The organism is Aquibacillus rhizosphaerae (genome assembly GCF_030282825.1).
Lineage (GTDB): Bacteria > Bacillota > Bacilli > Bacillales > Amphibacillaceae > Aquibacillus_C > Aquibacillus_C rhizosphaerae.
Window position 1 is genome coordinate 1 of sequence record NZ_JASTZU010000040.1, and the last position, 57671, is coordinate 57671.

General features: G+C 37.5%; 71 protein-coding genes, 2 rRNA genes and 2 other annotated features (1 of these 75 running past the window's edge). All 73 genes read left to right on the forward strand.

Going from position 1 to position 57671, the window contains the following annotated elements:
* Positions 1-83, forward strand: a 23S ribosomal RNA gene (locus tag QQS35_RS12945); the annotation flags it as partial.
* Between the two features lie 112 nt (positions 84-195).
* Positions 196-311 (forward strand): 5S ribosomal RNA (gene rrf / locus QQS35_RS12950).
* A gap of 380 nt (positions 312-691) precedes the next feature.
* A complete protein-coding gene (locus tag QQS35_RS12955; protein ID WP_407933966.1) occupies positions 692-1306 on the forward strand; it encodes an MgtC/SapB family protein in 615 nt (204 codons plus the stop codon).
* Positions 1307-1468: 162 nt separating this feature from the next.
* Positions 1469-1927: a CtsR family transcriptional regulator gene (locus QQS35_RS12960; protein ID WP_285932590.1), complete on the forward strand. Its 459-nt coding sequence runs from the start codon at positions 1469-1471 to the stop codon at positions 1925-1927.
* A gap of 20 nt (positions 1928-1947) precedes the next feature.
* Entirely contained in the window at positions 1948-2493 is a 546-nt protein-coding gene (locus QQS35_RS12965) for a UvrB/UvrC motif-containing protein (protein WP_285932591.1), read from the forward strand.
* Positions 2493-3557 (forward strand): protein arginine kinase, encoded by a 1065-nt coding sequence (locus QQS35_RS12970; RefSeq protein ID WP_285932592.1) that lies wholly within the window; start codon positions 2493-2495, stop codon positions 3555-3557. Before QQS35_RS12965 ends, QQS35_RS12970 begins: the two co-directional genes overlap by 1 nt.
* A gap of 18 nt (positions 3558-3575) precedes the next feature.
* Positions 3576-6008 (forward strand): ATP-dependent protease ATP-binding subunit ClpC, encoded by a 2433-nt coding sequence (gene clpC / locus QQS35_RS12975; protein WP_285932593.1) that lies wholly within the window; start codon positions 3576-3578, stop codon positions 6006-6008.
* A gap of 212 nt (positions 6009-6220) precedes the next feature.
* Positions 6221-7597: a DNA repair protein RadA gene (gene radA, locus QQS35_RS12980; RefSeq protein ID WP_285932594.1), complete on the forward strand. Its 1377-nt coding sequence runs from the start codon at positions 6221-6223 to the stop codon at positions 7595-7597.
* On the forward strand, positions 7598-8671 hold the full coding sequence (gene disA / locus QQS35_RS12985; protein ID WP_285932595.1) for a DNA integrity scanning diadenylate cyclase DisA: 1074 nt from the start codon (positions 7598-7600) through the stop codon (positions 8669-8671).
* 161 nt (positions 8672-8832) lie between these two features.
* Positions 8833-9936 (forward strand): PIN/TRAM domain-containing protein, encoded by a 1104-nt coding sequence (locus QQS35_RS12990; RefSeq protein ID WP_285932596.1) that lies wholly within the window; start codon positions 8833-8835, stop codon positions 9934-9936.
* 203 nt (positions 9937-10139) lie between these two features.
* Complete coding sequence (gene ispD, locus QQS35_RS12995; RefSeq protein ID WP_285932714.1) at positions 10140-10820, forward strand: 2-C-methyl-D-erythritol 4-phosphate cytidylyltransferase; 681 nt, start codon at positions 10140-10142, stop codon at positions 10818-10820.
* A 54-nt stretch (positions 10821-10874) separates the two neighbouring features.
* Positions 10875-11357, forward strand: coding sequence for a 2-C-methyl-D-erythritol 2,4-cyclodiphosphate synthase (ispF, locus tag QQS35_RS13000; protein WP_285932597.1), 483 nt, complete (start codon positions 10875-10877; stop codon positions 11355-11357).
* 62 nt (positions 11358-11419) lie between these two features.
* The gene (gene gltX / locus QQS35_RS13005; RefSeq protein ID WP_285932598.1) at positions 11420-12886 is read left to right on the forward strand and encodes a glutamate--tRNA ligase; all 1467 of its coding nucleotides are present in this window, start codon (positions 11420-11422) and stop codon (positions 12884-12886) included.
* A gap of 149 nt (positions 12887-13035) precedes the next feature.
* Positions 13036-13254 (forward strand) — a binding site (T-box leader).
* Positions 13255-13517: 263 nt separating this feature from the next.
* Positions 13518-14177, forward strand: coding sequence for a serine O-acetyltransferase (gene cysE, locus QQS35_RS13010; RefSeq protein WP_285932599.1), 660 nt, complete (start codon positions 13518-13520; stop codon positions 14175-14177).
* Complete coding sequence (cysS, locus tag QQS35_RS13015) at positions 14167-15570, forward strand: cysteine--tRNA ligase (RefSeq protein ID WP_285932600.1); 1404 nt, start codon at positions 14167-14169, stop codon at positions 15568-15570. Before cysE ends, cysS begins: the two co-directional genes overlap by 11 nt.
* 2 nt (positions 15571-15572) lie before the next feature.
* Positions 15573-15977, forward strand: a complete 405-nt coding sequence (locus QQS35_RS13020) for a Mini-ribonuclease 3 (RefSeq protein ID WP_285932601.1) — start codon at positions 15573-15575, stop codon at positions 15975-15977.
* On the forward strand, positions 15977-16720 hold the full coding sequence (gene rlmB, locus QQS35_RS13025; protein ID WP_285932603.1) for a 23S rRNA (guanosine(2251)-2'-O)-methyltransferase RlmB: 744 nt from the start codon (positions 15977-15979) through the stop codon (positions 16718-16720). The genes QQS35_RS13020 and rlmB overlap by 1 nt, the downstream gene beginning before the upstream one ends.
* Before the next feature lie 3 nt (positions 16721-16723).
* Complete coding sequence (locus QQS35_RS13030) at positions 16724-17233, forward strand: NYN domain-containing protein (RefSeq protein WP_285932604.1); 510 nt, start codon at positions 16724-16726, stop codon at positions 17231-17233.
* A gap of 212 nt (positions 17234-17445) precedes the next feature.
* Positions 17446-18102: an RNA polymerase sporulation sigma factor SigH gene (gene sigH, locus QQS35_RS13035; RefSeq protein ID WP_285932605.1), complete on the forward strand. Its 657-nt coding sequence runs from the start codon at positions 17446-17448 to the stop codon at positions 18100-18102.
* A gap of 72 nt (positions 18103-18174) precedes the next feature.
* Positions 18175-18321, forward strand: coding sequence for a 50S ribosomal protein L33 (gene rpmG / locus QQS35_RS13040; protein WP_285932606.1), 147 nt, complete (start codon positions 18175-18177; stop codon positions 18319-18321).
* A gap of 40 nt (positions 18322-18361) precedes the next feature.
* Positions 18362-18535, forward strand: coding sequence for a preprotein translocase subunit SecE (gene secE / locus QQS35_RS13045; protein WP_285932715.1), 174 nt, complete (start codon positions 18362-18364; stop codon positions 18533-18535).
* Positions 18536-18715: 180 nt separating this feature from the next.
* Complete coding sequence (gene nusG, locus QQS35_RS13050) at positions 18716-19249, forward strand: transcription termination/antitermination protein NusG (protein WP_285932607.1); 534 nt, start codon at positions 18716-18718, stop codon at positions 19247-19249.
* A 190-nt stretch (positions 19250-19439) separates the two neighbouring features.
* Positions 19440-19865 (forward strand): 50S ribosomal protein L11, encoded by a 426-nt coding sequence (gene rplK / locus QQS35_RS13055; RefSeq protein WP_272446850.1) that lies wholly within the window; start codon positions 19440-19442, stop codon positions 19863-19865.
* Positions 19866-20028: 163 nt separating this feature from the next.
* Positions 20029-20733 carry a 50S ribosomal protein L1 gene (gene rplA, locus QQS35_RS13060; RefSeq protein ID WP_285932608.1) on the forward strand — a complete coding sequence of 235 codons (705 nt, stop codon included), beginning with the start codon at positions 20029-20031 and terminating at the stop codon, positions 20731-20733.
* Between the two features lie 95 nt (positions 20734-20828).
* Positions 20829-20981, forward strand: a sequence feature (ribosomal protein L10 leader region).
* A gap of 40 nt (positions 20982-21021) precedes the next feature.
* Entirely contained in the window at positions 21022-21522 is a 501-nt protein-coding gene (gene rplJ, locus QQS35_RS13065; protein ID WP_285932609.1) for a 50S ribosomal protein L10, read from the forward strand.
* A 112-nt stretch (positions 21523-21634) separates the two neighbouring features.
* Positions 21635-21997 carry a 50S ribosomal protein L7/L12 gene (gene rplL, locus QQS35_RS13070; protein WP_285932610.1) on the forward strand — a complete coding sequence of 121 codons (363 nt, stop codon included), beginning with the start codon at positions 21635-21637 and terminating at the stop codon, positions 21995-21997.
* Positions 21998-22125: 128 nt separating this feature from the next.
* Positions 22126-22731 (forward strand): class I SAM-dependent methyltransferase, encoded by a 606-nt coding sequence (locus QQS35_RS13075; RefSeq protein ID WP_285932611.1) that lies wholly within the window; start codon positions 22126-22128, stop codon positions 22729-22731.
* Positions 22732-23236: 505 nt separating this feature from the next.
* The gene (gene rpoB, locus QQS35_RS13080) at positions 23237-26788 is read left to right on the forward strand and encodes a DNA-directed RNA polymerase subunit beta (RefSeq protein WP_285932612.1); all 3552 of its coding nucleotides are present in this window, start codon (positions 23237-23239) and stop codon (positions 26786-26788) included.
* A gap of 211 nt (positions 26789-26999) precedes the next feature.
* Positions 27000-30614, forward strand: a complete 3615-nt coding sequence (gene rpoC / locus QQS35_RS13085) for a DNA-directed RNA polymerase subunit beta' (RefSeq protein ID WP_285932613.1) — start codon at positions 27000-27002, stop codon at positions 30612-30614.
* A gap of 157 nt (positions 30615-30771) precedes the next feature.
* Positions 30772-31023, forward strand: coding sequence for a 50S ribosomal protein L7ae-like protein (locus QQS35_RS13090; RefSeq protein WP_285932614.1), 252 nt, complete (start codon positions 30772-30774; stop codon positions 31021-31023).
* A 108-nt stretch (positions 31024-31131) separates the two neighbouring features.
* Positions 31132-31545 carry a 30S ribosomal protein S12 gene (gene rpsL, locus QQS35_RS13095; protein WP_259870001.1) on the forward strand — a complete coding sequence of 138 codons (414 nt, stop codon included), beginning with the start codon at positions 31132-31134 and terminating at the stop codon, positions 31543-31545.
* Between the two features lie 54 nt (positions 31546-31599).
* On the forward strand, positions 31600-32070 hold the full coding sequence (gene rpsG / locus QQS35_RS13100; protein WP_285932615.1) for a 30S ribosomal protein S7: 471 nt from the start codon (positions 31600-31602) through the stop codon (positions 32068-32070).
* A 38-nt stretch (positions 32071-32108) separates the two neighbouring features.
* Positions 32109-34187: an elongation factor G gene (fusA, locus tag QQS35_RS13105; protein ID WP_285932616.1), complete on the forward strand. Its 2079-nt coding sequence runs from the start codon at positions 32109-32111 to the stop codon at positions 34185-34187.
* A gap of 127 nt (positions 34188-34314) precedes the next feature.
* Positions 34315-35505, forward strand: coding sequence for an elongation factor Tu (gene tuf / locus QQS35_RS13110; RefSeq protein WP_285932617.1), 1191 nt, complete (start codon positions 34315-34317; stop codon positions 35503-35505).
* Positions 35506-36034: 529 nt separating this feature from the next.
* Positions 36035-36343, forward strand: a complete 309-nt coding sequence (rpsJ, locus tag QQS35_RS13115; protein WP_285932618.1) for a 30S ribosomal protein S10 — start codon at positions 36035-36037, stop codon at positions 36341-36343.
* A 32-nt stretch (positions 36344-36375) separates the two neighbouring features.
* Positions 36376-37005, forward strand: a complete 630-nt coding sequence (gene rplC, locus QQS35_RS13120) for a 50S ribosomal protein L3 (RefSeq protein ID WP_285932619.1) — start codon at positions 36376-36378, stop codon at positions 37003-37005.
* A 25-nt stretch (positions 37006-37030) separates the two neighbouring features.
* On the forward strand, positions 37031-37654 hold the full coding sequence (gene rplD / locus QQS35_RS13125; RefSeq protein ID WP_285932620.1) for a 50S ribosomal protein L4: 624 nt from the start codon (positions 37031-37033) through the stop codon (positions 37652-37654).
* Positions 37654-37944 (forward strand): 50S ribosomal protein L23, encoded by a 291-nt coding sequence (rplW, locus tag QQS35_RS13130; protein WP_285932621.1) that lies wholly within the window; start codon positions 37654-37656, stop codon positions 37942-37944. Before rplD ends, rplW begins: the two co-directional genes overlap by 1 nt.
* Positions 37945-37975: 31 nt before the next feature.
* Positions 37976-38806, forward strand: coding sequence for a 50S ribosomal protein L2 (rplB, locus tag QQS35_RS13135; RefSeq protein ID WP_285932622.1), 831 nt, complete (start codon positions 37976-37978; stop codon positions 38804-38806).
* 57 nt (positions 38807-38863) lie between these two features.
* Complete coding sequence (rpsS, locus tag QQS35_RS13140; RefSeq protein ID WP_285932623.1) at positions 38864-39142, forward strand: 30S ribosomal protein S19; 279 nt, start codon at positions 38864-38866, stop codon at positions 39140-39142.
* 19 nt (positions 39143-39161) lie between these two features.
* Positions 39162-39503, forward strand: a complete 342-nt coding sequence (rplV, locus tag QQS35_RS13145) for a 50S ribosomal protein L22 (RefSeq protein WP_285932624.1) — start codon at positions 39162-39164, stop codon at positions 39501-39503.
* A gap of 3 nt (positions 39504-39506) precedes the next feature.
* Positions 39507-40148, forward strand: a complete 642-nt coding sequence (rpsC, locus tag QQS35_RS13150) for a 30S ribosomal protein S3 (RefSeq protein WP_285932625.1) — start codon at positions 39507-39509, stop codon at positions 40146-40148.
* A 17-nt stretch (positions 40149-40165) separates the two neighbouring features.
* Complete coding sequence (gene rplP, locus QQS35_RS13155; RefSeq protein WP_285932626.1) at positions 40166-40600, forward strand: 50S ribosomal protein L16; 435 nt, start codon at positions 40166-40168, stop codon at positions 40598-40600.
* The gene (gene rpmC / locus QQS35_RS13160) at positions 40590-40790 is read left to right on the forward strand and encodes a 50S ribosomal protein L29 (protein WP_017473656.1); all 201 of its coding nucleotides are present in this window, start codon (positions 40590-40592) and stop codon (positions 40788-40790) included. The genes rplP and rpmC overlap by 11 nt, the downstream gene beginning before the upstream one ends.
* A 23-nt stretch (positions 40791-40813) precedes the next feature.
* Positions 40814-41077: a 30S ribosomal protein S17 gene (rpsQ, locus tag QQS35_RS13165; protein ID WP_285932627.1), complete on the forward strand. Its 264-nt coding sequence runs from the start codon at positions 40814-40816 to the stop codon at positions 41075-41077.
* 42 nt (positions 41078-41119) lie between these two features.
* The gene (rplN, locus tag QQS35_RS13170) at positions 41120-41488 is read left to right on the forward strand and encodes a 50S ribosomal protein L14 (protein ID WP_285932628.1); all 369 of its coding nucleotides are present in this window, start codon (positions 41120-41122) and stop codon (positions 41486-41488) included.
* Between the two features lie 199 nt (positions 41489-41687).
* Positions 41688-41999 (forward strand): 50S ribosomal protein L24, encoded by a 312-nt coding sequence (gene rplX / locus QQS35_RS13175; protein WP_285932629.1) that lies wholly within the window; start codon positions 41688-41690, stop codon positions 41997-41999.
* A 26-nt stretch (positions 42000-42025) separates the two neighbouring features.
* Entirely contained in the window at positions 42026-42565 is a 540-nt protein-coding gene (gene rplE / locus QQS35_RS13180) for a 50S ribosomal protein L5 (RefSeq protein ID WP_285932630.1), read from the forward strand.
* Between the two features lie 30 nt (positions 42566-42595).
* On the forward strand, positions 42596-42781 hold the full coding sequence (gene rpsN / locus QQS35_RS13185; protein ID WP_010285078.1) for a 30S ribosomal protein S14: 186 nt from the start codon (positions 42596-42598) through the stop codon (positions 42779-42781).
* A 29-nt stretch (positions 42782-42810) separates the two neighbouring features.
* Entirely contained in the window at positions 42811-43209 is a 399-nt protein-coding gene (gene rpsH / locus QQS35_RS13190; RefSeq protein WP_285932631.1) for a 30S ribosomal protein S8, read from the forward strand.
* A gap of 31 nt (positions 43210-43240) precedes the next feature.
* Positions 43241-43777: a 50S ribosomal protein L6 gene (rplF, locus tag QQS35_RS13195; RefSeq protein WP_285932632.1), complete on the forward strand. Its 537-nt coding sequence runs from the start codon at positions 43241-43243 to the stop codon at positions 43775-43777.
* A 36-nt stretch (positions 43778-43813) separates the two neighbouring features.
* Positions 43814-44176 (forward strand): 50S ribosomal protein L18, encoded by a 363-nt coding sequence (gene rplR / locus QQS35_RS13200; RefSeq protein ID WP_285932633.1) that lies wholly within the window; start codon positions 43814-43816, stop codon positions 44174-44176.
* A gap of 21 nt (positions 44177-44197) precedes the next feature.
* Positions 44198-44701: a 30S ribosomal protein S5 gene (gene rpsE / locus QQS35_RS13205; protein WP_285932634.1), complete on the forward strand. Its 504-nt coding sequence runs from the start codon at positions 44198-44200 to the stop codon at positions 44699-44701.
* A gap of 13 nt (positions 44702-44714) precedes the next feature.
* Positions 44715-44897, forward strand: coding sequence for a 50S ribosomal protein L30 (rpmD, locus tag QQS35_RS13210; RefSeq protein ID WP_285932635.1), 183 nt, complete (start codon positions 44715-44717; stop codon positions 44895-44897).
* 31 nt (positions 44898-44928) lie between these two features.
* The gene (gene rplO, locus QQS35_RS13215) at positions 44929-45366 is read left to right on the forward strand and encodes a 50S ribosomal protein L15 (protein WP_285932636.1); all 438 of its coding nucleotides are present in this window, start codon (positions 44929-44931) and stop codon (positions 45364-45366) included.
* The gene (gene secY / locus QQS35_RS13220) at positions 45366-46661 is read left to right on the forward strand and encodes a preprotein translocase subunit SecY (RefSeq protein ID WP_285932637.1); all 1296 of its coding nucleotides are present in this window, start codon (positions 45366-45368) and stop codon (positions 46659-46661) included. Before rplO ends, secY begins: the two co-directional genes overlap by 1 nt.
* Before the next feature lie 53 nt (positions 46662-46714).
* Positions 46715-47368: an adenylate kinase gene (locus QQS35_RS13225; protein WP_285932638.1), complete on the forward strand. Its 654-nt coding sequence runs from the start codon at positions 46715-46717 to the stop codon at positions 47366-47368.
* The gene (gene map / locus QQS35_RS13230) at positions 47365-48111 is read left to right on the forward strand and encodes a type I methionyl aminopeptidase (RefSeq protein ID WP_285932639.1); all 747 of its coding nucleotides are present in this window, start codon (positions 47365-47367) and stop codon (positions 48109-48111) included. The genes QQS35_RS13225 and map overlap by 4 nt, the downstream gene beginning before the upstream one ends.
* Before the next feature lie 16 nt (positions 48112-48127).
* Positions 48128-48463, forward strand: a complete 336-nt coding sequence (locus QQS35_RS13235; protein WP_285932640.1) for a KOW domain-containing RNA-binding protein — start codon at positions 48128-48130, stop codon at positions 48461-48463.
* Positions 48441-48659 carry a translation initiation factor IF-1 gene (gene infA, locus QQS35_RS13240; RefSeq protein WP_003464670.1) on the forward strand — a complete coding sequence of 73 codons (219 nt, stop codon included), beginning with the start codon at positions 48441-48443 and terminating at the stop codon, positions 48657-48659. Before QQS35_RS13235 ends, infA begins: the two co-directional genes overlap by 23 nt.
* Positions 48660-48692: 33 nt before the next feature.
* Complete coding sequence (gene rpmJ, locus QQS35_RS13245; RefSeq protein WP_003720928.1) at positions 48693-48806, forward strand: 50S ribosomal protein L36; 114 nt, start codon at positions 48693-48695, stop codon at positions 48804-48806.
* 24 nt (positions 48807-48830) lie between these two features.
* Entirely contained in the window at positions 48831-49196 is a 366-nt protein-coding gene (gene rpsM / locus QQS35_RS13250; RefSeq protein ID WP_285932698.1) for a 30S ribosomal protein S13, read from the forward strand.
* A 22-nt stretch (positions 49197-49218) separates the two neighbouring features.
* Positions 49219-49608 carry a 30S ribosomal protein S11 gene (gene rpsK, locus QQS35_RS13255; protein WP_285932699.1) on the forward strand — a complete coding sequence of 130 codons (390 nt, stop codon included), beginning with the start codon at positions 49219-49221 and terminating at the stop codon, positions 49606-49608.
* 232 nt (positions 49609-49840) lie between these two features.
* Entirely contained in the window at positions 49841-50785 is a 945-nt protein-coding gene (locus QQS35_RS13260) for a DNA-directed RNA polymerase subunit alpha (protein ID WP_285932700.1), read from the forward strand.
* Between the two features lie 51 nt (positions 50786-50836).
* Positions 50837-51190: a 50S ribosomal protein L17 gene (rplQ, locus tag QQS35_RS13265; RefSeq protein ID WP_285932701.1), complete on the forward strand. Its 354-nt coding sequence runs from the start codon at positions 50837-50839 to the stop codon at positions 51188-51190.
* A 308-nt stretch (positions 51191-51498) separates the two neighbouring features.
* Positions 51499-52338 carry an energy-coupling factor ABC transporter ATP-binding protein gene (locus tag QQS35_RS13270; RefSeq protein WP_285932702.1) on the forward strand — a complete coding sequence of 280 codons (840 nt, stop codon included), beginning with the start codon at positions 51499-51501 and terminating at the stop codon, positions 52336-52338.
* Positions 52314-53186 (forward strand): energy-coupling factor ABC transporter ATP-binding protein, encoded by an 873-nt coding sequence (locus tag QQS35_RS13275; protein WP_285932703.1) that lies wholly within the window; start codon positions 52314-52316, stop codon positions 53184-53186. The genes QQS35_RS13270 and QQS35_RS13275 overlap by 25 nt, the downstream gene beginning before the upstream one ends.
* The gene (locus QQS35_RS13280; protein ID WP_285932704.1) at positions 53179-53976 is read left to right on the forward strand and encodes an energy-coupling factor transporter transmembrane component T family protein; all 798 of its coding nucleotides are present in this window, start codon (positions 53179-53181) and stop codon (positions 53974-53976) included. The genes QQS35_RS13275 and QQS35_RS13280 overlap by 8 nt, the downstream gene beginning before the upstream one ends.
* A gap of 15 nt (positions 53977-53991) precedes the next feature.
* The gene (gene truA, locus QQS35_RS13285; RefSeq protein WP_285932705.1) at positions 53992-54753 is read left to right on the forward strand and encodes a tRNA pseudouridine(38-40) synthase TruA; all 762 of its coding nucleotides are present in this window, start codon (positions 53992-53994) and stop codon (positions 54751-54753) included.
* A gap of 221 nt (positions 54754-54974) precedes the next feature.
* On the forward strand, positions 54975-55412 hold the full coding sequence (rplM, locus tag QQS35_RS13290; RefSeq protein ID WP_285932706.1) for a 50S ribosomal protein L13: 438 nt from the start codon (positions 54975-54977) through the stop codon (positions 55410-55412).
* A 20-nt stretch (positions 55413-55432) separates the two neighbouring features.
* A complete protein-coding gene (rpsI, locus tag QQS35_RS13295) occupies positions 55433-55825 on the forward strand; it encodes a 30S ribosomal protein S9 (RefSeq protein WP_285932707.1) in 393 nt (130 codons plus the stop codon).
* Between the two features lie 335 nt (positions 55826-56160).
* On the forward strand, positions 56161-57018 hold the full coding sequence (locus QQS35_RS13300; RefSeq protein ID WP_331490760.1) for a methyl-accepting chemotaxis protein: 858 nt from the start codon (positions 56161-56163) through the stop codon (positions 57016-57018).
* Positions 57019-57226: 208 nt separating this feature from the next.
* Positions 57227-57671, forward strand: the 5' portion of a protein-coding gene (gene cwlD, locus QQS35_RS13305; RefSeq protein WP_285932708.1) for an N-acetylmuramoyl-L-alanine amidase CwlD. The gene runs 260 nt beyond the window's last position; only the first 445 of its 705 coding nucleotides appear in the window; the start codon lies at positions 57227-57229; the stop codon falls past the right edge of the window.

Here is a 57671-nt window from a genome sequence, read left to right on the forward strand (position 1 = left end):
AGACGATGAGGTTGATAGGTTCGAGGTGGAAGCGTGGTGACACGTGTAGCTGACGAATACTAATAGATCGAGGACTTAACTAAATTTATAAAGCGAAAGCGACTGTTTAGAAGCTGTAGCTAGAATATTAACTGTTTGTTTGTCTTGTTTACTTCTTATCTAGTTTTGAAGGTATATTCCTTTAATTTTATATGGTTTGGTGGCAATAGCGGAGAGGTCACACCTGTTCCCATGCCGAACACAGTAGTTAAGCTCTCCAGCGCCCATGGTAGTTGGGGCTTTGCCCCTGCGAGAGTAGGACGCCGCCAAGCAATTAGAAACCTCTAAGTTAACCCTTAGAGGTTTTCTTCTATATATAAAGCCGCGGAAAATAACTACCATTGAACCCACAAATTTATATCCCTACACCTTAGATACAATACAACGTTTAGATTATTATAAAATAAATAAATTTACTAACTAAAAAACTGTAAAGATTTATTTAAAAGGGAGGTTAGAATTACATTTTACCTTTTAAAATATAAAAATCACTTATAATTATTAGCATATTTTAATATCTATTTAAGTATGGTAATAATTATAAGTTAAAAAAGAGGAGAGAGATTTATTGGATTTTATTAATACATATTTACTAGATGAACAATTTACAACCGCAGCTACAAGAATATTTATTGCGCTTATTTTATCCGGGATGATAGGTTTTGAAAGAGAGTTGAAAAATCATTCTGCTGGATTTAGAACCCATATATTAGTAGGTGTTGGTTCATGTTTAATGATGTTGTTGTCGTTGTATGGATTTGAAGAGTTTATAAATAATTATGATAATGTTAGGTTTGATCCGGCACGGATACCTTCCTATGTTATAAGCGGGATTGGCTTTTTGGGAGCCGGTACAATAATGGTTAATGGAATGACGATTCGCGGATTAACAACAGCAGCATCTATTTGGGCAGTAGCTGGTCTAGGTTTAGTTATTGGTGTCGGGATGTATAGCGAAGCAATTCTAACAACACTTGTTATCTTATTAAGCCTAGTGTTTCTTAATAATTTTGAAAAAAGATTTCGTAAGGGTAGAGGGAAATTGTCATTTCAAATCTTAGTAGGACCGCAATTAAACATAGGGGTATTGCTCGAGGTGCTAGACAAATTTGATACAAAGATACGTAAGTTAGAAGTTGAAAAAGATGCTGGACTGGACCGCAATGTACTTATCGAATTAGATAACGGCTTTCATATTGATGAAGTGAAATTATATGATTATATATCAAAGATAGAGCATGTAAAGCATGTAAATGAAGTACAATAAAACGGCTTTGGTAATAATTTATTGCATTCAATAAATGTAGGTTTGATTTTTTTAAAAAAGGCAAGAATATAGATGACATTTTATTTGCAACCATAAATGAGAGTAGTATAATGAGAATATAGTCAAAGATAGTCAAAGTCAGTAAGAGAGGAGGAAGGCAAAGTGAGTAATATTTCTGATGTTATTGAAGCATACCTAAAAAATATAATTCAGAGTAATAATAAAAATGCTATTGAAATAAAACGAAGTGAAATAGCAGATCGTTTTGAATGTGTTCCTTCTCAAATTAATTATGTAATAAATACTAGATTTACAATAGAACGAGGATACGTTGTTGAGAGCAAGCGTGGTGGTGGTGGCTATATTAGAATCATTAGAATTACAAATGAAGATAAAGCCAAGTTAATCGATGAGGTTATAGAAATGATCCAGCCAACTGTCTCACAACAAGCTGCTATAGATATATTGGAAAGAATGCTTGAAGAAGAGCTTATAACAAAACGAGAAGCTAAATTAATGGTAAGTGCCATTAGTAGGAATACACTTGCCTTCCATTTACCTGTACGTGATGAAATAAGAAGTAGAATCATGACTGCTATGTTAACTACTTTAAAGTACTGATTTGTCTGAGGAGGGAGAGTATGGAGTGCCAGGAATGTCATGAGCGGCCTGCTACATTACACTTTACAAAAGTAATTAACGGAGATAAGACGGAAATACATGTTTGCGAGCACTGTGCAAAGGAAAAAGGGTATGTATCGTATGAAGAAGAAGCATATTCTTTACATGACTTACTTTCAGGTTTATTCAACTTTGATTCTGTATCTTTGAATGAACAAAAGAAAAATAGTTTTGTAACAGATCAAGGTCTGAAGTGTGAAAAATGTGGTTTGACCTATCAAGAGTTTACCCATTTAGGTAAGTTTGGTTGTGCAGAATGTTATCATACTTTTTCGGAACGGTTAAATCCGATATTTAGAAGAGTGCACAGTGGAAATACAAGGCATGATGGAAAAATCCCAAAGCGAATCGGAACAGATATTCATCAAAGAAAAGAACTTCATATACTAAAAGATAAATTGCAACAACTTATAAAAGCAGAAGAGTTTGAACAAGCTGCCCAAATACGTGATCAGATTAAATCATTGGAGAGAAGCATTAACCAAACAGGAAAGGGTGAAGGTTAATGTCTTTACAACAATTTATGAATGAAGCAATAAGTCCTTGGATGAAAGAAGAAGGCCCGGATAGTGATATTGTTATGAGTAGTCGGATTCGTTTAGCTAGGAACTTTGAACAGGTTGCGTTTCCAATTATTGCTGAGCCAGATAACTTAGAAAATATTTTAACATTTATAGAAAAAGAATTTAATCATCAATCATTTAAATCTTATCAAGATTTGGAATTCCTAAAAATGGATGATATAAAACCTATTGAAAAACGAGTGCTTGTTGAAAAGCATCTAATAAGTCCCCACTTGGCTGAAAAATCAAAACAAGGTGGGGTACTGATTTCTAATAGTGAGCAAGTTTCTATTATGGTTAATGAAGAAGATCACATCCGAGTACAATTGTATTTTCCAGGCTTTCAATTAGATCAAGCGTTAGACCAGGCTTTTGAAATTGATGATTGGCTAGAAGAAAAAATAAATTTTGCATTTGATGAAGATAAGGGTTACTTAACTAGTTGTCCGACGAACGTTGGAACAGGTTTGCGTGCCTCTGTAATGATGCATTTACCAGCCTTAGCCTTAACTCAGAAAATTAGTAGAATGATACCAGCGATTAACCAGCTTGGTTTAGTGGTAAGAGGTATTTATGGGGAAGGTAGTGAAGCACTAGGTAATATCTTTCAAATATCTAATCAAGTTACACTAGGTAGATCTGAAAAAGATATTATCCAAGATTTAGAAAGTGTAGTTCAGAAGTTGGTTGAACAAGAAAGAAAAGCAAGGCAATTACTAAGTGAAGAAACAGCGCTCCAACTGGAAGATAGAATTTTTAGATCGTACGGAATACTAGAACACAGTCGTATTATAGAATCTAAAGAAACTGCAAAATGTCTCTCAGATGTTAGGTTGGGGATTGATATGGGATATATTAAGCATGTTTCGAAAACAATTTTAAATGAGCTAATGATATTAACCCAACCTGGTTTCTTGCAACAATATGCAAAGAAAGCATTATCACCACAAGACAGAGATGTTCTAAGAGCATCCCTTGTAAGAGAAAGATTAAATCTAGAAAATTAATGGTAGGAGGAACGCCTAATGATGTTTGGACGGTTTACTGAGAGGGCACAAAAAGTATTAGCACTTTCCCAAGAAGAGGCAGTAAGACTTGGTCATAATAATATTGGAACAGAACATATTTTATTAGGTTTAGTAAGTGAAGGAGAGGGCATAGCAGCAAAAGCGCTAAGCTCTTTAGGTTTAGAAACTGAGAAGATTCAACAAGAGGTAGAACAATTAATTGGAAAAGGGCAAAAAGTGTCACAGACAATCCACTATACACCACGAGCAAAAAAGGTAATTGAGTTATCTATGGATGAAGCTCGGAAATTGGGTCATTCCTACGTAGGCACAGAACATATTTTACTAGGGTTAATTCGTGAAGGAGAAGGTGTAGCTGCCCGTGTACTTAATAATTTAGGAGTAAGCTTAAATAAAGCACGTCAACAGGTGCTTCAATTGCTTGGTAGTAACGAATCTTCCGCTGGGCAACACGGTCGTGGAGGTCAAGCGGCTACAGCTAACACGCCAACATTAGATTCTTTAGCAAGAGACTTAACGGCTATTGCTAAAGAAGGGAATATCGATCCTGTTATTGGACGTGAGAAAGAAATCGAACGTGTCATTCAAGTGTTAAGTCGCCGAACTAAAAATAACCCAGTCTTAATTGGAGAACCAGGTGTTGGTAAGACAGCGGTGGCTGAAGGTTTAGCTCTGCAAATTATAAACAATGAAATTCCTGAGACGCTTCGTGATAAACGGGTAATGACATTAGATATGGGAACAGTCGTCGCAGGAACTAAGTATCGCGGTGAATTCGAAGACCGTCTAAAAAAAGTAATGGAAGAAATCCGTCAAGCTGGAAATATTATATTGTTTATTGATGAGTTGCATACATTAATAGGTGCTGGTGGAGCAGAGGGTGCAATAGATGCTTCCAATATACTAAAGCCATCACTAGCACGAGGCGAATTACAATGTATTGGTGCAACTACTTTAGATGAGTATCGTAAGTATATTGAGAAGGATGCAGCGTTAGAACGCAGGTTCCAACCAATTCAAGTTGATGAGCCAACGCTTGAGCAATCCATTCAAATTTTAAAAGGTTTGCGTGATCGATATGAGGCACACCATCGTGTGACAATAACGGATGAAGCAATTGACGCTGCAGCAAAGTTATCGGATCGGTATATTACAGATCGCTTTTTGCCTGATAAAGCAATTGACTTAATTGATGAAGCAGGATCAAAAGTTCGTTTGCGCTCTTACACAGTACCACCAAATTTAAAAGAGTTAGAGCAAAATTTAGAAGAAGTGAAAAAGGAAAAGGATGCTGCAGTACAAAGCCAAGAATTCGAAAAGGCAGCTTCATTGAGAGATAGCGAACAGCGTTTAAGAGAAGAATTAGAAGAAACAAAAGATGAATGGAAAGAGAAGCAGGGACAGGAAAGTTCAGAAGTTCTAGTAGAGGATATAGCAAGTGTTGTTTCTACTTGGACTGGGATTCCTGTATCTTCATTAACGAAGGATGAAAGTGAACGTCTATTGAATATGGAAGGTATTTTACATGACCGAGTGATTGGTCAAGATGAGGCCGTAAAATCAATTTCAAAAGCGATTCGTCGTGCTAGAGCGGGCTTGAAGGACCCTAAACGACCGATTGGTTCATTTATTTTCCTAGGACCTACAGGTGTAGGTAAAACAGAACTAGCACGTGCACTCGCTGAGTCCATGTTTGGTGATGAAGATTCCATGATTAGAATCGATATGTCAGAGTACATGGAGAAGCATTCCACATCACGTTTAGTAGGTTCTCCTCCGGGATATGTCGGTTATGAAGAAGGCGGTCAATTAACAGAGAAGGTAAGAAGAAAGCCATACTCTGTTGTGTTACTTGATGAGGTTGAAAAAGCCCATCCAGAAGTATTTAATATACTTCTTCAAGTATTAGAAGATGGTCGTTTGACAGACTCTAAGGGCCGAGTAGTGGATTTTAGAAATACTGTACTTATTATGACTTCAAATGTTGGTGCAAGTGAACTGAAACGCAATAAGTTTGTTGGGTTTAGTTTAGGAGATGAAGAAGAGAGTTATAAGGATATGAGGTCGAAAGTGATGGATGAGTTGAAAAAAGCCTTCAGACCTGAATTTCTAAATAGAATTGATGATACAATTGTATTCCACTCATTAGAGAAAAAACATATGAAAGATATTGTAAAGCTCATGGTAGAGCATTTACAGGAACGCCTTTCACAACAAGAAATTAACTTTGTCTTATCAGATAAAGCGATACAAAAAATTGCTGATGAAGGGTTCGATCCAGAATATGGTGCAAGGCCTTTACGAAGATCAATTCAAAAGAATGTTGAGGATCTTCTATCAGAAGAATTGTTAAAAGAAAAGATTAAAAAGGGTCAAAAAATAAAAGTTGATATTGATACTGAGGATAAGTTTACTGTAAAAGTACAGTAATATTTTGTCCTTATAAAGTAGTAAAGGTAAAAAAATCGAAAGGCCGTGCCTTTCGATTTTTTTCATAATTAAAGGAAGAAAATGAAATATACGAGATGGATTACATAGTTTTTCCACAATTAACTAAAAAAGTTAAAGAAATTGATAGAACAATGTAACTTGTCTGTTACTTAACTCGTATAACATGATAGATAGAGTAAGGAGCGATTGTATTGGCAAAAAGAAAAACAACTTTTGTTTGTCAGGAATGCGGATATGAATCTCCAAAGTGGATGGGAAAATGTCCTGCTTGTAATCAATGGAATACATTGGTAGAAGAACTAGTGGCATCACAGCGTAATTCTGGTCATATAATAGGAACAGGACAAACATTAAAAACAAAGCCTGAAAGCATCACTGCCATTGAGACCGAAGAGGAACCACGTGTGACAACAAAAATGGCTGAATTTAACCGTGTACTTGGAGGGGGAATAGTACCAGGTTCATTAGTACTTATTGGAGGAGACCCTGGAATTGGAAAGTCGACATTATTATTACAGGTATCTGACCAGTTAGCTAGCAAGAATTTGAGTGTTCTATATATTTCAGGAGAAGAATCAATACGTCAAACAAAGCTACGAGCTGATCGGTTAGGTGTAACTTCTAAGAACCTCTATGTATTAGCAGAAACAAACCTTTTGGACATCTCCAATCAAATTGAGAAATTAGAACCGTCTTTTGTGGTTATTGATTCTATACAAACCATCTTTCGTGAGGAGGTCACTAGTGCTCCCGGAAGTGTTTCTCAAGTTCGTGAGTGTACAAGTGAACTTATGCGGATAGCTAAAGGCAAAAACATCCCTATATTTATCGTAGGTCATGTTACCAAAGAAGGATCAATAGCTGGTCCGAGGTTACTTGAACATATGGTGGATGCCGTATTATATTTTGAGGGTGAGAGACACCATACGTTTCGAATTCTACGTGGTGTTAAAAATAGATTTGGAAGTACCAATGAAATGGGTATATTCGAAATGAAAGAAGAAGGTTTAAGAGAAGTATTAAATCCATCAGAGATATTCTTAGAAGAAAGATCTCAAGGAGCTGCTGGATCTACTGTGGTTGCATCGATGGAAGGTAGCCGTCCTGTTTTGGTAGAAATACAGTCCTTGATCTCACCGACAAGCTTTGGTAACCCTAGAAGAATGGCTACTGGAATTGACCATAACCGAGTTCCATTATTAATGGCAGTGCTTGAAAAAAGGGTAGGCTTAATGCTCCAAAACCAAGATGCTTATGTAAAGGTTGCTGGTGGTGTAAAGTTAGATGAGCCAGCTATTGACCTTGCTGTTGCCGTTAGTATTGCTTCAAGTTTTAGGGATGAACCATCGAAGCCTGATGATGTGCTTATAGGTGAGGTGGGTTTAACTGGAGAAATAAGAAGAGTTTCTCGTATTGATCAACGGGTACAGGAAGCTGCAAAATTAGGATTTAAGCGAGCCATTATACCTAATAAAAATTTAGAAGGGTGGACTCCACCATCAGAAATCGAAGTAATAGGTGTCAACACGGTACATGATGCTTTAAAGGCTACTTTAGGAGGAAGATAAATGGAATGGCAGGAAAGAGAATATACTGTCATTGGTGAGATGCTGAAATTCGTTGCACCAGGCACGCCAATTCGTGCAGGTATAGAAAATGTTCTAAGAGCAAATACAGGAGGACTAATTGTTGTAGGTTACAGTAATGAAATGAAGAGTATTGTGGATGGAGGTTTTGCAATCCACTCATCATTTTCCCCTGCTAGTTTATATGAGTTAGCTAAAATGGATGGAGCAATTATTTTAAATGATGACGGCTCTACTATTTTATTTTCAAATGTACAACTAATGCCAGAACCTGCTATCCCTTCAAAAGAGACTGGGATGCGACATCGTACAGCAGAACGAGTGGCTAAACAAACAGGAAATCTGGTTGTTGCTATTTCGGAAAGAAGAAACGTTATTACACTATATAAAGGTGATATCCGTTATGCGCTAAAAGAGATAGGGGTTATATTAACAAAAGCAAATCAAGCGATGCAAACGCTAGAAAAATATAAAATAGTTTTAGACCAAGGTATAACTAACTTAGGGGCATTAGAATTTGAAGATTTGGTTACTTTAACCGAAGTTGTTCAAGTAATTCACCGAATTGAAATGGTTCTAAGAATTAAAACAGAAATCTTGAATTATATAAATGAATTAGGAACAGAAGGTAGATTAATACAGCTTCAATTGACTGAACTCGTATCTAATATTGAGGAAGAAGCTATGCTATTAATTAAAGATTACTGCTTAGATGAAGGTGAAGATCCAAAAGAGATCTTAAGCAGTATTCAAGAAGCTTCTCGAACTGATCTTATGGATGATACGAAAATTATCAAACTACTAGGATATCCAATGAACGTTAAGATGGATAAAACAATTCTATCTAGAGGACATAGGATTCTTCATAAAATACCAAGGCTTCCGACTCTGATTATTGATTATATTATCCAAACTTTTGGGACATTAGAGGATGTTTCGAAGGCATCTTCAGTAGATCTGGTAAAGGTAAATGGTGTAGGTGAAGTTCGAGCTGAAAAAATAAAAGAAGGCCTAAACAGAATTCAAGAGCAGTTATTTATCGACAGACATATATAAAGTGTTACAATAATTGACTTTGGTTTAAAAATATGATAAAATTTTTAAATTTATTAATTTGACTGCAATTCCCAATTGTGTTAGTTTGAATTAATAGAATTTATAATAATAGGGTTATTTTTTATAAAAATGGAAATACTAGTTGTTAGGAGGTGACCGTGGTGCTAAAAAGAATCGTGCAGTTATTCATTATTATTGCAGGAGGTACCGCTGGATATTTATATATACCAGATTTAATAAAATTATTAAGTTTTACTAGTGGTAGTTGGTTAGATACTCGTTATGTTGCGCATTCAGTTGGTTTAGTTTTTGGTGCAATTATCTTATTTTTATTAACCTTTTGGCTAGTAGATTACATTGTGAACTTCTTTGCGTGGATTGAAGAGACGTTAGTAAAAGCACCTGTAGCAGACTTATTATTTGGTAGTTTAGGAATTATAATTGGTTTAGTGATTGCCTATTTTCTTAACACTGCAATACAAGATATTGGAATAAGTGTAATCTCACAAGTAGTGCCGATATTTTCAACTGTACTTTTAGGTTATATTGGTTTTCAAGTTGGTTTCAAACGTCGTGATGAATTTCTGAATTTACTGACGTTAGCAAAAAAAGAAAAGAAAAAGTCATCTGAAGATGATGATGAAACACAAGTAATGCCTAAGGTCAAAATATTAGATACTAGTGTGGTTATAGATGGTAGAATAGCTGATATATGTCAGACTAGTTTTTTAGAAGGTACTGTATTAATTCCGCAGTTTGTTTTAGAAGAACTACAACATATAGCGGATTCATCAGATGTATTGAAACGCAATAGGGGACGTAGAGGTCTTGATGTATTGAATCGTATGCAAAAAGACCTTCCGGTAAACGTTGAGATATACGAAGGAGATTTTGAAGAAATACAAGAAGTAGATAGCAAGCTAGTAAAATTAGCTAAAGTAATTAATGGCATTGTGGTTACAAATGACTTTAACTTAAACAAAGTATGTGAATTTCAAAATGTGCAAGTGCTAAATATTAACGATCTGGCTAATGCAGTAAAGCCGGTAGTCTTACCTGGTGAGGAATTAACTGTTCAAGTGATTAAAGATGGTAAAGAACAAAATCAAGGTGTAGCTTATCTTGATGATGGTACGATGATTGTTGTAGAAGAGGGTAAGGATTATATTGGTAAAACAATTGAGGTATTAATTACAAGTGTTTTGCAAACTTCCGCAGGGCGAATGATATTTGCAAAACCAAAATTACTTGAAAAAGCATTGTGAAAAGGGTATAACATATAGTGTGAACAAAAGTGATAACAACATGTTATCGCTTTTGTTATTGTCTAGGAAATTATATTTGATAACTAGCATTTGCAAGGATAAATCTAGTAAAGAGATTCATGTTTTTATACTGTTAACATTTGATTTTCAAAAGTGTACAAGCACGCCTCACTATATATTATTCATAGGGTGGATTAGATATGATTGATTATTTTGCTATAGTATTAGCGGCAGGCCAAGGTAAGCGAATGAATGCTGGTGAAAACAAGCAATTTATAACACTTGCTGATAAACCAGTAATTATACATACTTTAGAAGTATTCGCTAAAGATGAATGGTGTAAGTCGATTATATTGGTTGTTAATCCAAATGAGCAGCAAAGGATGAAACAGTTAGTAAATTGTTATTCATTTGGAAAAGAAATCAGACTTATTCAAGGTGGTTCTGAAAGACAAGAAAGTGTATATAAAGGGCTTTGTTCCATAGAAGATAAAACAAGTATCGTATTTATCCATGATGGAGCTAGACCTTTTGTGACACAGGAAAGTTTACATAAACTTGCCAAAGTAGCAAGTGCTGAAAAAGCCGCAATACTTGCTGTACCAGTAACGGATACGATTAAGCAACGAACTGACAATCAACTAACTACACTGGATCGATCTTTATTATGGGCTGCACAGACGCCACAGGCATTTCTTTTTGATCGTATCTACCAGGCTCATAAACAAGCGGAAGAAAACAACTTCTTAGGAACTGATGATGCATCTCTAGTTGAACGTTTGGGATACCCAGTTCAAATAGTAAGAGGAAGTTATAATAATATAAAATTAACAAATCCAGAAGATTTAAAACGTGCACAATCTTTTTTTAATGAAAATGGCTAGACTTTAACGTGGATTTAGATGAATAAATAATAATGAAACAAAGGAGATTCAAATATGTTTCGTATTGGTCAAGGTTTTGATGTTCATCAACTAAAAGAAGGTAGACCTTGTATCATTGGTGGGATTGAAATTCCGTATGAAAAAGGCTTACTCGGTCATTCGGATGCAGATGTCTTGTTACACACAATCGCAGATGCATGCTTAGGTGCTATAGGCGAGGGAGACATTGGAAAGCACTTTCCTGATACAGATCCGACATTTAAGGATGCCGATTCACAAAAGTTACTTCAACACGTTTGGGAGATTGTGAAGAAAAAAGGCTATCTATTAGGTAATATAGATTGTACAGTGATTGCCCAGCAACCTAAAATGGCCCCGTATATTGAACGTATTAAAGAGAACATAGCACGTATATTGCAAGTAGAGATAGAGCAGATTAATGTAAAAGCAACAACAACGGAACAATTAGGTTTTACCGGTAGAGAAGAAGGAATAGCTGCTCAGGCCGTAGTCTTGTTGCACAAGACTACCCAATGAAAAAGAAATAATGGTAGTATATAGTTAGAATTAGATGGAACGATGGAAGGGGTAGATTGACTATGACAAATGAAGTGCGTGTACGGTATGCACCAAGTCCTACAGGACATTTACATATAGGAAACGCTAGAACTGCATTATTTAATTACTTATATGCAAAACACTTAGGTGGAAAATTTATTATTCGAACTGAAGATACAGATGAAAAAAGAAATGTCGTTGGTGGTGAAGAAAGCCAATTAAGTTACCTTAAATGGTTAGGAATTGAGTGGGATGAAGGTGCGGATATTGGTGGAGACTTTGGTCCATACCGTCAGACAGAAAGACTTGAATTATATCAAAAGTATGTAGATGAATTATTAGAAAAAGGGTTAGCTTATAAGTGCTATATGACAGAAGAAGAATTAGATAAGGAACGAGAAGAGCAACGTGCAAATGGACAAGTTCCAAAATATTCAGGTGCTCATCGTGACCTAACGACTGAACAGGTTGAACAGTTAGTATCGGAAGGCAGAAAACCAAGTATTCGTTTCCGTGTTCCTGAAAATAAAACCTACAGATTTAATGATATTGTAAGAGACAATATCACGTTTGAATCTAGTGATTTTGGCGATTGGGTTATGGTGAAGAAAAATGGAATTCCAACATATAACTTTGCAGTTGCTATTGATGATCAATTAATGAAAATTTCCCATGTGTTAAGAGGCGAAGAGCATATTTCTAATACTCCAAAACAAATGATGATATTTGATGCATTTGGGTGGGAGCCTCCTAAATATGGTCATATGACATTAATTTTAAATGAGAATCGTAAAAAATTGAGTAAGCGTGATGAACATATCCTTCAGTTTATCGAACAATATAAAAACTTAGGTTACTTACCTGAAGCATTATTTAACTTCATAGCTTTACTCGGTTGGTCCCCTGTTGGAGAAGAGGAGATATTCACGAAGGAACAGTTTATTGAAATGTTTGATTCAGAACGTCTATCTACTTCTCCTGCAATATTTGATCCCGCTAAGTTAAAGTGGATGAATAACCAATATATAAAAGCTGCCGAGTTTGAACAGGTAGTAGAACTTACTCTTCCGCACTTGGTTAAAGCAAATAAATTACCCGAGAACATGGATGAAGTAACACATGCATGGGCTTTAGATTTAATTCGTTTATATAAAGAACAACTGAGTTACGGAGCTGAGATTGTCGAGTTAACAGAGCTGTTCTTTAAAGAAGAAATTGAATACTCTGACCAAGCAATGGAAGTACTTAATGAAGAACAGGTTCCAGAAGTATTACACGTGTTTTCTACCAAGTTAGCTGAACTAGAGGAGTTTTCTCCTGAAACAATCAAAGCACAAATAAAAGCTACTCAAAAAGAAACAAAACATAAAGGGAAAAAGCTTTTCATGCCAATCCGTGTTGCAACAACTGGACAAGTCCATGGACCAGAATTACCAGATGCAATTCATTTACTAGGTATTGACGTCGTGCAAGCGAGATTAACTGTTGTTCTTGATAAGATTAACTAAACGTAATTTTAGATTGAATTAATAATTTCACATTTTAGTTAAAATGTAATATAGTATTACTACAAAAAGTAATGATGAAATTAACGATAAGATATCATTTTATTGTAAATAATCGCTAAAAACGTTAAAGTACTATTAACCATATCTATAGATGAACGTTAATAAGGAGAAGTAAAAAGTATAGAGCTTACTTAGAGAGAATCACCTCGGGCTGAAAGTGATTTTAAGTTCTTACTTCTGAAATGCACCTTAGAGTCTTTTGTTGAAAACAGTAAGCAAGAGCGGTTTTCTCTACCGTTAATAAGAGACCTGAGTTGGGGAATCATTTTTCCTAAACAGAGTGGAACCGCGCGTAAAGCGTCTCTGTGTTTATATAACATAGAGGCGTTTTTTTATTGTCAAGGAAATTATAGATTTCTCTAGATCTCTAGATGTGGAAATCAGGCAGAAACAGCGACGTCCAGCTCTTGCACTTACCCCGCCAGAGGTCTTAAGTCAAACATCTATGTTGTAAAGAGCACGATAGATGGTCTTAATTGCCCTAGGGTAAGCAAGGCGCCCTGAGCTTTTCTTATATGTTTGTTGGATGCTTCATTAAAATTAGGTGGAATTTGCAAAGGGGGAGTATAATATGGGGATTTTTAAAGTGCTGAAGCAAGATATTGACGTTGTCTTTGACCAAGATCCTGCAGCTCGCACTTATGTGGAAGTGTTACTTACTTATTCTGGTCTTCATGCTATTTGGGCACATAGACTTGCCCATGGATTCTACAATAAGAAGTTTTTTTTCATGGCTCGTATCATTTCGCAAATCAGTCGTTTTTTAACAGGTATTGAAATCCATCCAGGCGCCCAAATAGGAAGTCGTTTTTTTATTGATCATGGTATGGGAGTTGTAATTGGTGAAACATGTGAAATTGGAAATAATGTCACCATATTTCAAGGCGTTACATTGGGCGGAACAGGAAAAGAAAAAGGAAAAAGGCACCCTACCATAAAAGATAACGCTCTTATTGCTACTGGAGCAAAAGTATTAGGTTCCATCACTATTGGAGAAAGTTCAAAAGTAGGAGCTGGGTCTGTTGTCTTGAATGATGTACCTGACCACTCAACTGTTGTAGGGATACCTGGTCGAGTTGTCATTCAAAATGGAGAAAAGGTCAGAAAAGATCTTGATCACCATAAATTACCTGATCCGGTTTCTGAATTGTTAAAAGAGATGCAAAGTGAAATAAAAGGGTTAAAAAAAGACCTAAATGATATAAAAGGAGTGAATTCCAGTGACCGTTAAGATTTATAATACATTAACGAGACGAAAAGAAGCGTTTAAACCGATTGAAGAAGGAAAAGTTAGGATGTATGTTTGTGGTCCAACTGTCTATAATTATATTCATATCGGTAATGCAAGACCAGCTATTGTATTTGATACAGTACGTAGGTATTTAGAATTTAAAAACTACGATGTTAACTATGTTTTAAACTTTACAGATGTAGATGACAAAATTATAAAAGCTGCAAAGGATTTAGAAGAAGACGTGCCAGCAGTAGCAGAGCGTTTTATTAATGCTTATATGGAGGATGTTGGTGCGCTTGGTGTGAAAAAGGCAGTACATCACCCTAGAGTAACCGAAACAATGGATGATATTATCTCTTTTATTGATACGTTAATTGATAAGGGGCACGCATACGAAGCGGAAGGTGACGTTTATTTTAAAACCCGTTCTTTTGAGGGGTATGGAAAGTTATCCCATCAACCTATAGATGAACTTAGATCGGGTGCTCGTATTCAAATCGGTGAAAAGAAAGAGGATCCGTTAGATTTTGCATTATGGAAACAAGCGAAGTCAGAAGAAATTGCTTGGGATTCTCCTTGGGGTAAAGGTCGTCCTGGTTGGCATATTGAATGCTCTGCAATGGCTAAGAAATATTTAGGAGATACTATTGATATTCATGCAGGTGGTCAAGATTTAACGTTCCCACACCATGAAAATGAGATTGCACAATCGGAAGCGGGAACAGGAAAAAACTTTGCAAATTATTGGATGCATAATGGATATATCAATATCGATAATGAAAAGATGTCGAAGTCACTGGGGAACTTTGTATTAGCTCATGATTTGGTGAAACAACATGATCCTCAAGTAGTGCGCTTTTTCATGCTAAGTGTACATTATCGTAACCCAATTAACTTTAGTGAGTCTTTACTTGAAAGTGCAAAAAATAGTCTTGATCGCATTAGAAATGCATATCAAAATCTTGAACACCGTAAAGAATCGAGCACCAATTTAACAGAAGACAATCAAGATTGGGTAAAAAGTTTAGAAAAATTTAACCAGCGATTTATTGCTGAGATGGATGATGATTTCAATACTGCCAATGCAATCGCTGTACTTTTTGATATTGCTAGAGAGGCAAATGTATATTTACAATCTGACCACACCTCAAAACAAGTGATTAATCATTTTATTGAATTGTTTGATTCGTTATTGCTTGTTTTGGGTATTGAGATTAGAACTGATAATCAAGAACTGTTAAATGAAGATATCGATGCTTTAATTCAACAACGTATTAAAGCTAGAAAAGATAGAGACTTTGCTTTAGCGGACAAAATAAGAGATGACTTAAAGGAAAAAAATATAATTTTAGAAGATACTCCTCAAGGTACTCGTTGGAAAAGAGGGTAAAGATGTCAACGAATGATGTAAAGCAAATGAAGAGTTTAGCTCTTGCGTATATCGGTGATGCTATTTATGAAATATATATTCGACATCATTTAGTCAACAAGGGACATCTCAATTTAAATAACTTGCATCAATCCGCAGTGAAGTTTGTGGCTGCAAAGTCTCAATCGAAAGTTATTTTACACTGGCTTGATGTGGAGATGTTAAGCGAAGAAGAAGCTAGTGTAGTACGTCGGGGCAGAAATGCTAAGGCTGGGTCTGTCCCGAAAAATACGGATGTACAAACGTATCGATATAGTACCGCATTTGAAGCGCTATTAGGTTTTCTATATTTAGATGAGCGTCAGGAAAGGTTAGATGAGTTAATTCAATTAGCCATAGAATTTGTTGAGAGAGGAGTTGAGAAATAATGAGTGAAGAATGGATTGTTGGAAAAAACCCAGTAATTGAAGCATTAAGTGCAGGTCGATCAATTAATAAACTGCTTGTATCTGATCAGTTACAAAATCAGTCTTATAACAAAATTCATAGTCTAGCAAAACAAAATGGAATCACAATCCAACGGGTACCGAAAAAAAAGTTAGACCAATTAGTAGACGACAATCATCAAGGAGTGGCTGCTGCGGTTGCAGCTTATCAATATAGCTCAGTAGAGGATTTATTCGAGCTAGCTGAACGGAGGGAAGAGGCACCGTTTTTTTTAATATTAGATGAGATAGAGGATCCACATAATCTTGGCTCAATCTTAAGAACAGCGGACGCAACAGGTGTTCATGGGGTGATAATACCAAAACGACGCTCTGTTGGTTTAACAGCAACTGTTGCAAAGACTTCAGCAGGCGCAATTGAATACATACCTGTAGCAAGAGTGACGAACATTGCTCAAACAATCGATGAACTTAAAGAACGCCATGTTTGGGTGGTTGGAACAGAAGCGGAAGGAACGGAAGACTATAGACAGCTCGATGGCACCACATCGCTTGCTTTAGTTATAGGAAATGAAGGTAAGGGTATGAGTCGCTTAGTTAAAGAAAAGTGTGATTGGACGGTTCGTTTAGCGATGAAAGGAAAGGTTTCTTCCCTAAATGCTTCTGTAGCATCTAGTTTGTTAATGTATGAAGTTTACCGTAAAAGGTATCCGATTGGTGATTAAATAATGATTGTATTAGTGGTTGATGGATATAATATTATTGGCGATTGGGAAGAGTTGAAGAAACTAAAAGACCATGATCTCGCGCAAGCAAGAAAAATATTAGTAGAAAAGATGGCGGAGTATCAAGCCTATCGAGGTCATCGTGTTATTGTAGTATTTGATGCATATTTTGTACAAGGTCTTGAAACGAAGCAAACTAATTATAGGGTTGAAGTCATTTACACGAAAGAAAATGAAACCGCAGATGAATGTATTGAGAGATTAGTTAAAGAATTAAAAAATGTAAAAAATCAAGTTTATGTAGCCACATCTGATTATACAGAGCAACGTACGATTTTTGCCCAAGGTGCTCTTAGAAAATCAGCAAGAGAGCTTTATCTTGAAATGAATAATATACAAAAAGAGATTGAAGAAGATATTAATAACCATAAACAAATACAGTCAAAGACAAAAATCCCAATAAAAAAAGATGTGTTAGCTGTATTTGAAAAATGGCGTCGTGGTGATAAGTAAGTCTTATACGCCTGATTGATACTTTCTTCAAAATCTGATCTAAGTATGACATAAATACATTTTATGTACCGAATACATAAAAACAGGTAATATGAACTATCTATATAAGTGCTAATGCCCTAAATCTACCGTATGTGTTGTTGACGATGATGAAGCGCTTCCTGTATAATGTTTCTATATATTCACGGCATAAAAGTCGGGGGGATTCCAAGGTGAGCACCGTGCACAAGGATATAGACGATCAAGATATAGATTTAGAGCTTCTTGAAGATGACCAGCTTATTAATATGGTACACCGTGGGCATAGCCAGGCGTTAGACTATTTAATTACTAAATATAGAAATTTTGTTCGTGCCAAAGCGAGAACCTATTTTTTAGTTGGGGCAGATCGAGAAGATATTGTGCAAGAAGGTATGATCGGGTTGTATAAAGCAATTCGTGACTATAAAGGTGACAAGCTTTCATCCTTTAAGGCTTTTGCAGAGCTGTGTGTTACGCGTCAAATAATTACAGCAATCAAGACAGCAACTAGACAAAAACATATACCATTAAACTCATACGTATCGTTGGACAAGCCAATTTATGATGAAGAATCTGACCGAACATTACTAGATGTAATAGCAGGTTCAAAAATAATTGATCCCCAAGAATTGATTGTTAATAGGGAAAAGTTTGGGGATATGGAGACGAAAATGTCTGAGCTGTTAAGTGACTTAGAAAGGCAAGTACTTTCTTTGTATTTAGACGGCCAAACATATCAAGAAATTTCAGTTGAATTGAAAAGACATGTTAAATCAATAGATAATGCATTACAACGGGTGAAGCGGAAGCTAGAACGGTATTTAGAGATAAGTGAAATCAGCTTATAACATAGCGTTGACAGGCTATTGTAACCGTGCTACATTAGTAGAAGTGAAATCCCTTTGTTTGGGGTGTAATAGATGGGAAAAAAAGTTGCGTTGGCTTGCACAGAATGCCTCAGCAGAAACTACAGCACGAATAAGAACACATCAGAAACAAAAAGGTTAGAAGTCCGGAAATTTTGTAAAAGATGTGGAATTTATACGTTACATCGTGAAACAAAGTAAGAAGCCGATTGGCAGAAGTTTGGGGGTACAACCTGTGAATATCTTTGCATTCTTTAAGAATGTTTCTAGAGAAATGAAAAAAGTCTCATGGCCCGGTGGTCGTGAACTAACTCGGTATACGATAACGGTAGTTGCTACAGTTGCTTTTGTTTCAGTGTTTTTTGGAGTAGTTGATCAAGGTATTACAGCAATTCTTAATTTATTATTTGAATAATTAGTGGGACTTTATGCTATAATGTTTAATAAATAGATCTCTTACCGAAAAACCCGTTATGCGGGTTTTTTAAATTGACTTAAAAACCTCATGTCCGTTTACTGCTAAGGTGATAGATTCTCAATTAATATAGTTGACATAATTTGATAAGGGAGGGAAGGGCAGTAATTGTCCTGAACTATGGAAAAACAATGGTTTGTAGTTCATACTTATTCTGGGTATGAGAACAAAGTTAAAGCGAACTTAGAAAAAAGGTTAGAGTCAATGGGTATGGAAGATAAAATTTTCCGTGTTTTAGTACCTGAAGACGAGGAAACAGAAATAAAAAATGGAAAGAAAAAGGTATCGAAAAAGAAAGTATTCCCAGGTTATGTATTAGCTGAAATGATAATGACAGACGATTCTTGGTATGTTGTGCGTAACACACCAGGAGTGACGGGATTTGTTGGTTCAAGCGGTTCAGGTTCTAAACCAACCCCTCTCTTAGAAGAAGAGGTTGAGGTTATCCTTAAACGAATGGGAATGGATGCACCAATAACAGAAGTGGACTTTGAAGTAAAGGAAAGTGTTCGTGTAACAGATGGTCCATTTAATGATTTCACGGGAACGATTGAGCATATTGATCTAGATAAACAAAAAGTGAAAGTGCATGTAAATATGTTTGGACGTGAAACTCCAGTAGAATTAGAATTTTCTCAGATAGAAAAAATTTAATTAATCAACCATTGGACAAGATATAAGATGATTTGTTGAACGTTTTATAAATGTTGCTTGCATTTTTTTCAAATAAATGCTAAAATTCTTATGTTCTTTATGCCTCGAGTATAAGGTTTAATTTGCATATGAAATGAGTGGGAGGGCAGAAGCCCTATTACCACATCACGGACTTAAGGAGGTGTGTCTCGTGGCTAAAAAAGTAATTAAGGTAGTTAAATTGCAGATCCCTGCAGGGAAAGCAAATCCAGCACCACCAGTTGGGCCGGCGCTAGGTCAAGCAGGTGTTAATATCATGGGATTTTGTAAGGAATTTAATGCACGTACCCAAGATCAAGCTGGTATGATTATTCCGGTTGAAATTACGGTTTTTGAAGACCGTTCATTTACATTTATTACAAAAACTCCGCCCGCTGCAGTTCTTTTAAAGAAAGCAGCTGGTATCGAAAGTGGTTCAGGTGAACCAAACAGCAAAAAAGTTGCGACATTAAAACGTGACAAAGTTAAAGAAATTGCTGAAACAAAAATGCCTGACCTAAACGCTGCTGACGTTGAAGCGGCTATGCGTATGGTTGAAGGAACTGCGCGTAGTATGGGAATTGTTATCGAAGACTAATCCCATGGTAGTGCTCTTTCCTAGGAGAAGGTTGCGATTTTGGAGTGTTTTGCCATGTCGCAACCTTTGTTATTGAAAGTTATAGCATAAATTGTGCTAGCAAGATGATCCGCTTATCAAGTGGGAGGTATAACCGTTAAAACCACACAAGGAGGAATTTAAAATGGCGAAAAAGACTAAAAAGCAACAAGAAGCTTTGAAGCTTATTGACCGTATGAAAACTTATGAAGTAAAAGAAGCGTTGGAATTAGTGAAAAAATCTGCTACAGCTAAATTTGATGAAACTGTTGAAGCTGCATTCCGTCTGGGTGTTGACCCTAAGAAAGCAGACCAACAAATTCGTGGTGCGCTTGTATTGCCTCATGGTACTGGTAAAACACAAACAGTTTTGGTATTTGCTAAAGGGGATAAAGCGAAAGAAGCTGAAGCTGCTGGCGCTGACTTCGTTGGTGAACAAGACCTTATAAACAAAATCAACCAAGGTTGGTTTGAATTTGATGTAATCGTAGCTACTCCAGATATGATGGCTGAAGTTGGTAAACTTGGTCGTGTATTAGGGCCAAAAGGCTTAATGCCAAACCCTAAAACAGGTACAGTTACCTTTGAAGTAGAAAAAGCTGTTAAGGAAATTAAAGCTGGTAAAGTGGAATACCGTGTAGATAGACAGTCTAATATACACGTTCCTATCGGTAAAGCATCTTTTGATATTGAAAAGTTAGTTGAAAACTTTGAAGCGTTGGCTGACACTTTAAATAAAGTGAAACCACAAGCTGCAAAAGGCATTTACATGAAAAATGCTGCTGTTACTTCAACAATGGGTCCTGGTGTCAAAGTTGACGTAACAACTTTAGGGAAAGTAAAAGCTTAAAAATCTGTTGACTTTATAGATTCAGTTAGCTATAATAAACAATGTTGTTAAAAAGTCGACACTCTGAATGGAGAGTTAGCTTTTTATAAATAATATGAATTTAATAAGTTATACCGTAGACAGTAGGTGCATACGTGCTTAATCTCCTACCGAGGTGTGTGAATATAGTTAGATATATCTGAACGTAAGATTATCTTGAGTATTTCAACAAACCTCCATGTCTACATGGGGGTTTTTTATGACACTATTCTCTATAGGTATGATGAAAAGTCAATAGGAGGTGGAACAATGTCAAAAATTATCGAGAGCAAAAAACAAATTGTAACTGAAATAGCAGACAAGTTCCGCGAAAGTAAATCTACTATCGTTGTAGACTATCGTGGCCTTGATGTTGCAGAAGTAACTGAACTTCGTAATCAGTTACGTGAAGCAGGCGTAGAGTTCAAAGTATATAAAAATACAATGACTCGCCGTGCAACTGAATCTGTAGAGCTTACAGATTTGCATGAAACGCTTGTAGGACCAACTGCAATTGCATTCAGTCCTGAAGATGTAGTTGCTCCTGCGAAAATTTTAAATAATTTCGCTAAAGATCATGAAGCGCTTGAAATTAAAGGTGGAGTAATCGAAGGTAAAGTTGCATCACTTGAACAAATTAAAGAACTTGCTTCTCTTCCAAATTACGAAGGTTTACTATCTATGCTACTCAGCGTTCTTCAAGCACCAGTTCGAAACTTTGCTTATGCGACAAAAGCTGTTGCGGAACAAAAAGAAGAACAAGGCGCTTAAAGCACTTATTTGTAGTAATAGAATGTGCTTAGGTTAATGGATAGAAAAAAAGGATTTATTCCTTTCAACGGATACAAAATAAAATACAAACAATAATTAGGAGGAAATTAAAATGTCTAAAGAGCAAATCATTGAACAAATTAAAGAAATGTCAGTTCTTGAACTAAACGATCTTGTAAAAGCAATTGAAGAAGAATTTGGTGTAACTGCAGCTGCACCAGTTGCAGCAGCTGGTACTGGTGGCGGAGAAGTTGCTGAAGAGCAAACTGAATTTGACGTAGTACTAGAAAGTGCTGGATCTGCAAAAATCAAAGTTGTTAAAGCAGTACGTGAAATCACTGGTCTTGGACTTAAAGATGCTAAGGATCTTGTAGATAACGCTCCAGGAGCTATCAAAGAAGGCGTTACTAAAGAAGAAGCAGAAGAAATGAAAGCTAAACTTGAAGAAGTTGGCGCATCTGTTGAAGTGAAGTAATTTAATGAAAGAGCAAAGCTCGCCTGATGAAGGCGAGCTTTGCTTATATAGTTAATTCTATGAATGATTAGTAACTAAATGATTATAATACTTGTAACTTATTAATTACTAATAAAGTAGGTGCAAATGTGTCAGAGCAATACTTTTCAAAGCAACCTCAATCAAAAAGTAATCCAAAAACATGGACATTTCCTTTAAAAGGTCTCAATTTCACATTTACTACCGATCAAGGGGTTTTTTCAAAAAGTGAAGTAGATTTTGGATCTAGAACATTGATTGAAACATTTACAGAACCAACAGTTGAGGGGGACATCCTTGATCTGGGTTGTGGATATGGACCTATTGGATTATCGTTAGCAAAATCATTCCCCAATCGAAAGATAGTGTTAGCTGATGTAAATGAAAGAGCACTTTACCTAGCAGAAAAAAACGCTATACAAAACGATATACACAATGTGGAGTTAAGAGTGAGCGATCGACTGCAATCCTTCCACAACAGAACATTCTCTGCAATATTAACTAATCCTCCTATACGAGCAGGGAAGAAAATAATCTATCAAATGTTTAATGAAAGTTTTGAGGTATTAGTACCTAAAGGTGAATTATGGGTAGTTATTCAAAAGAAGCAGGGTGCGCCATCTGCTTTAAAGGAAATTGAAGAGTTGTTTGGGAATGTAGAAGTTCTGACTAAGAATAAAGGTTATTACATTATTCGTGCTATTAAAGATAAATGATTTATTGCGTAGATATTCCATATTTTAAAAATATTGACTCTCAATTTTGTTTGTGGTAGTATTGAAAAATGCCAATAGGCCAATTCGGTTGTCAAGAGGGAATTTTTATTTTCGAGTTAAAGTGTATATTTTTACTTTATTTAGGAAATAATAGTAAAATCGAACAAATGGATTTCGGTGAATAAAATAAACGCTTAAATTGTTATCTGGATATATTATTCTATTTTATAGCAGAATTGATTCCGAGGTATTTTTCCCGTTTTTTGTTTAGCTTTTTAATAACATTCGCTTTTCTAGTGAATGCAATTATATAGGCTTGTGAACAATGAGTTTCGCAAGTTTGTTCGGTATGTGTACCGAACATGGCACTTATTAAATTATACATTGTCCTTTTTTAAAGTCAATAATAGATGATGAAAAAAACATGTATATGTGTAAGTGTTAGAGAGTTTACTAAAAGGATTTTTTAGTAAGGTTTTTTGTTTCTTTATTCTTGATTTGAGGGGTGAATCAGTTGACAGGTCAACTAGTTCAGTATGGACGACACCGCCAACGCAGAAGTTATGCACGCATTAGTGAAGTACTAGAATTACCGAATCTTATCGAGATTCAAACCGCTTCCTATGAATGGTTTTTAGAGGAAGGTTTGAGAGAAATGTTCCAGGATATTTCTCCAATTGAAGACTTTGCGGGTAATTTGTCACTTGAGTTTGTAGATTACAATCTTGGTGAGCCAAAATATCCTGTAGATGAGTCGAAAGAAAGAGATGTTACTTATAACGCTCCACTTCGTGTTAAAGTCCGTTTGTTAAATAATGAAACGGGAGAAGTGAAAGAGCAAGAAGTATTCATGGGTGATTTTCCACTGATGACTGATACGGGTACTTTTGTTATTAATGGCGCAGAACGTGTTATTGTATCTCAGTTAGTTAGGTCGCCGAGTGTTTATTTTAGTAAGAAGTACGATAAAAATGGAAAAAGAGGCTACACCGCTACGGTTATTCCAAATCGTGGTGCATGGCTAGAATTTGAAACAGATGCCAAAGATGTAGTTCATGTCCGTATAGATCGTACACGTAAACTACCAATCACTGTTCTCTTACGAGCGTTAGGTTTTAGTAATGATCAAGAAATTATTGATCTACTTGGTGAGAATGAATACTTAAAAAATACGCTTGAGAAAGATAATACTGAAACAAGTGAGAAAGCTTTACTTGAAATTTATGAGCGTCTCCGCCCTGGTGAACCACCAACAGTAGAGAATGCTAAAAGTTTACTTGTATCTCGCTTTTTCGATCCAAAGCGTTACGACCTTGCACATGTAGGTCGGTATAAAATGAACAAAAAACTACACATAAAAAACCGTTTATTTAATCAAGTTCTAGCTGAAACGCTTGCTGATCCTGAAACAGGTGAAGTGATTGCCCAAAAGGGTGATAAGCTAGATCGTCGTTTATTAGACAAAGTAGTTCCTTATTTAGAAGCCGAAGAAGATAAGTTTGGAGAGGCAATGATAGAGCCTCATGAAGGGGTTTTAAAAGAACCTATTAAAATCCAATCGATTAAAATAATTGATCCGACAGACCCAGAAGGGGAAAGAACTTTAAATGTTATAGGTAATGCTAATGTTGATACTGGAGTTAAAAACATTGCCCCATCAGATATATTAGCAGCAATTAGTTATTTCTTTAATATCTTACATCAGGTCGGTGATACAGACGATATTGATCATCTAGGTAACCGTCGTCTTCGTTCTGTTGGTGAACTATTACAGAACCAATTTAGAATAGGTTTATCTAGAATGGAGCGTGTTGTTCGTGAAAGAATGTCGATTCAGGACACATCTTCCATCACACCACAGCAGCTAATTAATATTCGTCCAGTAATAGCATCAATTAAAGAGTTTTTTGGAAGTTCACAATTATCACAGTTTATGGATCAAACCAATCCACTAGCTGAGTTAACGCATAAGCGTCGTTTATCTGCGCTTGGACCAGGTGGTTTAACGCGTGAACGAGCAGGTTTTGAAGTTCGTGACGTACACTATTCGCATTATGGTCGTATGTGTCCGATTGAAACACCAGAAGGACCAAACATTGGTTTGATAAACTCATTGTCATCCTATGCAAAGGTTAATAAGTTTGGGTTTATTGAAACACCTTACCGACGTGTTGACCCTGAAACTGGTAAAGTTACCGATCGCTATGATTATTTAACTGCTGATGAGGAAGATAATTACGTCGTAGCACAGGCTAATGCCCGTTTAGCAGAAGATGGTTCATTTGTTGATGATGAAGTTATTGCTCGTTTCCGCGGGGAAAACACTATTGTTAGCAGAGATCGTATTGATTACATGGATGTTTCGCCTAAACAGGTTGTCTCTGCTGCGACAGCTTGTATCCCATTCCTTGAGAACGATGACTCTAACCGTGCGCTTATGGGTGCGAACATGCAACGTCAAGCTGTACCGTTGTTGCAACCTAGATCACCAATTGTTGGTACCGGAATGGAGTACGTATCTGGTAAAGACTCTGGTGCGGCGGTTATTAATATGCATGACGGAATTATCGAACGAGTTGAATCGAAAGAAATCCATGTTCGTCGTGTTTCTGATGTTGATGGGAATGAAGTCAAAGGTGATTTAGATCGTTATCGCCTTCAGAAATTCATTCGTTCCAACCAAGGAACATGTTATAACCAAAAACCAATTGTAAGTCTAGGCGACAGGGTTGTTAAAGGCGAGATCCTTGCAGATGGACCATCAATGGAAGATGGTGAGCTAGCTCTTGGGCAAAATGTTCTTGTTGGCTTTATGACATGGGAAGGTTACAACTATGAAGATGCGATTATTATGAGTGAAAGACTTGTAAAAGACGATGTGTACACATCTATTCACATTGAAGAGTATGAGTCAGAAGCTCGTGATACAAAGTTAGGACCAGAAGAAATCACAAGAGATATCCCGAATGTAGGGGAAGACGCATTGCGTAATCTTGATGAACGTGGGATTATTCGAGTCGGTGCAGAAGTTAGTGATGGTGATTTACTAGTAGGTAAAGTAACACCTAAGGGTGTAACGGAACTTTCTGCTGAAGAACGCTTGCTCCATGCCATTTTTGGAGAGAAAGCAAGAGAAGTAAGAGATACTTCCTTGCGTGTACCGCATGGTGCTGGCGGAATCGTACTTGATGTAAAAATCTTTAATCGTGAAGATGGCGATGAATTACCACCGGGTGTTAACCAGCTAGTTCGTGCTTATATTGTTCAGAAGCGTAAAATTTCTGAAGGTGATAAAATGGCCGGACGTCACGGTAACAAAGGTGTAATATCTAAGATTTTACCTGAAGAGGATATGCCGTTTTTACCAGATGGAACACCAATTGACATTATGCTTAATCCGTTAGGTGTACCATCTCGTATGAATATCGGACAGGTGCTGGAGTTGCACTTAGGGATGGCAGCTAGACAATTAGGAATTCACGTTGCTTCACCAGTATTTGATGGAGCGCGAGAAGAAGATGTTTGGGAAACAATACAAGAAGCTGGTATGGCTAGAGATGCTAAAACTGTACTTTATGACGGGAGATCCGGAGAACCGTTTGATAACCGGGTATCTGTCGGAGTAATGTATATGATTAAACTTGCGCACATGGTAGACGATAAGCTTCACGCTCGTTCTACTGGACCGTACTCTTTAGTAACACAACAACCACTTGGTGGTAAGGCGCAGTTTGGTGGACAACGTTTTGGTGAGATGGAGGTATGGGCACTAGAAGCTTATGGTGCAGCTTATACCCTGCAAGAAATCTTAACGGTGAAGTCAGATGATGTTGTAGGTCGTGTGAAAACATATGAAGCAATTGTTAAAGGTGATAATGTACCAGAGCCTGGTATTCCTGAGTCATTTAAAGTATTAATTAAGGAATTACAGAGTTTAGGTATGGACGTGAAAATGCTTTCGAGTGATGAACAAGAAATTGAATTGCGTGACGTCGAAGAAGATGATACGCAATCTGCAGATAAATTCAACCTAGAAGTTGAAGAAAACAAAGTTTAAATAGTGTATTTAAAAAGGCCGATAATAAGGACCGGAAGTTCAAGGGCAGCTGTTGTTCGTATAATGGAGCGTATGATAATACGTAAATAAACGAAAGTAAGCTAACTAAAGAAATTCAACGCGTGCCCTTATTATCGGACTTTTGAACAAATGCTAAAATAATTGTTCGTGCTTAGGGTAAAACCTGGAGACTAAAAGGGAGGTAGGCCCCTTGTTAGATGTAAATAATTTTGAATTTATGAAAATAGGTTTGGCGTCACCGGATAAGATACGTTCTTGGTCTTTCGGTGAAGTGAAAAAGCCAGAAACAATTAACTATCGAACACTAAAGCCAGAAAAAGATGGACTGTTTTGTGAACGTATATTTGGCCCGCAAAAAGATTGGGAATGTCACTGTGGAAAATATAAGCGTGTTCGTTATAAGGGTGTAGTTTGTGATCGTTGTGGTGTAGAGGTAACGAAAGCTAAGGTTCGTCGTGAACGAATGGGACATATCGAATTAGCTGCACCAGTTTCTCATATTTGGTATTTTAAAGGTATCCCAAGTCGTATGGGCTTAGTGTTAGATATGTCACCAAGAGCCCTTGAGGAAGTTATTTATTTTGCTGCTTATATTGTCACGGATTCAGGTGATACAGCATTAGAAAAGAAACAATTACTTTCTGAAAAAGAGTATCGTGCTTATAGAGATAAGTATGGAAAATCTTTTCAGGCTGCGATGGGTGCCGAAGCAATTAAAAAAATACTACATGATATTGACTTAGATAAAGAAGTAGATTTATTAAGAGAAGAATTAAAGACAGCACAAGGACAGCGCAGAACACGTGCAATTAAACGTTTAGAAGTACTAGAAGCATTTCGTAACTCAGGAAATGCGCCTTCATGGATGATTTTGGATGTACTGCCGATTATCCCGCCAGAACTAAGACCGATGGTGCAATTAGATGGTGGACGTTTTGCAACTTCAGATTTAAACGATTTATATCGTCGTGTTATTAACCGCAATAATCGTTTGAAGCGTTTATTAGATCTTGGTGCTCCAAGTATTATTGTTCAAAACGAAAAACGTATGCTTCAAGAAGCTGTAGATGCATTGATTGATAACGGCCGTCGTGGTCGTCCAGTAACTGGACCGGGTAATCGTCCACTTAAATCTTTATCGCATATGCTTAAAGGTAAACAGGGGCGTTTCCGTCAAAACTTACTAGGAAAGCGTGTTGACTATTCAGGTCGTTCCGTAATTGTTGTAGGACCGCATTTAAAGATGTATCAATGTGGACTACCAAAAGAAATGGCTGTGGAATTATTTAAACCATTTATTATGAAAGAACTAGTAGAAAAAGGACTCGCACATAATATTAAGTCTGCCAAACGTAAGATTGAACGCTTACACCCAGAAGTGTGGGATGTTTTGGAAGAAGTGATAGAAGAGCACCCAGTTCTATTGAACCGCGCACCTACACTTCACAGGCTAGGTATTCAAGCGTTTGAGCCTACATTAGTAGAAGGGCGTGCAATTCGTTTGCATCCATTAGTTTGTACAGCGTATAACGCTGACTTTGATGGTGATCAAATGGCTGTTCACGTACCACTTTCTGCAGAAGCACAAGCAGAAGCACGTATATTAATGCTTGCTGCACAAAATATTTTAAACCCGAAAGATGGTAAACCTGTTGTTACTCCATCACAGGATATGGTTCTAGGTAACTACTATGTGACGATGGAACGTGCAGAAGCTGTCGGTGAAGGTATGGTATTTAAAGATTTGAGTGAAGCATTAATTGCTTATCAGAGTGGCTATGTTCACTTGCATACAAGAATTGCAGTGCAGGCTTCATCGCTAGGTAAACAAAACTTTACCGAAGAGCAGAGCCAACAATTACTGTTAACTACTGTAGGTAAATTGATATTTAATGATATGTTACCAACATCATTCCCTTATATGAATGAACCAACTCAATTCAATCTTGAAGTTCGTACTCCTGAAAAGTATTTTGTTGAAAAGGGAGCGAATATTAAAGAGGTTGTTAAAGAACGAGAGGTCATTTTACCTTTCAAAAAAGGTATACTAGGGGATATTATCGCAGAAGTATTTAAACGATTTAAAATAAGTGAAACGTCCAAGATGTTAGACCGTATGAAAGATTTAGGGTTCAAATATTCTACTAAAGCCGGAATCACAGTAGGTGTTTCTGACATCGTTGTATTAGCTGAAAAGCAAGAAATCTTGGAAGAAGCACAAGAAAAAGTAGATAAAGTCCTTAAACAATTCCGTAGAGGTCTAATAACTGATGAAGAAAGATATGATCGAGTCATTTCTATATGGTCTCAGGCTAAAGATGTCATTCAAGAAAAATTAATGAAGACATTAAACCCTAGAAACCCTATCTTTATGATGAGTGATTCTGGAGCGCGTGGTAATGCTTCCAACTTTACGCAACTTGCTGGTATGCGTGGATTGATGGCTAACCCGGCTGGACGTATTATCGAATTACCGATTAAATCCAGTTTCCGTGAAGGTTTAACCGTATTAGAGTACTTTATTTCTACTCACGGTGCTCGTAAAGGTCTAGCTGATACCGCACTTAAGACAGCTGACTCAGGTTACTTAACTCGTCGACTTGTTGATGTTGCTCAAGATGTTATTATTCGCGAAGAAGACTGCGGAACCGATAGAGGATTAACAGTTCAAGCTATTACTGAAGGTACAGAACTAATCGAACCGTTAATTGATCGATTAATTGGTAGAACAGCATTCCAAGTTGTACGTCATCCAGAATCGGATGAGGTCCTTGTAAGCAAAGATGAAGTGATTGCCGAAGATGTCGCTAAGCAAATTGTTGAAGCAGGTATTGAAAAAGTACTAATACGTACGGTCTTTACATGTAATACAAAACATGGTGCTTGTAAAAAGTGTTATGGTCGTAACTTAGCAACAGGTGAAGAAGTAGAAGTTGGCGAAGCAGTTGGTATTATTGCAGCACAATCAATTGGGGAGCCGGGTACACAGCTTACCATGCGTACTTTCCATACTGGTGGTGTGGCAGGTAGTGATATCACACAAGGTCTACCGCGTATTCAGGAGATCTTTGAGGCGCGTCATCCTAAAGGGCAAGCTGTTATTTCAGAACTACATGGTATAGTTCAAGATATAAATGAGGTTAAAGATAAGCAAGAAATCGTTGTTCAAGGTGAAGTAGAAACTAGGTCATACACTGCGCCTTACGGAGCGCGTGTTAAGGTGGTAATTGGAGATCAAGTAGTTGCAGGTCAAGCGTTGACTGAAGGGTCAATTGATCCTAAAGAACTACTTAAAATTCAAGGTATTGATGGTGTTCAATCATACTTGCTTAAAGAAGTACAAAAAGTTTACCGAATGCAAGGTGTTGAAATTGGTGATAAACACGTAGAGGTTATGGTAAGACAGATGCTCAGAAAAGTGCGTGTTGCAGATGCTGGAGATACGGAAGTATTGCCAGGTTCATTGCTTGAAATTCACCAATTTAAAGATGCAAACCAAAAAGTGTTGCATGATGGTAATCAACCTGCAGTTGGTAGACCGGTACTATTAGGTATTACAAAAGCATCACTTGAAACAGACTCATTCTTATCAGCAGCGTCATTCCAGGAAACGACGCGTGTCTTAACTGATGCCGCTATAAAAGGTAAACGTGATGAGTTATTAGGACTAAAAGAAAATGTTATTATCGGTAAGCTAGTACCAGCAGGTACAGGAATGCAAAAGTATCGGAAAATAACAGCAGAAACAGAAGAAGTTATTGAACCAGTAACAGAAGAACAAATTAGCGAAGAAGTCACACATTAATGATTTTTATGGAAAAAACAAGGTAGACGATAGGGAGCTTCCTTTAGTATAGTGTTTCCTTTATAAAGACTATAATTTATAGTTGACATTAAAATTATAGAGTGATACTATATTCAAGGTGCTTCCGTTATTCCTTGTTGCTTTGGAGGATATGATAATGTCTTATGAAAAAGTAGCACAGGTTAGAACCGGTTTGATTATCGGAACTAAACAGACGATAAAAGCCATAAAAAATGGTGAAGCTAATGAAGTTGTTATTGCTGATGATGCTGATCAACACATAACAAGCAAAGTGTCGCGTCTTGCAGAAGAATTAAATATCCCGTGTTATCGAGTTGATTCTATGAAAAAACTAGGTAAAGCATGTGGCATAGATGTAGGTACAGCGACGGTGGCGATAAAGCAATAAAGTTTTAGTTTTGGTGGGGTAAAAACCACGAAGGCTTTGTTTTTTGCTTAAATATGAACCACCTGGATATGTGGTATTACATTTCAATAGTTGAAAGGAGGAAAAAACATGCCTACAATTAATCAATTAGTACGTAAAGGCCGTGTGAGCAAAGGCAGAAAGTCTGACTCACCTGCACTTAATAAAGGATACAACAGCTTCAAAAAATCATTGACTAACCAATCATCTCCACAAAAACGTGGTGTTTGTACACGTGTTGGTACATTGACTCCGAAGAAACCAAACTCTGCATTACGTAAATATGCTCGTGTGCGTTTGACTAACGGAATTGAAGTTACAGCTTACATCCCAGGAATTGGACACAACCTTCAAGAGCACAGTGTTGTGTTAATCCGTGGTGGACGTGTAAAAGACTTACCAGGTGTGCGTTATCATATCGTGCGTGGAGCTCTTGATACGGCTGGTGTTGAAGGACGTGCGCAAGGACGTTCTAAATACGGAACTAAAAGACCTAAGAAATAAGTGAACTTTAGCTTATGAAAAATAAAACAACAAACAAGGAAGGAGGGGAGACATATGCCTCGTAAAGGACCAGTACCAAAGCGTGATGTCTTACCAGATCCGTTACACAATTCAAAATTAGTAACTCGCTTGATCAACCAAATTATGGTTGACGGCAAGAGAGGTACTGCACAAAAGATTCTTTATAGAGCTTTTGAACTAGTACAAGAGCGTAGTGGTCAAAATTCTATCGAAGTATTTGAACAAGCAATGAAAAACGTAATGCCTGTACTTGAAGTGCGTGCACGTCGTGTTGGTGGTTCAAACTACCAAGTACCAGTTGAAGTACGTCCAGAACGTCGTCAAGCATTAGGTCTTCGTTACATTGTTAACTACTCTCGCTTACGCGGAGAAAAAACAATGGAAGAGCGTCTTGCGAATGAAATTTTAGATGCGTCAAACAATACTGGAGCATCAGTTAAGAAAAGAGAAGAAATGCACAAAATGGCAGAAGCAAACAAAGCATTTGCTCATTACCGCTGGTAGAAACAAACTAATTTATTTATTAGGAAGGAGAAATATTCATGCCTAGAGAGTTCTCCTTGGAGAAGACACGTAATATCGGCATAATGGCTCACATTGATGCTGGTAAAACAACAGCAACCGAGCGTATTCTTTTCTACACAGGACGGATCCATAAAATTGGAGAAACACACGAAGGTGCTTCTCAAATGGACTGGATGGAGCAGGAACAAGAGCGTGGTATTACAATTACTTCAGCTGCAACAACTGCTCAATGGAAAGGTCACCGTATTAACATTATTGACACACCAGGGCACGTTGATTTCACAGTTGAGGTAGAACGTTCCCTACGTGTACTTGATGGTTCGGTAGCAGTACTTGATGCACAGTCAGGTGTGGAGCCGCAAACAGAAACTGTTTGGCGCCAAGCTACTACTTATGGTGTACCTCGGATTGTATTTGTTAACAAAATGGATAAAATCGGTGCAGATTTCTTGTATTCGGTTGGTACATTGGAAGACCGTTTAGGTGCCAATGCGCATCCAGTACAACTTCCAATTGGTGCTGAAGATGATTTTGAAGGTATCATCGACTTAATTAACATGGAAGCACACTACTATTTAGATGATCAAGGTACTCGAACTGAAGCTCGTCCGATTCCTGACGAATACAAAGAACAAGCTGAAGAATACCGTACTAAATTAGTAGAAGGTGTAGCCGAACTTGATGAAGATTTAATGATGAGATACCTAGAAGGGGAAGAAATTTCTAACGATGAACTAAGAGCAGCTGTTCGTGCAGCAACTCTAACTGTTGAATTCTACCCTGTGTTTTGTGGATCTGCTTTCAAAAATAAAGGTGTACAGTTATTAATTGATGGAGTTATAGATTACTTACCAGCTCCAACAGATGTACCACCAATTGAAGGTCACATTCCAGAAACTGAAGAAAAAGTTGTACGTAAACCGGACGACAGCGAGCCATTCTCAGCATTGGCATTTAAAGTTGCAACGGATCCTTTCGTAGGTAAACTTACCTTCTTCCGTGTGTATTCTGGAACACTTAACTCTGGATCTTATGTTAAAAACTCTACGAAAGATAAACGTGAACGTGTAGGTCGTATTCTACAAATGCACGCTAACTCTCGTGAAGAAATATCTGCTGTATATGCTGGTGATATTGCTGGTGCAGTAGGTTTAAAAGATACTAGTACAGGTGACACTCTTTGTGATGAGAAGAGCCTAGTAATTCTAGAATCTATGGAATTCCCAGAACCAGTAATTTCTGTAGCTATTGAACCTAAATCAAAAGCAGACCAAGATAAAATGTCTGTCGCTTTAGGTAAACTTGCTGAGGAAGATCCAACATTTAAAACAGAAACAAACACTGAAACTGGTCAGACAATTATCTCTGGTATGGGTGAACTTCACCTAGATATCATTGTAGATCGTATGAAGCGTGAATTTAAAGTGGAAGCGAATGTAGGTGCTCCTCAAGTATCTTATCGTGAAACTTTCCGTGGATCTGCTGAAGTTGAAGGTAAATTTGTCCGCCAATCAGGTGGTCGTGGACAGTTCGGACACGTTTGGGTTAAATTTGAACCAAATGAAGAAGGCGCTGGTTACGAGTTTGTAAATAAAATTGTTGGTGGTTCAGTACCACGTGAATACATTCCATCTGTTGAAGCTGGTATAAAAGAATCCATGCAAAATGGTGTAATCGCAGGGTATCCACTAATTGATGTGAAAGCCACATTATACGATGGAAGCTATCATGACGTTGACTCTAACGAAATGGCATTTAAAGTTGCAGCATCAATGGCACTTAAAGCTGCCAAAAACAAGTGTCAACCGGTTCTTCTAGAGCCAATGATGAAAGTGGAAGTTGTTATCCCAGAAGAATACATGGGAGACATTATGGGTGACGTAACATCTCGTCGTGGTCGCGTAGAAGGTATGGAAGCTCGTGGAACTGCTCAAGTTGTAAAAGCATTTGTACCACTAGCTGAAATGTTTGGATATGCAACTGCACTACGTTCTAACACACAAGGACGTGGAACTTATACAATGCACTTTGATCACTATGAAGAAACTCCAAAGAGCATTACAGAAGAAATTGTTAAGAAAAATGCTGGTGAATAATTGATTTTTTCGGATTCATCAGGTATAACTTGTATTGTAAGCTTAGAAACAACACATTCAGTTGTTTCTAAGTCACATACATTTAATATAAAATAAACACTTTTATTTACTTAAGGAGGAAATATAAATGGGTAAAGAGAAATTTGACCGGTCCAAAGACCACGTAAATATTGGTACAATTGGACACGTAGACCATGGTAAAACAACTTTAACTGCAGCTATCACTACTGTACTTTTCAATAAGTATGGCAGAGGTGAAGCACGTGCATATGATCAAATCGATGGTGCTCCAGAAGAAAGAGAACGTGGAATCACAATCTCTACAGCACACGTTGAGTATGAAACTGACAACCGTCACTATGCTCACGTTGACTGTCCAGGACACGCTGACTATGTTAAAAACATGATCACTGGTGCTGCACAAATGGACGGAGCTATTTTAGTAGTATCTGCTGCTGATGGCCCAATGCCACAAACTCGTGAGCACATTCTTCTTTCTCGTCAAGTAGGTGTACCTGCAATTGTTGTATTCTTAAACAAATGTGACATGGTAGATGACGAAGAACTTCTTGAACTTGTAGAAATGGAAGTTCGTGACCTTCTTTCTGAGTATGACTTCCCTGGGGATGACGTACCAGTAATTAAAGGTTCTGCTCTTAAAGCACTTGAAGGCGAAGAGCAATATGTTAATGCTATCTATGACCTAATGAATGCAGTTGACGAATATATTCCAAGACCTGACCGCGATACTGAAAAACCATTCATGATGCCAGTTGAGGATGTATTCTCAATCACTGGTCGTGGTACTGTTGCTACAGGACGTGTTGAGCGTGGTGTAGTTAAAGTTGGAGATGAGATTGATATTATCGGTCTTACTGAGGCTCCTAAGAAAACAGTTGTTACTGGTGTTGAAATGTTCCGTAAACTTCTTGACTATGCAGAAGCTGGGGATAACATTGGTGCATTACTACGTGGTGTATCTCGTGATGATATCACTCGTGGACAAGTGCTTGCTAAGCCAGGTACAATTACTCCACATACAAAGTTTAAAGCAGAAGTTTATGTGCTATCTAAAGAAGAAGGTGGACGTCATACTCCATTCTTCGGTAACTACCGTCCTCAGTTCTACTTCCGTACAACGGATGTAACTGGTGTAGTTAATCTTCCTGAAGGCGTAGAAATGGTAATGCCTGGTGATAACGTAGAAATGACAGTAGATCTTATTTCTCCAATCGCAATCGAAGATGGAACAAAGTTCTCTATTCGTGAAGGTGGACGTACAGTAGGCGCTGGCGTTGTTGCTACAATTACTGAATAATTATCATTAAAAAAACAGACAACGATTTTATCGTTGTCTGTTTTTATGTTTGAAGGGTTAACAGGGTGTCAATTTTTTGGCTAAGAAAAATAAAAGTTTTAAGATGTTTAGCTCAAGCGCTTTTTTTATTTAAAGTAGATGCCCTTGATACCTATACTACAATAAATAAATCGGATTAGTTTTGAATGGAGATAAATACACTTTTTTGTTCTCAAACTTATCATCAATTATAATAAAACATAGTGTTCAGTAAGGTTCGCATGAAAATGGTAAATTTTAAAAAAGAATAATAATGGCTTGAAATCATGGGTGTAGGTCATGTATAATACGAGAAGTGCAATAAAATAATTATACATTGTAATTAATGGTTGCAATACCGACAGAAATTCTATATAATGTTTAATGTTGGTCACAAAAGGCGATGATGCGGAAGGTTGTTGGCACACCCGGCCCCTTTGCCATGGCGGGGTGCTAAGGAATTTTCGCGGAGAATGTCTATTAATAAAATGGGCGAAAAGGAGGGAAAATAATGGCAAAAGAAAAGATTAGAATTCGTTTAAAAGCGTATGATCACCGTATTCTAGATCAATCAGCTGAGAAGATTGTAGACACAGCGAAACGTTCAGGTGCAAGTGTTTCTGGACCAATACCGTTGCCTACAGAAAAAGCTATATATACAGTTTTACGTGCGGTGCATAAATACAAGGATTCTCGTGAGCAATTCGAGATGCGCACACATAAACGTCTTATCGACATAGTTAGTCCAACACCACAAACAGTCGATTCACTAATGCGTCTTGACTTACCATCTGGTGTGGATATTGAAATTAAACTATAATATAAAAATTATTATTTTAGGAGGTGTGACGGATGACGAAAGGAATCTTAGGTCGCAAAGTCGGCATGACTCAACTCTTTTCAGAAGGTGGCGAGTTAATACCGGTAACAGTTATAGAAGCAGAACCTAACGTAGTTCTTCAAAAAAGAACAACTGAAAATGACGGTTATGAAGCCGTTCAACTAGGTTTTGCTGACAAAAAAGAATCTCGTACTAACAAGCCAGCTAAGGGCCATGCTGAAAAAGCAAACACTAACCCTAAGCGCTTCATTCGTGAATTCCGTAACGCGAAACTTGATGAATATGAAGTAGGTCAAGAAATAAGCGTAGAGGTTTTTCAAGCTGGAGACATGATTGATGTAACTGGTGTTTCTAAAGGTAAAGGTTTCCAAGGGTCAATCAAACGACACAACCAATCTCGTGGACCAATGTCTCACGGTTCTCGTTACCACAGAAGACCAGGTTCGATGGGTGTTATTGATCCAATGCGAGTATTTAAAGGTAAAAATCTTCCAGGACAAATGGGTGGAGAACAAGTAACGGTTCAAAACCTTGAAGTTATTAAAGTGGATGCTGAACGCAACATTCTATTAATAAAAGGTAATGTTCCTGGTGCAAAAAAATCATTCGTTAAAATTACGGGTGCAATAAAGGCTAACTAATCACAAGTTGAAGGGAGGATATGTCATGCCTAAAGTAGCACTATATAACCAAAGCGGATCGCAAGTTGGTGATGTTGAATTAAATGATGCTGTATTTGGAATTGAACCAAATGAGCATGTATTACACGATGCAGTTGTAATGCAACGCGCATCTTTACGTCAAGGTACGCACGCTGTAAAGAATCGTTCAGATGTACGTGGTGGCGGACGTAAACCATGGCGTCAAAAAGGTACTGGTCGTGCTCGTCAAGGTACAATTCGTGCACCACAATGGGTAGGCGGTGGAACAGTTTTCGGACCGACGCCACGTAGCTATAGCTACAAACTACCAAAGAAAGTTCGTAGATTAGCTCTTAAATCTGCTCTTTCTTCTAAAGTTATAGAAGAGAACATTGTAGTATTAGAAGGGTTAAAATTTGACGCTCCAAAAACAAAACAAGTTATAAGTCTATTGACTTCTTTAAATGTTGAGGAAAAAGCGTTAATAGTTACTGCGGATCAAGATGATGTAGTAGCACGTTCTGCTAACAATCTACCTAATGTTAAGTTTTTGACAGTAAGCGAAGTTAATGTTTTAGACTTGCTTACGCATGACAAGTTGATCTTAACAAAAGAGGCAGCTGAAAAAGCAGGGGAGGTGCTTGCATAATGAAAGATCCACGTGATATTATTAAGCGCCCTGTCATTACTGAAAACTCTGCTGACTTAATGGCTGAGAAAAAGTACACATTTGAAGTGAGTACAAAAGCTAACAAAACAGAAATTAAAGATGCTATCGAATTAATTTTTTCTGTTAAAGTAGAGCAAGTTAATACGATGAACTTAAAAGGTAAATTTAAGCGCATGGGTCGTCATGGTGGCTTTCGCCCGAATCGTAAAAAGGCAATCGTAAAGCTATCTGAAGACAGTAAAGAATTAGAATTCTTCGAAGGCGTATAAAACAAAAATAATATAAAAGGAGGGAAAACAGATGGCGATTAAGAAGTATAAACCAACCACAAATGGTCGACGTGGAATGTCAGGATCTGATTTTGCTGAAATCACAACTGATCAACCAGAAAAATCCCTACTTGCGCCACTAAGCAAACGCGGTGGACGTAATAACCAGGGTAAATTGACTGTTCGTCATCAAGGCGGTGGACACAAACGTAAATATCGTATCATCGATTTTAAACGCGATAAAGATGGAATACCAGGACGCGTTGCTACAATCGAATATGATCCAAACCGCACAGCGAATATTGCGCTAATTAACTATGCAGATGGAGAAAAGCGTTATATTCTAGCTCCAAAGGGGCTGCAAGTAGGTACTGAAATTATCTCTGGTGAAGGTGCGGATATCAAATTGGGTAATGCACTTCCACTGAAAAATATTCCAGTAGGTACTATAATTCATAACGTTGAATTAAAGCCTGGTCGCGGAGCACAGTTAGCTCGTTCAGCAGGTTCACAAGCACAAATTCTTGGTCGTGAAGATAAATATGTATTAGTTCGTTTAGCTTCAGGAGAAGTGAGATTAGTACTTGGTACTTGCCGCGCTTCGATCGGTCAAGTTGGAAACTTAGAACATGAATTAATTAACGTTGGTAAAGCAGGCCGTTCTCGTTGGAAAGGTAAACGCCCGACAGTTCGTGGTTCTGTAATGAACCCTAATGATCACCCACACGGTGGTGGTGAGGGACGCGCTCCAATCGGACGTAAATCACCAATGTCTCCATGGGGTAAACCAACACTTGGTTACAAAACACGTAAACGTAATAAAACAACTGATAAATTTATTGTACGTAAACGTAAAAAATAACGAGATTGAACGACGGGATAAGTTGCCCGTCCGCCAATCGCAAAAGGAGGTTTATGTATGGGTCGTAGCTTAAAAAAGGGACCTTTCGCAGATGATCATTTGATGAAGAAAGTTGAAAAGTTAAATGAAGATGACAAGAAACAAGTTGTTAAAACTTGGTCACGTCGTTCTACGATTTTCCCGAATTTCATAGGTCACACGATTGCAGTATATGATGGTCGTAAACATGTACCAGTCTATGTTACAGAAGATATGGTTGGACATAAGTTAGGTGAATTCGCTCCATCCCGCACGTATAGAGGGCATGCTGGCGATGACAAGAAAACAAAACGTTAAATGAGAGGAGGCACTCCTAATGCAAGCAAAAGCTGTTGCTAAAACTGTTCGTATTGCTCCTCGTAAAGTTCGGTTAGTTATAGATTTAATTCGAGGAAAGAGTGTTGGAGAAGCAATTGCAATCTTAAGACACACTCAACGTGGTGCATCACCAGTTGTAGAAAAAATATTAAATTCCGCTATTGCGAACGCAGAGCACAATTACGAAATGAATACAGATAATTTGTATGTTTCAGAAGCATTTGTAAACGAAGGCGTTACATTGAAACGTTTCCGTCCACGTGCTATGGGTCGTGCAAGCCAAATTAATAAAAGAACAAGCCACATTACAGTGGTTGTATCAGAAAAGAAGGAGGGATAATCTGTGGGTCAAAAAGTTAATCCTATAGGACTTCGTGTTGGCGTAATCCGTGATTGGGAATCAAAATGGTACGCTGGCAAAGACTATGCAGACTTACTGCATGAAGATATTAAAATTCGTGAATATCTAGAGCAACGTCTTAAAGATGCTGCTATATCAAGTATTCAAATAGAACGTGCAGCTAACCGTGTGAATATCTCTATCTCTACTGCTAAACCTGGTATGGTAATTGGTAAAGGCGGTTCAGAAGTTGAAGCTTTACGAAAGTCTCTTAATTCTTTAACTGGAAAAAGAGTTCACATTAACATCGTAGAAGTTAAAAAAGCAGATGTAGATGCGAAATTGGTTGCAGAAAATATTGCACGCCAATTAGAAAATCGTGTTTCATTCCGTCGTGCACAAAAGCAAACAATTCAAAGAGCTATGCGTGCAGGAGCTAAAGGTATTCGTACACAAGTATCAGGTCGTCTTGGTGGCGCTGATATCGCTCGTGCGGAACATTATAGTGAAGGAACTGTGCCACTACACACATTACGTGCTGATATCGATTATGGTACTGCAGAAGCAGATACTACTTATGGTAAACTAGGTGTAAAAGTGTGGATCTATCGTGGAGAGGTCCTTCCAACTAAAAACAAAAAGTAAGGAAGGGGGCAAGCATTATGTTAATGCCTAAACGTGTAAAACATCGTAAGCAACATCGTGGAAAAATGAATGGTAAAGCTAAAGGCGGTACTACAGTAGCATTTGGTGAATACGGTTTGCAAGCAGTTGATGCTTCTTGGATCACTAGTCGTCAAATTGAAGCAGCTCGTATTGCAATGACTCGTTACATGAAACGTGGCGGTAAAGTTTGGATCAAAATTTTCCCAGATAAACCATATACTGCTAAACCTCTAGAAGTTCGAATGGGTTCCGGTAAAGGTGCTCCTGAGGGATGGGTTGCAGTAGTGAAGCCAGGTAAAATAATGTTTGAAATCGCAGGTGTATCTGAAGAGGTAGCTCGTGAAGCATTGCGTCTTGCATCTCACAAACTACCGATTAAAACTAAATTTGTAAAACGCGAAGAAATTGGTGGTGAAATCAATGAAGGCTAATGAAATCAGAGAACTAACCACTGCCGAAATTGAACAAAAAGTTAAGTCATTAAAAGAAGAACTTTTCAACTTGCGTTTCCAGTTAGCTACAGGTCAATTGGAGAACACAGCACGTCTTCGTGAAGTTCGCAAATCAATTGCGCGTATGAAAACTGTTGTTCGCGAAAGAGAGCTAAGCGTAAATAACTGATAACGAGAGGAGGTTAACCTCAAATGAGTGAGCGTAATGATCGTAAGGTCTATACTGGTCGTGTAGTATCTGACAAAATGGATAAAACCATTACAGTATTAGTAGAGACGTATAAGTTCCATAAACTTTATGGAAAACGTGTAAAATACTCTAAGAAATTCAAAACTCATGATGAAAACAACCAAGCTAAAACAGGTGATGTTGTTCGTATCATGGAAACTCGTCCGCTATCAGCAACTAAGCGTTTCCGTCTAGTTGAAGTAGTAGAAGAAGCGGTAATTATTTAATAAAGTTCGCTCGGAAGCATTCCGAAGGGAGGTTACAACGGTATGATTCAACAGGAGTCTCGTTTAAAAGTTGCAGATAACTCTGGTGCACGTGAAGTGTTAACTATTAAAGTACTAGGTGGTTCTGGTCGTAAGACTGCAAATATTGGTGATGTAATTGTTTGTACGGTAAAACAAGCAACACCTGGAGGCGTTGTCAAAAAAGGTGAGGTCGTAAGAGCAGTAATCGTTCGCACGAAAAGCGGAGTTCGACGCAAAGACGGATCTTATATCAAATTCGACGAAAACGCAGCTGTAATTATACGTGATGATAAAAGCCCAAGAGGTACTCGTATCTTTGGACCGGTTGCACGTGAATTACGCGATGCTAAGTTTATGAAGATCGTATCTCTAGCTCCAGAAGTACTATAATTTTAAGGTGAAAAACGCATGAAAATAGTCAGGACGGCAGTGAGTTTCTACTTTTAAGTAGATTCGTCGACACTAGCACATGATGTGCATCGAAAGTTGATACCATAAAGGTAAAAGACGATAAATCGAGACGATTTTCTCCGCATTTTTCACACCTAGAAGCTCGTAATGAAAAGCCTTGTAAGGAGGTGCGTATAGCATGCATGTTAAAAAAGGTGATAAAGTTCAAGTGTTATCTGGTAAAGATAAAGGAAAGCAAGGAATAATTCTTGCTGCATATCCAAAGAAAGAAAAAGTTTTAGTTGAAGGAATTAATATTGTTAAGAAACACGCAAAACCTTCACAAGACAATCCACAAGGTGGAATTCTTAACCAAGAAGCACCTATCCATGTTTCTAATGTATTACCGATTGATCCGAAGTCCGGTGAACCAACTCGTGTTGGTAATGAAGTACGTGACGGAAAGAAAGTTCGTATCGCTAAAAAATCCGGTGAAGCGTTAGATAAATAAATTAGCGGCGAAAGGAGGGCTACTCGATGAACGAACTGAAAGAAAGATATAAAGGCGAAATTATACCAACTTTAGTAGAAAAATTCAATTATGATTCAGTAATGGAAGTACCTAAAGTTGAAAAAATAGTTATAAATATGGGTGTTGGTGATGCAGTTCAAAATTCTAAAGCACTAGATACTGCTGTAGAAGAACTTTCTTTAATCTCAGGTCAACAACCTATGGTAACAAAAGCAAAGAAATCAATTGCAGGATTCCGTTTGCGTGAAGGAATGCCAATAGGCGCAAAAGTAACCCTTCGCGGAGAGCGTATGTATGAGTTCCTTCAAAAACTTATCGATGTTTCACTTCCACGTGTTCGTGACTTCCGTGGAATTTCAAAGAAAGCTTTTGATGGTCGTGGTAACTATACGCTTGGTGTAAAAGAACAATTGATTTTCCCAGAAATAAATTATGACCAAGTCAATAAAGTTCGCGGTATGGATATTGTTATTGTAACAACAGCCAATACTGATGAAGAAGCACGCGAACTATTAACAAATCTTGGCATGCCTTTCCAAAAATAAGCGATAGAGCTAATAGAAGGAGGGAAAATTGTGGCTAAAAAATCAATGATTGCGAAACAAAAACGCACGCAAAAGTTTAAAGTTCAAGAATACACTCGTTGTGAACGTTGTGGACGTCCTCATTCTGTATTGCGTAAATTTAAGCTTTGCCGTATTTGTTTCCGTGAACTTGCCTATAAAGGTCAAATTCCTGGTGTCAAAAAAGCAAGCTGGTAAACCCCCATTAGGGAAGGAGGTAATGAATAATGGTTATGACTGATCCAATTGCAGATATGCTTACTCGTATTCGTAATGCAAACATGGTGCGCCATGAGAAGCTTGAACTTCCTGCATCAAAGTTAAAAAAAGAAGTTGCTGACATTTTAAAGCGCGAAGGTTTCGTGCGTGATTATGAATACATTGAAGATAACAAACAGGGTGTACTACGTATATTCTTGAAATATGGTGCAAATGAAGAGAGAGTAATTACTGGTTTGAAGCGTATCAGTAAACCGGGATTACGTGTTTATGCAAAAGCTGATGAAATTCCAAAAGTATTGAACGGTCTTGGTATTGCGATCGTATCGACTTCAAAAGGTGTATTTTCTGATAAAGAAGCACGTGAGCAGGCTATTGGCGGCGAAGTGCTAGCGTATATTTGGTAATATATTATTTACAAGATAGGAGGTGCTCTGAATGTCTCGTATAGGATTAAAAATCCTTGAAATCCCTGAAGGTGTTGACATCAAAATTGATGGTAACACAGTAACAGTTAAGGGTCCTAAAGGTGAACTTACTCGTGTTTTTCATGAGGATATGACTATAAAGATCGAAGATAACGTTCTTACTGTTGAGCGTCCAAGTGATAATAAAACTCACCGTGCTCTACACGGTACTACACGTAGCTTGATTGGTAACATGGTTGAAGGAGTACACGTTGGCTATGAAAAAACACTTGAAATTCAAGGTGTTGGTTACCGTGCGCAAAAGCAAGGTGATAAAGTAGTAATTAACGCTGGTTATTCACACCCAGTTGAAATTGAAAAACGTGAAGGCATTGAAATCGAAGTACCTGCAAATACAAAAGTAATTGTTAAGGGAATCGATAAAGAATTGGTTGGAGCAGTTGCTGCAAACATTAGAGCCATTCGCCCGCCTGAGCCTTACAAAGGAAAAGGTATTCGTTATGCAAATGAATATGTACGACGTAAAGAAGGTAAGACAGCTAAATAAAGCTGTTTAGTCAGGTAACAGAAAGGAGTGACCTAGATGATCACTAAGCCAGATAAAAACGAAGTGCGTAAAAAAAGACACAAACGTGTTCGTAAAAACCTTTTTGGTACAGCGGAACGTCCACGTATCAACGTATTCCGTTCCAATAAACACATCTATGCACAACTTATTGATGATACAAACAATAAAACATTAGCTAGTGCTTCAACTGTAGATAAAGAGTTTAATCTTGACTCTACTAGTAATGTTGAAGCAGCTCAAAAAGTTGGAGAATTACTTGCAACTCGCGCCCAAGCAAATGGCCATAAAAATGTGGTATTTGACCGTGGTGGCTATTTGTATCATGGACGTGTTAAAGCATTAGCAGATGCTGCCCGCGAGGCAGGTCTTGAATTTTAATCGTTAAAGGAGGGACATATATTGCGTACAAACATTGACCCGAATAAATTGGATCTAGAAGAACGTGTAGTTACAATCAACCGTGTAGCAAAAGTAGTAAAGGGTGGACGTCGTTTCCGCTTCGCTGCACTTGTTGTAGTCGGTGATAAAAATGGTCATGTTGGATTTGGTACAGGTAAAGCACAAGAGGTACCAGATGCAATCAAAAAAGCAATTGATGATGCAAAGAAAAATCTAATTACAGTACCTATCGTTGGTACGACAATTCCACATCAAATCACTGGTGGATTTGGTGCAGGTAGTATTTTCATGAAGCCAGCTTCAGAAGGTACAGGAGTTATTGCTGGTGGACCTGTACGTGCCGTACTTGAACTAGCTGGTGTTGGTGATATTCTTTCAAAATCACTAGGATCAAACACACCAATTAATATGGTACGTGCAACAATTAATGGACTAAATGAATTGAAACGTGCTGAAGATGTAGCAAAACTACGTGGTAAATCAGTTGAAGAACTGTTAGGATAAGGAGGGAAATCAAATGGCTAAAAAGTTAGAAATTACCCTCACGCGCAGTGTTATTGGTAGATCAGAAGGTCAAAAAGCTACAGTTAAAACACTAGGTTTAAATAAAATCCGCCAAACAGTAGTCCGTGAAGATAATCCTGCCGTAAGAGGTATGATTACTAAAGTATCACATTTAGTAGCGGTAAAAGAAGTTTAAAAAATAGTTAGCGTAAAGAGGAGGTGCTCGCATGAAACTTCATGAATTGAAGCCATCACAAGCTCGCAAAGAACGTAATCGTGTTGGTCGTGGAATGTCTTCAGGTAATGGAAAGACATCTGGGCGTGGACATAAAGGACAAAATTCACGTTCTGGTGGTGGAGTCCGTCCAGGATTCGAAGGTGGCCAAATGCCATTATTCCAACGTTTGCCTAAACGAGGATTTACAAACATTCACCGTAAAGAATTCGCGATCGTAAACTTAGATGCTCTAAACAAATTCGAAGAAGGTACAGAAATTACACCTGAGCTTTTACTTGAAACTGGTGTTGTAAGTAAAGTGAAAGCCGGAATTAAAGTTCTTGGAAATGGTTCTATTGAAAAGAAACTTACCGTAAAAGCTCACAAGTTCTCTGCTTCTGCTAAAGAAGCTATCGAGGCAGCGGGCGGTCAAACAGAGGTGATCTAATGTTCAGTACAATCTCCAATTTTATGCGCGTGGGTGATATTAGAAATAAAATAGTATTCACGTTGTTAATGCTAATAGTATTCCGATTAGGCACATTTATTCCAGTTCCTTTTTCTGATAAAGAAGCAATTAACTTCATGGATGAACAAAGTGTTTTTGGGTTCTTGAATACATTTGGAGGCGGAGCATTGCAAAACTTCTCCATTTTTGCAATGGGAATCATGCCTTACATTACAGCGTCCATCATCATGCAATTGTTGCAGATGGATGTTGTACAAAAGTTTTCAGAATGGAAAAAACAGGGGGAGATGGGCCGACGTAAGTTAGCTCAATTCACCCGTTATGCAACAATTGTCTTAGCCCTTATTCAGGCTAGTGCAATGTCTGTAGGTTTCAATGCAATGACTGGAGGTCAGTTAATTAAAGATCCTGGCGCTGGTAAATTCATTGTAATTGCAATTGTATTAACAAGTGGTACAGCATTTTTAATGTGGCTTGGTGAACAAATTACAGCTCATGGCGTTGGTAATGGAATTTCCATCTTAATCTTTGCTGGTATTGTTGCTGCAATACCAAATGGTGTTAACCAGTTATATGAACAATATTTTGGTGGTAATGTTGGAGATGATTTATTCATCAATATCGTTATCGTTGCCTTAATTATATTAGTTGTTCTTGCTGTTGTAGTTGGAGTAATCTTTATCCAGCAAGCACTACGTAAAATACCAATTCAATATGCGAAAAAAGTAGTTAATCGTTCTCCGGTTGGTGGACACTCTACACATTTGCCGTTAAAAGTAAATGCTGCTGGAGTTATCCCAGTAATCTTTGCAATATCATTTATTGTTGCTCCTAGAACAGTAGCTAGTTTCTTTGAAAATAGTAGCTTTGCTGGAACAATAGAAACAATCTTTGATTACACACAACCTATAGGAATGGTAATTTATGTAGCGCTTATTATTGCCTTCACCTATTTCTACACATTTGTTCAAGTAAACCCTGAGCAAATGGCAGAAAACTTGAAAAAGCAAGGTGGATATATCCCGGGGATACGGCCTGGTAAAAATACGGAGACGTATCTTACTCGTGTAATGTATCGTCTAACGTTCGTAGGGTCTATCTTTCTAGCTGCTGTTTCTGTGTTACCACTTATTTTAGGTGATCTTGCAGGCTTACCTCAATCTGTACAAATTGGTGGTACTAGTTTGTTGATTGTTGTTGGTGTGGCATTACAGACAATGAAACAGTTAGAAAGTCAACTAGTAAAACGTCACTATAAAGGTTTTATAAAATAAGAATTGATATAAGCTGATGTTGTACATGATGAAACGAAGCGAGGGGAAATTCGGTGAATTTAATCCTAATGGGGCTTCCTGGTGCTGGTAAAGGTACGCAGGCGGAAAAGATAGTAGAGAAATATCAAATCCCACATATCTCTACAGGAGATATGTTCCGTTTAGCAATTAAAGAAGGAACGGAGCTTGGAACTAGAGCAAAGGCGTTTATGGATCAAGGTGAGCTTGTACCAGATGAGGTTACAATTGGAATTGTTCGGGAAAGATTAAGTAAGGATGATTGTGAGAAGGGTTTCTTGTTAGATGGTTTTCCTAGAACGATTGCACAAGCAAAAGCACTAGAAGAATTACTAACAGATATGGAAAGATCATTGGACTATGTGCTTCATGTAGATGTTCCTAAAAATCAACTCATTGAAAGATTGACTGGACGTCGGATTTGTCCTACTTGTGGTGCAACATACCATGTAGTTTATAATCCTCCTAAACAAGAGGGTGTATGTGATAAAGACGGTGCAGCTTTAATTCAACGTAAAGACGATCAACCTGAGACCGTAACGAAGCGTCTTGAAGTTAATCTAGAGCAAACACAACCAATGTTAGACTTTTATCATGACAAAGGATACCTTGTCTCCATCAACGGTTCTCAACAAATTGATAAGGTTTTTCAAGATATCGATGGTAAACTTGGAGACGTAGCAAAATGATTCATTACAAAACACCACGAGAAATTGAAACCATGAAAATAGCAGGGGAGATAGTTGCTCTCACACATAAAGAACTTCAAAGATATATTGAACCTGGTATTACAACAAAAGAATTGGATAACATTGCTGATAAGTTTATTGTTAGCATGGGTGCATTTCCTTCGTTTAAAGGTTATAATGGTTTTCGTGGTAGCATTTGTGCTTCGGTTAATGAAGAGCTAGTCCATGGTATTCCTGGAAACCGAAAATTGAAAGATAGTGATATTATTAGTATTGATATAGGCGCCAGGTATAATGGTTATCATGGAGATTCAGCATGGACTTATGCTGTGGGTGCTGTTGACAGAGATACTGATAAATTGCTTGAAGTAACAGAGGCCGCACTTTTAATAGGTCTTAAGGAAGCAAAGCCAGGTGTACGCCTTACAAATATATCTCATGCCATTCAAAGCTTTGTTGAACCAAAAGGGTTCAGTATAGTTAGAGAATATGCGGGCCATGGAGTTGGTAAAGAACTTCATGAAGATCCGACAATTCCTCATTACGGCCCACCAAATAAAGGTCCACTGTTGAAGCCTGGTATGGTCTTAGCCATTGAACCAATGGTTAATGCAGGGAGTAGGTATGTTAAAACTCTTGCGGATAATTGGACGGTAGTCACCCTAGATGGTAAAAAGTGTGCTCATTACGAACATACTATTGCCATTACAGAAGAAGGTTTTCAGATATTAACAATAGCCTAAGTGAAGGTGATCGTGGTTGAATGATTCGGAGTCGAGTCCGCAAATAGGTCAAGTTGTTCAAATCTTACAAGGACGAGAAGCAGGTCAATATGCTATTGTCATAGATGTTGTGGATGATCGTTTTGTCTTGCTTGCTGATGGAGAAAAAAGGAAATATGATCGTCCTAAGAAAAAGAATAGACATCATATTGAGCCATTGGCTTATATTTCTCCGGAGGTCCAATACAGCCTTCTAGAAACTGGTCGCGTCACAAATGGTAAGCTGCGTTTTGCTATATCTAAATTTGTCAATGAAATAGTGACTGATTTAAAGAAGGGAGATCAACTCGATGGCGAAAGACGATGCAATTGAAGTAGAAGGTACTGTCACTGATACATTACCTAATGCTATGTTTAAAGTTGAATTAGAGAATGGTCATACCGTTTTAGCTCATGTATCTGGAAAGATTCGTATGCACTTTATTCGAATTTTACCAGGAGATAAGGTGACGGTTGAACTTTCTCCATATGATTTAACAAGAGGGCGTATTACGTACCGATACAAATAATTAAATGCTCCGATACAAGAGGAGGTATGGATGATGAAGGTAAGACCATCTGTAAAACCAATGTGTGAAAAATGCAAGGTCATTCGCCGTAAAGGAAAAGTTATGGTGATTTGTGAAAATCCTAAGCATAAACAAAAACAAGGTTAATAAATAAGGAGGTGCACGTCTTTAATGGCACGTATTTCAGGTATAGACATTCCTCGTGAAAAACGTGTGGTAATTTCTCTTACTTATGTTTACGGTATTGGAAAAGCTACTGCACAAGAAGTGTTAAAAGAAGCTGGAGTTTCTGAAGACACTCGTGTTCGCGATTTAACAGAAGATGAGTTAGCAAGAATTCGTACTGCAATTGAAAAGTACAATGTAGAGGGTGATCTTCGACGTGAAGTATCACTAAACATTAAACGCCTAATCGAAATTGGCTCATATCGTGGAATTCGTCACCGTAGAGGTTTACCAGTGCGAGGACAGCATACAAAGAACAACTCTCGTACACGTAAAGGCCCACGTAAAACTATGGCTAACAAGAAAAAATAAGCTAAGGGAGGTTAGTTAATTAATGGCACGTAGAACTAATACACGTAAAAAACGTGTGAAAAAGAATATTGATACTGGTATTGCACATATTCGTTCCACTTTCAATAATACAATCGTTACAATTACTGATGTGCAAGGAAACGTTGTAGCATGGAGTAGTGCTGGATCTCTTGGGTTTAAAGGGTCTCGTAAATCTACACCATTCGCTGCACAAATGGCAGCAGAAGCTGCAGCTAAATCTGCACAAGAACACGGTGTTAAAACTCTAGAAGTAACTGTTAAAGGACCAGGCGCCGGACGTGAAGCGGCAATCCGTTCACTACAAGCAGCAGGTATTGAAGTTACTGCCATTGTTGATGTAACACCAGTTCCTCACAATGGTTGTCGCCCACCAAAACGTCGTCGTGTTTAATTTATCCGTATATAATTTGTCAGCCTGTCTATAATGGGTTATGATAGCTAAAAGTATAGGGATCAAAACTGTTATAAGTGAATGAAGTTTTGTTACCCTTAAGTCAGCATCGCATTTGACAGAAGAATACGAAATTGAATAGTGCAGAAACGGGAACTGCCTACCTGAGGAATTTCGGTTAGACATCATAGTCTAGCCGAGGTTTCGACGTTTTGAAGGAGGGTTTTAACTAATGATCGAAATTGAAAAACCAAAGATTGAAACGGTAGAGGTCAGCGATGATGCTACATTTGGAAAATTCGTCGTGGAACCACTAGAACGCGGATATGGTACTACACTGGGTAACTCTTTGCGTCGTATCCTTTTATCCTCACTTCCTGGCGCTGCTGTTACATCTGTACAAATTGACGGAGCACTTCACGAATTTTCAACTATTGATGGAGTCGTAGAAGATGTTACAACGATAGTTTTAAATCTTAAGAAGCTTGCTCTCAAGATTTATTCTGAAGAAGAGAAAACATTAGAGATTGACGTGCAGGGAGAAGGAAAAGTTACAGCTGCTGATATTACTTATGATAGTGATGTTGAGATCTTAAATCCTGATCTTCATATTGCTACATTAGGAAAAAATGCTAATTTGCATATGAAGATTACAGCTGAACGTGGACGTGGGTACCGCCCAGCTGATGTAAACAACCATGATGATCAGCCGATTGGTGTTGTTCCTGTTGATTCTATCTTTACACCAGTTTCCCGAGTGACTTATCAAGTAGAGAATACCCGTGTAGGGCAAATAACTAACTTTGATAAGTTAACATTGGATGTATGGACAGATGGCAGTATAAGACCTGAAGAGGCAGTATCATTAGGAGCAAAAATATATACAGAGCATTTGAATATCTTCGTAGGTCTAACAGATGAAGCACAAAATGCAGAAATTATGATCGAAAAAGAAGAAGATCAAAAAGAAAAAGTTCTAGAGATGACGATTGAAGAACTTGATTTATCTGTACGTTCTTACAATTGTTTGAAACGTGCTGGAATTAACACAGTGCAAGAACTTGCTCACAAATCTGAAGAAGACATGATGAAAGTACGTAACTTAGGACGTAAATCTCTTGAGGAAGTAAAACATAAACTTGAGGATCTTGGTCTAGGTTTACGTAAAGACGATTGATAATATTTCATTAGACACCTTTAGATATTCCGAAAAAGGGAGGGATAATCCATGGCTAGAAAACTAGGTCGTACAACAGATCAACGTATGGCACTACTTCGTAACCTTGCCACAGACTTGATTATTCATGAACGACTTGAAACAACTGAAGCTAAAGCAAAAGAGCTTCGTTCTGTTGTTGAAAAAATGATTACTCTTGGTAAGCGCGGTGATCTTCATGCCCGTCGTCAAGCAGCAGCTTTTCTATATAATGCAGAAGCGAATGAAAATGAAGATGCAGTTCAAAAGTTATTCAGTGATATTGCTGCTCGTTATGACGAGCGTCAAGGCGGATATACACGTGTTCTTAAAGTTGGACCACGTCGCGGTGATGGAGCAGAAATGGCGATTATTGAACTAGTATAATAAAAATGTAAGTTTAGTGGCTATAAGGGCAGGACTGAATCTCTTCCAAGAGGTGAATCCAAGCCCTTTTTTATTTTGTTAAAAGTCAATTTCCTATATCACTAGTTTAAATCAACAAAACAACTATAATACAGCGCGCTAATCCCCATCAGAAATTCCCCGTGTTATGATAAAATGAATTTAGGCTATGTTTGCCACGAGTATATACTTGAATAAGTTGTAATTACTTACATGTTATTATTATAAGGTATGATAAATAATTATTTCCAGGGAAATAGAGTAGCCGATTTTGATTGTGGAGGTAATTTATGAAGAAAGTATTTATTGCGTTTCGTAATGTTTCATTTCGTTATGGTGAAGAATATCCTTGGGCACTGAAAAATATTAGTTTTGAAATTTTCTCTGATGAATGGATAGCAATTATCGGTCATAATGGATCGGGAAAGTCTACTATTGCTAAACTTATAAATGGTTTATTACTTCCTCAAGAAGGTGAGATTATAGTTGATGGTATGCCTGTTAATGAGGAAACAATTTGGGATATTAGAAAAAGCGTAGGGATGGTTTTTCAAAACCCTGATAATCAGTTTGTAGGTACAACAGTTAGAGATGATGTTGCATTTGGGCTTGAGAACCGAGGTATTGCTAGAGAAGAAATGATTCAGAGAATTAATGATAGTTTAGATGCCGTTGGGATGACTGACTATATACTGCATGAGCCGCATCGCTTATCGGGTGGTCAAAAGCAACGGGTGGCAATTGCAAGCATACTAGCAATTTCACCTGAAGTTATTATCTTAGATGAAGCTACCGCAATGCTAGACCCAAAAGGACGTCATGAAATAATGAATACAGTAAATGAAGTGAAAAATAAACATCATTTAGCATTAGTAGCAATTACACATGACCTCAACGAAATTACGCAGGCGGATCGTGTAATAGTTATGAGTGAGGGTGAAGTATGGTTAGAATCTAACCCACGAGATGTTTTCTCCCGCAAAGAGGAGTTGCAACAAATTGGTTTAGATATCCCGTTTATTGCTAAGTTAGCAGATGACCTATCTAGTATAGGTGTCCCAATAAAAAATCAACCACTAAATCATGAGGAGTTATTGATAGAATTATGGAAATATCATTCAAAAATGTAGATTATACATATCAACCAAATACTCCTTTTGAGCATAAAGCTATTCGTAACCTTTCATTTAAAGTAGCCTCAGGAACATTTGTAGCGATAGTCGGACATACGGGTTCAGGTAAATCTACGGTAATTCAACATCTAAATGGTTTGCTTACTCCAACATATGGAGAAGTGTCGATTGGTGATTATAAATTAACTCCAGAAAAAAAGATAAAAAATATAAAAGATCTTAGAAAACGTGTTGGTGTCGTCTTTCAATATCCTGAGCACCAATTATTTGAAGAAACTATTGAAAAAGATATAGCATTTGGTCCAAAAAATTTCGGTGCTAATGAAGAAGCTATTAAAGAGCGCATTATTGAAGTGATGCAATCTGTAAATTTACCAGAACAATTATTAACTAGGTCCCCATTCGATTTAAGTGGAGGACAAATGAGAAGGGCTGCTATTGCTGGAGTCTTGGCGGTCGATCCCGAGGTGTTAGTATTAGATGAGCCTACTGCAGGATTAGACCCCCGCGGACAAAGAGACATGATGGAGATGTTTTACCGATTACACCATAGTAAAAAGCTTACAACCTTTTTGGTTACCCATAGTATGGAAGATGCACTTGAATATGCAGACCACGTCATCGTTCTTGATAAAGGAACTAAATTTATGGAAGGTAAGCCAAGTGAAGTTTTTCTTAGGCAAAAAGAATTAAATGAAGTACAACTAGATATTCCCGAAGTTATTAAAATTCTGTTTAAAGTAAAAGAGAAACTTGGAATCTCTTTATCCTATAAAGGACAATCTACATATGATTTAGCATGTGAGTTGAAAGCTGCTCTTGGAGGTGGTAGTACCAATGAATAACGCCCTTATTATTGGTCAATATGTTCCTAGTAACTCTTTCATTCATAGACTGGACCCACGTACAAAAATTGTAATAATATTCTTTTTTGTCATTTTTGTTTTCTTTGCTAATTCTGTCGCTAGTTATGGTCTTTTAACATTGTTTTCAATAAGCAGTGCGTTAGCAACAAAAATTAAACTTTCTTTTATTATTAAAGGCTTAACACCAGTTTGGATACTTATCATATTTACGTTTATATTACATTTGATTGTAACAAAAGAAGGTGAAGTATTATTTGAAGTTTTCTCCTATCCAATTTTCTCTGGTGCGGTTATATTGGGTGCTGCGATAGCTTTGCGTTTCTTTCTGTTAATTTTGGTAACTTCTCTACTAACACTTACTACTACGCCGATAGAAATAACCGATGCAATTGAACACATACTGCAGCCACTAAATAGAATTAAATTCCCTGTTCATGAATTAGCATTGATGATGTCGATATCCTTACGTTTCATTCCTACATTAATGCAGGAGACAGAGAAAATATCTAAGGCTCAAGCATCACGAGGAGTGGACTTTAAAACAGGGCCTATGAAAGATAGAATTCAAGCGATTGTACCTTTATTAGTTCCATTGTTTATAAGTGCGTTTAAACGTGCAGAAGAGCTTGCTATGGCCATGGAAGCCCGAGGCTATCAAGGTGGAGATGGAAGAACGAAGCTTCGTGAGTTAAAAATAGAACGCCGTGATTGGCTAACGTTTTTTGGTTTTGCACTTGTTATTTTAAGTTTATTTCTTACAAGATCGTAAAGGGTGAAAAAGATTGTGAAAAGAATTAAGTGTATCATTAAATACGATGGAACTAATTTTTCAGGTTACCAGGTCCAACCTAAAGGGAGAACTGTTCAAGAAGAATTAGAAAAGGCTCTAAAAAAAATTCATAAAGGCGAAAAAAAGTCCGTTATCGCTTCTGGTAGAACTGATGCAAGAGTACATGCACTCGGACAGGTAATTCATTTTGATACACACCTTGATATTCCACCAGCTAATTGGAAAAGAGCATTTAATGCAGTTTTGCCTGAAGATATAATGGTAAAAAAAGCAGCTATTGTAAGTAGTAATTTTCACGCTCGATTTGATGTGGTAGAAAAGGAGTACCATTACTTTCTTTCTACTGAAAAAGAGAAAAATGTATTTATTAGAAATTATGCTTTTCATTTTACGCATCATCTTGATTTACAAGCAATAAATGCAGCGTGTAAGTTGTTGGAAGGAGAACATGATTTCAGCTCATTTTGTGCAGCTAAAGCAGGTGTAAAGGGGCTGAAGGTTCGAACTATCTATCATGCCTCCTGTTATAAAGATGAAGAGAAGCAGCAAATAGAGTTTGTTTTTAAAGGAAATGGTTTCTTATACAATATGGTTCGTATATTAGTAGGAACTTTAATCGAAGTTGGAAGAGGGAAACGACAACCGTCTGATATAATCGATATGATAGAAGCAAAGGATCGGTCGGTAGCTGGCAAAACGGCGCCAGCTCAAGGTTTGTTTTTATGGAATGTTGTCTATAATGATGACTGTGGATAGTTGTTGAAAAACAACGGCTCCAGGTGTAACATTCTATTGACTTTAAAACCTAGTTGTTATATGATGATTAATGGCATTTTAATTTCTACCCCACGATTAGCCCCGGAAAGTTAATTCGTGTAGAATATAGGTCAAACAGCAATGTGGAGCGATACAATCGCAAAGCTAGTACGATTAAAAAAATCAAAAATGAACTTTGAATTACAGGAGGTAAACTGATCATGGGCACAACTTTCATGGCAAATGAAAAAAATATTGAGCGTAAGTGGCTTGTTGTGGATGCTGAAGGTCAAACTCTAGGACGTTTGTCTAGTGAGATTGCTTCAATCCTTCGCGGGAAACATAAACCAACATATACACCACACGTTGACACTGGTGATCACGTAATCATCATTAACGCTGAAAAAATTGAACTTACTGGTAACAAATTAAATGACAAAATGTACTACCGTCATTCAAATCACCCAGGTGGTTTAAAATCACGTAATGCTTTAGAAATGCGTACGAAGTATCCTGAACAAATGATGGAGCTTACAGTAAAAGGTATGCTTCCAAAGGGAAGCCTTGGACGCCAAATGGCTAAGAAATTACATGTATTTAGAGGACCTGAACATACTCACCAAGCACAGAAACCAGAAGTTTACGAACTTCGCGGTTAATTAAAAGGAGGTAACGAATAGTGGCACAAGTACAATACTACGGTACCGGACGCCGTAAAAGTTCAACTGCTCGTGTACGTCTAGTTCCAGGCACTGGGCGTATCATTGTCAATAAACGTAATGGAGAAGATTACTTCCCATACGAAACACAAATTACAATCATTAAACAACCTTTAGCAACTACAGAAACAGAAGGAAGCTATGATGTATTGGTATCTGTTGAAGGTGGAGGATTCACTGGTCAAGCCGGTGCAATTCGTCACGGAGTTGCTCGTGCATTGTTAGAAGCGGATCCTGAATATCGTGCTGCATTGAAGCGCGCTGGATTCTTAACGCGTGACGCACGTATGAAAGAGCGTAAGAAATACGGTCTTAAAGGCGCTCGTCGTGCACCACAGTTCTCAAAACGTTAATTATATGAATAAGGCTCTCAACCGATTTCGGTTGGGAGCTTTTTAATTTGTCTTGGAAATTATAAATTCCTAAGAAATTGATAACATCCAAAATAACTCAGGGTAGCTCCCTTGCCCTACGTCACTGAGTGAAAGGCTTGATTAAGCTAACATGTATTCTATTTTCATTAGATTCTCTACACAATATAAGAGTTGCGTCGATAATAACATAGATAATAATTATACTAGTTTCGAGATATTTATATCTAAAAAGGAGAATTTATTTCAAATTAACACAAACGAAAGCAGTTTCCAGTAGTACTCAAGTATTAAATCAGGATGCACTATTAGCTGCGATAGAAGATTCATTAGCCATGATTGAGTTTGATACACAAGGAGTCGTCTTATGGGCGAATGAAAATTTTGCAAAAACAATGGGATACAATGTTTCAGAAATGCCAAATCTTTTACACCGGCAATTTTGTACAGATGAATTTGCAAAAAGTAGAAAGTGTGACTTGTTTTGGGACGATTTAAGAAAGGGCAAGAGCTTTCAGGAAAAAATTCAACGAGTTACTAAATCGGGACAAATGATTTGGTTAGAGGCTACATATACACCCGTTTTTGATGAAAATAATAAAGTTGAAGCTGTTGTTATAATTGCAACGGATATTACCCAAAGAGAAAACAGTAGTAAAGAGATTACTTTTCAGCTACAAGAGATGGCGGAAGACTTAAATAGAAGAGCTGAGCAAGGAATCATAAGAAGTGAGGAAATAGCAACATCAACCAAAGAAGTTGTTAATGAATCAAAAGAAAACTTGGACATGCTTGAATCACTAAAACACCAGGCAATTTCTATTGAAGGTATTGTCAAAACAATACGTGAAATAGCTGCGCAAACAAACCTTCTAGCATTAAATGCAGGAATTGAAGCCGCTCGTGCAGGAGAACATGGTAGGGGATTTAATGTTGTTGCAGGTGAAATCCGAAAACTTGCAACTAAAGTGCAAGAGTCCGTACAAGATGTAAATGCACATATAGAAGGAATTACTAGTGAAACAACTAAAATTAGTGATGCAACAGAACGCTCGCAGGAAGGGTTTGCGAAAAATCAAGAATTAATTGAACAAGCAATGGAGGAGTTTACGGGGATTGGAAATTCAGCAAGGGAACTTGATATACAAGCGAAAGTGTTTAAAGATATAGTCTAAATTAAAGAGCTTTAGATTAGGGTGTAATGCCGTTTATCTTTAAGCTCTTTATAATTGTGTTTTATCCTTATTTTTTTTTAAAAAAGCACTTTTGAAGTTTCTGATGAATGAATTACCGTTACATCGTATCTAAATGATTAAAACAGTAATAAAAGCACCCCTTGTCCCATATAGTGAAAGCAGGATTAAGTATGGGGGGAGACAAAAAATGAACCGATCAGTTAAGTTAGCATCTTGGATAATTGGTGCTATTCTTTTAGTTATTTTAGTTCAATATCCAATTCAAAAGTCAACAGATTCATGGGATTCATGGTCTTTACCCTTGTCTGGAAAAGTTATTGTTTTAGATCCTGGACATGGGGGAGTAGATGGTGGTGCGGTAGGTTCGGATGAGACTTTGGAAAAAGATATTGCGCTCGATGTTGCGAAGATACTTCGGGATTATTTGCAGCAATCGGGAGCACTTGTGTACCTTACTAGAGAAGAGGACAAAGACTTAGCTGATAAAAACACGAATGGATTAGCACGACGAAAAGCAGAAGACCTTAGAAATAGGGTTGCATTCATAAAAGAAAAAGAACCAGATTTATTTTTAAGTATTCACCTAAATGCGTTATCTTCCAAAGAATGGAGTGGTGCGCAGACGTTCTACT

What these genes read in the sequence shown, in the direction of transcription:
- QQS35_RS12955 (WP_407933966.1), top strand. Translation starts at nt 692, where the DNA reads ATGATAGGTTTTGAAAGAGAGTTGAAAAATCATTCTGCTGGATTTAGA.
- QQS35_RS12965 (WP_285932591.1), top strand. Translation starts at nt 1,948, where the DNA reads ATGGAGTGCCAGGAATGTCATGAGCGGCCTGCTACATTACACTTTACA.
- QQS35_RS12970 (WP_285932592.1), top strand. Translation starts at nt 2,493, where the DNA reads ATGTCTTTACAACAATTTATGAATGAAGCAATAAGTCCTTGGATGAAA.
- clpC (WP_285932593.1), top strand. Translation starts at nt 3,576, where the DNA reads ATGATGTTTGGACGGTTTACTGAGAGGGCACAAAAAGTATTAGCACTT.
- disA (WP_285932595.1), top strand. Translation starts at nt 7,598, where the DNA reads ATGGAATGGCAGGAAAGAGAATATACTGTCATTGGTGAGATGCTGAAA.
- ispF (WP_285932597.1), top strand. Translation starts at nt 10,875, where the DNA reads ATGTTTCGTATTGGTCAAGGTTTTGATGTTCATCAACTAAAAGAAGGT.
- gltX (WP_285932598.1), top strand. Translation starts at nt 11,420, where the DNA reads ATGACAAATGAAGTGCGTGTACGGTATGCACCAAGTCCTACAGGACAT.
- cysE (WP_285932599.1), top strand. Translation starts at nt 13,518, where the DNA reads ATGGGGATTTTTAAAGTGCTGAAGCAAGATATTGACGTTGTCTTTGAC.
- QQS35_RS13020 (WP_285932601.1), top strand. Translation starts at nt 15,573, where the DNA reads ATGTCAACGAATGATGTAAAGCAAATGAAGAGTTTAGCTCTTGCGTAT.
- rlmB (WP_285932603.1), top strand. Translation starts at nt 15,977, where the DNA reads ATGAGTGAAGAATGGATTGTTGGAAAAAACCCAGTAATTGAAGCATTA.
- QQS35_RS13030 (WP_285932604.1), top strand. Translation starts at nt 16,724, where the DNA reads ATGATTGTATTAGTGGTTGATGGATATAATATTATTGGCGATTGGGAA.
- rpmG (WP_285932606.1), top strand. Translation starts at nt 18,175, where the DNA reads ATGGGAAAAAAAGTTGCGTTGGCTTGCACAGAATGCCTCAGCAGAAAC.
- nusG (WP_285932607.1), top strand. Translation starts at nt 18,716, where the DNA reads ATGGAAAAACAATGGTTTGTAGTTCATACTTATTCTGGGTATGAGAAC.
- rplA (WP_285932608.1), top strand. Translation starts at nt 20,029, where the DNA reads ATGGCGAAAAAGACTAAAAAGCAACAAGAAGCTTTGAAGCTTATTGAC.
- rplJ (WP_285932609.1), top strand. Translation starts at nt 21,022, where the DNA reads ATGTCAAAAATTATCGAGAGCAAAAAACAAATTGTAACTGAAATAGCA.
- rplL (WP_285932610.1), top strand. Translation starts at nt 21,635, where the DNA reads ATGTCTAAAGAGCAAATCATTGAACAAATTAAAGAAATGTCAGTTCTT.
- QQS35_RS13090 (WP_285932614.1), top strand. Translation starts at nt 30,772, where the DNA reads ATGTCTTATGAAAAAGTAGCACAGGTTAGAACCGGTTTGATTATCGGA.
- rpsL (WP_259870001.1), top strand. Translation starts at nt 31,132, where the DNA reads ATGCCTACAATTAATCAATTAGTACGTAAAGGCCGTGTGAGCAAAGGC.
- rpsG (WP_285932615.1), top strand. Translation starts at nt 31,600, where the DNA reads ATGCCTCGTAAAGGACCAGTACCAAAGCGTGATGTCTTACCAGATCCG.
- fusA (WP_285932616.1), top strand. Translation starts at nt 32,109, where the DNA reads ATGCCTAGAGAGTTCTCCTTGGAGAAGACACGTAATATCGGCATAATG.
- tuf (WP_285932617.1), top strand. Translation starts at nt 34,315, where the DNA reads ATGGGTAAAGAGAAATTTGACCGGTCCAAAGACCACGTAAATATTGGT.
- rpsJ (WP_285932618.1), top strand. Translation starts at nt 36,035, where the DNA reads ATGGCAAAAGAAAAGATTAGAATTCGTTTAAAAGCGTATGATCACCGT.
- rplC (WP_285932619.1), top strand. Translation starts at nt 36,376, where the DNA reads ATGACGAAAGGAATCTTAGGTCGCAAAGTCGGCATGACTCAACTCTTT.
- rplD (WP_285932620.1), top strand. Translation starts at nt 37,031, where the DNA reads ATGCCTAAAGTAGCACTATATAACCAAAGCGGATCGCAAGTTGGTGAT.
- rplW (WP_285932621.1), top strand. Translation starts at nt 37,654, where the DNA reads ATGAAAGATCCACGTGATATTATTAAGCGCCCTGTCATTACTGAAAAC.
- rplB (WP_285932622.1), top strand. Translation starts at nt 37,976, where the DNA reads ATGGCGATTAAGAAGTATAAACCAACCACAAATGGTCGACGTGGAATG.
- rpsS (WP_285932623.1), top strand. Translation starts at nt 38,864, where the DNA reads ATGGGTCGTAGCTTAAAAAAGGGACCTTTCGCAGATGATCATTTGATG.
- rplV (WP_285932624.1), top strand. Translation starts at nt 39,162, where the DNA reads ATGCAAGCAAAAGCTGTTGCTAAAACTGTTCGTATTGCTCCTCGTAAA.
- rplP (WP_285932626.1), top strand. Translation starts at nt 40,166, where the DNA reads ATGTTAATGCCTAAACGTGTAAAACATCGTAAGCAACATCGTGGAAAA.
- rpmC (WP_017473656.1), top strand. Translation starts at nt 40,590, where the DNA reads ATGAAGGCTAATGAAATCAGAGAACTAACCACTGCCGAAATTGAACAA.
- rpsQ (WP_285932627.1), top strand. Translation starts at nt 40,814, where the DNA reads ATGAGTGAGCGTAATGATCGTAAGGTCTATACTGGTCGTGTAGTATCT.
- rplN (WP_285932628.1), top strand. Translation starts at nt 41,120, where the DNA reads ATGATTCAACAGGAGTCTCGTTTAAAAGTTGCAGATAACTCTGGTGCA.
- rplX (WP_285932629.1), top strand. Translation starts at nt 41,688, where the DNA reads ATGCATGTTAAAAAAGGTGATAAAGTTCAAGTGTTATCTGGTAAAGAT.
- rplE (WP_285932630.1), top strand. Translation starts at nt 42,026, where the DNA reads ATGAACGAACTGAAAGAAAGATATAAAGGCGAAATTATACCAACTTTA.
- rpsH (WP_285932631.1), top strand. Translation starts at nt 42,811, where the DNA reads ATGGTTATGACTGATCCAATTGCAGATATGCTTACTCGTATTCGTAAT.
- rplF (WP_285932632.1), top strand. Translation starts at nt 43,241, where the DNA reads ATGTCTCGTATAGGATTAAAAATCCTTGAAATCCCTGAAGGTGTTGAC.
- rplR (WP_285932633.1), top strand. Translation starts at nt 43,814, where the DNA reads ATGATCACTAAGCCAGATAAAAACGAAGTGCGTAAAAAAAGACACAAA.
- rpmD (WP_285932635.1), top strand. Translation starts at nt 44,715, where the DNA reads ATGGCTAAAAAGTTAGAAATTACCCTCACGCGCAGTGTTATTGGTAGA.
- rplO (WP_285932636.1), top strand. Translation starts at nt 44,929, where the DNA reads ATGAAACTTCATGAATTGAAGCCATCACAAGCTCGCAAAGAACGTAAT.
- secY (WP_285932637.1), top strand. Translation starts at nt 45,366, where the DNA reads ATGTTCAGTACAATCTCCAATTTTATGCGCGTGGGTGATATTAGAAAT.
- map (WP_285932639.1), top strand. Translation starts at nt 47,365, where the DNA reads ATGATTCATTACAAAACACCACGAGAAATTGAAACCATGAAAATAGCA.
- infA (WP_003464670.1), top strand. Translation starts at nt 48,441, where the DNA reads ATGGCGAAAGACGATGCAATTGAAGTAGAAGGTACTGTCACTGATACA.
- rpmJ (WP_003720928.1), top strand. Translation starts at nt 48,693, where the DNA reads ATGAAGGTAAGACCATCTGTAAAACCAATGTGTGAAAAATGCAAGGTC.
- rpsM (WP_285932698.1), top strand. Translation starts at nt 48,831, where the DNA reads ATGGCACGTATTTCAGGTATAGACATTCCTCGTGAAAAACGTGTGGTA.
- rpsK (WP_285932699.1), top strand. Translation starts at nt 49,219, where the DNA reads ATGGCACGTAGAACTAATACACGTAAAAAACGTGTGAAAAAGAATATT.
- QQS35_RS13260 (WP_285932700.1), top strand. Translation starts at nt 49,841, where the DNA reads ATGATCGAAATTGAAAAACCAAAGATTGAAACGGTAGAGGTCAGCGAT.
- rplQ (WP_285932701.1), top strand. Translation starts at nt 50,837, where the DNA reads ATGGCTAGAAAACTAGGTCGTACAACAGATCAACGTATGGCACTACTT.
- QQS35_RS13270 (WP_285932702.1), top strand. Translation starts at nt 51,499, where the DNA reads ATGAAGAAAGTATTTATTGCGTTTCGTAATGTTTCATTTCGTTATGGT.
- QQS35_RS13275 (WP_285932703.1), top strand. Translation starts at nt 52,314, where the DNA reads ATGGAAATATCATTCAAAAATGTAGATTATACATATCAACCAAATACT.
- QQS35_RS13280 (WP_285932704.1), top strand. Translation starts at nt 53,179, where the DNA reads ATGAATAACGCCCTTATTATTGGTCAATATGTTCCTAGTAACTCTTTC.
- rplM (WP_285932706.1), top strand. Translation starts at nt 54,975, where the DNA reads ATGGGCACAACTTTCATGGCAAATGAAAAAAATATTGAGCGTAAGTGG.